Genomic DNA, 56,067 nt, shown 5'->3' on the forward strand with positions numbered 1-56,067 from the left:
CGCGGCTTCAACCGCCTCAAACACTGGCGCGGAATTGCAACCCGCTACGACAAGTACGCCACCACATTCCTCGGCGGTGTACTGCTCGCAGCGATAGCCACATTCCACCGAGTCCACAATTAACAGACACAACCTAGGCGAGGGAGAGGAAGAGCTTCTCCAGTTCAGCCCGGTCCAGGCTGGGGTCCTCCTGCTGCATGCACTGCTGCAGGCCGGTGGCAATAATGGAGAATCCGGCACGGTCCAGGGCGCTGGAAACGGCGGCCAGCTGCGTGACCACGCTCTTGCAGTCACGGCCCTCCTCGATCATCCGGGTCACAGCCGCAAGCTGCCCCTGCGCACGGCGCAGCCGGTTGATGACAGGCTTCATGTCGGCGGGATCCAGTTCCATTACTTCCTCCGTGCTTCGGGACTCCCCCAATCATATACCCCCCTTGGTATTTTCTTGGCCCGGCTTCGTGGCAGCAGGCGTCACCATCAGGCTTCGCTGGGCAGGGTGAATTGCGCCCTTCGGCCCTGTTTTCCGCGGAAACAGGGGGTCACGATGGGAGGGTGAGCACGTTCAGCATTCCCGGACCTGCACGGACACCCTCCGCGGCACGCACTCCCGCGCCCCATCCGTGGAACCGTTTTGTGGCACTGGGGGACTCCTTCACCGAGGGCTACGGCGATCCGGAGCCGCGGAGCCCCGGCGGCGTAAGGGGCTGGGCCGACCGCGTCGCCGAAGAGCTGAGCCTGGGCCACCGGGACTTTGCCTACGCCAACCTGGCGGTCCGGGGCCTCCTGCTCCAGCAGATCGTTGATGACCAGCTGGGTCCGGCACTTGAACTCAAGCCGGACCTGGTCACGCTCTCCGCGGGCGGCAACGACCTCGTCTTCCGCGGCAGCGATCCGGACAAGCTGGCCGAGAAACTGGACCCGGTCGTCGGCCTGCTCAGCGCCACCGGTGCAACCGTGGTGCTCTTCACCGGACCGGACTGGGGCGACACGCCGGTGTTCAGCCGCATCCGAGGCAGGGTGGCCATCTTCAACGAAAACCTCCGCACCATAGCGGCCAGGCACGACGGCGTGGTGGCCGACCTCTGGAGCCTGCGTCAGCTGACCGGTCCGCAAATGTGGGATCCGGACCGCCTGCACTTCTCGCCCTTGGGCCACCACACCATCGCGGCCATGGTGCTGGAGACACTGAACGTGCCCCACACCCTGCAGCCCCTGCAGCCCAAGGTCCTGCCAACCAGCAGCTGGAGGCAGGCCAGAAGCAGTGATCTGGTCTGGGCAAGGGATTACCTGTTCCCGTGGGTGCTGCGCCGGGTACGGCAGCGCCCCACGGGCCCGGGCCTGAAGGCAAAGCGCCCGGAGCCGGGCCCGGTGTTCGGGCCCGGGGTGCCGCACGGCCCGCTTCCCGCCGGCCCCGACCGCTGAGCACCGACTGCCGGGTTCCTCGCCGCGATCGTGTCCTGCGGCCGCAGCTGGAGCAATCGCGGCCATCGTCGTCGCGGCGAAACCCTAGTCGTTCCGACCTTCGTCGGCTAATCTGCAGGGACGGCCCGCAGTTCCGGGTGTCAATGGAGATTATGAGGAGCGAAGTTGTCGAATCACACCTACAGCATTTCTGAAATTGTCGGAACTTCAAATGAAGGCGTGGACGCCGCCGTCCGCAACGGGATCGCCGAGGCCGCGAAGACCCTCCGCAACCTGGACTGGTTCGAGGTCAAGGAAATCCGCGGCCACCTGGCAGACGGCAAGGTGGCCGACTGGCAGGTAACCATCAAACTGGGCTTCCGCCTGGAGCGCTAGCGGCGCAGCCCTAGCGCGAGGTTGCGCCCGCCGTGTTGCGGCGCCAGACCGTGGGCGATCCGTTGTAGGACGGGAAAATGTGTCCTTCAAAAAAAGTCTGTCCGTCATGCGGTGCGTCGTCAGGAGCCCACAGCCCGGATACCGGGCAGTGGGTGCCTGTGGCGCCGGAGGTGGCCACTCGCTCTCGGAGCAGTGCGATGCGCTTCATCGTTGAATCCCATCCTTGGTAGTGAAAAGGTCTACCCCAAGGCTAGGAAACCAGCCGCACTCCCCCAATGGGCGTTCGTCCAGAATCACCCTGGTTGATGGGGCGGCTGCACAGTCACCGTTGCCGCAAGGCCATCCATCGGAGCACGGAGGCTGACGGCGGTCAGGCTAGCGGCGGTCAAACACCAGGCCGCCGGGGACCTGGAACGTAGGCATGATTTCCATCATTCCAAGGTTCACGTGGGCCGGCGCTTCGATGGCGTAGTCGAGGGCGTTGACGATGTCATCGGTGGTCAGCGATTCGAAGCCCTCGTAGTACGTCTGCCAGGCTTCCTCCATGGCCTCGGGCGTGCCGCCCATGTTGCGGCCGAAGATCTCCGTTTCCACCCGGCCGGGGCAGATCTCGGTGACACGGATCCGCTTGCCCACCGTGTCGTTCCGGAGCTGGCGGGAAATCTGGTGCACCGCTGCCTTGGTGGCGTGGTAAACGGTGTGCCCGTAGAAGTTGTAGACGCCGGCAATGGAGCTGATGTTGACCACGTGGCCGAGGTCGCGCTCCACCATGCCGGGCAGGATCAGCCGGGTCAGGTGCAGGAGACCGCGGAGGTTGACGTCCACCAGTTCGTCGACGTCGTCCTCGGAGGAATCCAGGATGTTGCCGGGGCGGGAGACGCCGGCGCAGTTCACCAACACGTCCACATTGAGGCCGTCAATCGCCGCGGCGAGGGCCTTGGTGTCGGTGAGGTCGACGACGTGCGGAACGGCGCCGGTGCGGTCCGCCAGTTCCTCGAGCCGCTCCTGGTTGCGGGCGACGGCGTGGACGGTCAGGCCGCGCTTGGCAAGCCGTTCACTGATGGCGGCTCCCATGCCGGTGGATGCGCCGGTGACGAGGGCTGTGGTGTAGTCGGAAAAAGGCATCAGGTCTCCAGTGAAGGGTTGGGCGGCCGGGCCCCGGAACGGGACCCGGCGAACGTGCTGTGGATTTGCTGGCGGAGCGGATCAGGTACGGCTGCGGGTCAGGCGTCCCGAAGCGGCTCATGGGCCCGGTCTTTGACCGTGCTGACCGCCGCGAGGGTACCCAGCGCCGTGATGACGGCGTAGAACGCCGGCATGTAGATGTTGCCGGTGCTCGAAATGAGCCAGGTCATCAGCAGCGGGGCCGTGCCTCCGAACAGGGCGGAGGAAACGTTGTAGCCCAGGCCGTAGGCGGAGTAGCGGACGCGGGTGGGGAAGAGTTCCACGATCAGGATGTGGATGACGGCGGTGTGTCCGGCGAATACCACTGCCATGATGCAGGCGCCGAGGATGGCGAGGCCCATGTTGCCGGTGGCGATCAGCGCGTAGGCCGGGATGCCGACGATTGCCATGGCGATGGCCGAGCCGGCGATCACTTTCTTGCGTCCCACACGGTCCGACAGGGCGCCCATGAACGGAATGGCGATGCAGATGGCGACGAGGCTGCAGGCGGTGACGATGAGCGCCTCACCGATGGTGAAGTTCAGCTGCTTGCCCTTCAGGAACGTGGGCATGTAAGAGAACAGAACGTAATAGCCGGAGCCGTTCATCAGCGGGATGAACAGGGCCAGGACCATGGCACGGCGGTGTTCGGCGGACTTGAATGCTTCCTTGAGGGGGTTCTTGGACAGGCCGCCCTCTTCCTTCAGCTTCACGAAGTTGGGGGTGTCGCTGATGGCCTTGCGGATGTACCAGCCGATGATGCCCATGGGGATGGCGACAAGGAACGGGATACGCCACGCAAAGGCGCCGAACCCGCCGCCGTCGATGGCCGCCTGGCTGAGCCACGGCGACATGGAGAACGCCACGAGGGTACCGGTGAGGAGAGCCGCGAAGGATGCGATCTGTGCGTAGGAAGTGATGATGCCGCGCTTGCCTTCGGGGGCGTGCTCAGCCAGGAACGTCATGGCACCGGCAGCCTCGCCGCCGACGGAGAAGCCCTGCAGCATCCGCAGCAGCACAAGCAGTACGGGTGCGGCGATGCCGATCGCGGAGTACGCGGGCAGGAGCCCGATGCCTGCGGTGGCCACGCTGATGAGCAGGATGACGAAGACCAGCAGTTTCTGGCGTCCGATCCGGTCCCCGAGGAAGCCGCAGACCACCGCGCCGAGGGGCCGGACGAAGAACGAGACCGCGTAGCCGGCGAAAACGAACAGCAACGCGTTGTCCGGGTTGCCGGGCGCCAGGAAGACGAGCGCCAGCGTCCCCGCCATGAAGGCGAAGATGCCGTTGTCGTACAGTTCCACGAAAATGCCGACGCAGCCGGCTGTGACGACTTTGCGGGTCTGCTTGCTGCTGAGCCGCTCTTGGTGCGGCTGGGCCGCACGCGTTGAAGTTGACATGGCTTTCCTAACTAAGGGGAGGGTAGCAAGGCTTTGGAGCTGATGCGAGGGTTTTTAGCTTCCTACTGCCGGGGCCAGATCGTGCCAATGGGGCTGGGCGCCGATCCCGAGGAGGCCGAACACCGTGGTGACGGCGGCCCGGAGGTTTTCGAGTTGGCGTGTTGCCGTCCGGAGGGCTCCGGCGGCTTCGGCCACGGTGGTCCTTCGGAAGGTGACCTTGTGACCCGGCCTGGCCTGAGCCAGGATGTCCAGGGACATGCTGGTCACCACGGCCAGGACCGGATAGCCGGCGGTGACACCTCGGCCGCGGTGCAGGACCAGGAGTTCGTCCCGGGACGGGACTTCCACAGCCCCGACCGGAACGCCGCGGGAGAGCAGCTCGGCGGACGACTGCCGTTCCGGCAATTCACCGCCAAGGCGGAGGCCGATGTGGTTGCTGCGTCCGCTGACTATATAGCTCGAGGACAACAGCAGGCCGGCCGAGTCGCCGAATTCGTCGATGTCCGGGCCGTCGGTGACGTCCACTACGAGCTCGGTTCCGAACTCGGGGCGGTTAAGACCCAGCCGGAACAGCGGCAGGTCGAAATAGGGCTGGCGGATCGGGGCCACACTGCGGCGGACCTCCAGTTGCGATCCTTCCGCCAGTTTGAGGCCGAAGCCGACGACGGTGTCCGGTGCGCAGCTTCCCAGCAGGACCGGTGCCGCGACTGAACCGTGTACGGCCAGGTAGGCGCGGAGCCCGCCGGCCATCCCCCGGACCGCCAGGGTTTCTCCGGCCCGGACCGAGACGGGTTCCCACTGCGGGCAGGTTCGGCCGCCGACGGACAGGGTGACCGGCGCTCCCGTGACGGCAACGAGGATGTCGGTGTCCGTCCGCAGCCGGAAGTCCAGCGCCGTGATTTCGATGAGGGGATCGTTGTCCTCGTTGCCGGCAAGGATGTTGGCGGCGCGGGCGGAGAACTGGTCGAGGGCGCCGTTCACGGGCAACCCGTAACGCGGCCCGCGGAACCGGCCAAGGTCGGTGACCACGGAGTTTCCGGGCTGGCTGATGGTCAGGACGCCTCTCATCGTGCCGGCTCCAGGTACCGCCCGGCGTACCCGCCGAAGTCAGCCGCCGGGATGGGGATGAAGCTCAGCCTGTCTCCGGGCATGTAAGGGACCAGCGGCTCGTTGGCCAGGTTCAGCAGGGTGAGCGGGGTCTGCCCGATGACGCACCATCCGCCGGGGGCGGTGGCCGGGGCGATGACGGCCTGGCGGCCTGCGACGGCAACGGCACCTGCCGGCACGCTCAGCCGGGGATCCTTGAGGCGGGGCACAGGCAGCGGGAAATCGGGGCCGTCCATCATGGGCGATCCAGCGGGGGCGCCAAGGCACCGGATGACGTAGGAGTCGGCGCAGTGCAGCCTGACGACTTCTTCAGTACTGAGCCCCTGCTGGCTAGCAACACGTTCCAGGTCGGGGCCGTATTCGCTGCCGTAAACCACCGGCACATCAAACTCCCGGGGTGCCCGGACCTGGGTGTCGGCGTGGCCGAGCTGGCGCAGCCCGAGCTGCACGAATGCTCTGACCTGGCGGGCCGAAGTGGAGCGGGCATCAAATTCGACCAGCACGGAGTCGTAGGTGGGAACGGCGCCGTAGACTCCGTCGGCTCCCGAGGATTCCAGCCACTCTGCGAGGCGATGAACCGTTGTCCAGTTGGCTTCACGGTCTGCATCTACTGCCACCACGCGCAGGGCAGAGTCGCCTGACTCGTGCACCTCGATGGCCGCTGCGTTGACGGACATGTCAGGCCACCTTTGCCTGCCTGGCGGCCAGCACCTGTGCCAGTGGGGCGATGGTGACCCCGGCCGCCGTGAGCTCGGCCCGGATGAGCCGCGCAAGCTGCACGGCTCCGGCGTTGTCGCCGTGGAGCAGGATGGTGTCTGCCTGGATGGGGATGTCGAAGCCGGCAACGGTTTCGATCAGGCCCTGGCAGACCATCCGGACTGTCCGTTCCACGATCACTGAAGGATCATGGATGACTGCGCCGTCCCGGCCCCGGGGGACCAGGGTGCCGTCGGCTTCGTAGGCGCGGTCCGCGATGCCAACAATGGCAACATCAAGGCCGCGATCGGCGGCGGCTAGGGCAAGTTCGCCGTCCTGGGCCAGGATGATAAGCCGGGGATCGGCTCCAAGAGCGGCGTCTGCCACGGCGGCCGCATAGTCCGCCCGCGTGGCCACGAGGTTACCCAGGCGTCCGTGCGGTGCCAGATGGGCAACCCGGGTTCCGTGGTACGCGGCAAAACCGGACAGCGCGCCAAGCTGGTAGAGGACGTCGGTGCGTACTTCGGCGGGAGTCAGGTCCATGGCCCGGCGACCGAAACCCCGGAGGTCCGGGAAGCTGGGGTGGGCGCCAATTCCGACTCCGCGGCGCACGCATTCGGCTACCGTGGCGTCCATGATGTCCGGGTCACCGGCGTGGAAACCGCAGGCGATGTTCGCACTGGACACAACCTCGAGCAGGGCCGGGTCATCCCCCATGGTGTAGGCGCCGAAGCCCTCGCCCAGATCGGCGACGAGATCAACTGTTGGATTCATCTTTGCCTCACTAACGTGGATGGTGGTCAATGCCTTTTCAGGAACATTAGGAGAAGAATATTTCATGTAAGTAAATTTGAAAGTCCATAAATAATCGGAATGACCCCACGGGAATTTGTTATGAATTCCCATATTCCGGGCCGTCTTTGCTTGAATAGATTCTGGCATCGAGACGGAGCTCACACAAAGACCGATTCAATGTCACGTGATAGGTAGTCGCTATGACCCGTGAGCCCTGGTCACCAACTTCACGCGGGTTCGGGAGACATAGAATCGGGCTATGACCACTGCCTTCCGGGAGCGGCGGAGAAAGGTGGAGAGGCATGGACACCAGGAAGTTGGCCTACTTCGTGCAGATCGTTGATTCCGGCAGTATCACCAAGGCGGCCGCGGCCCTGCATGTTGCGCAGCCCGCGCTGAGCCAGCAGGTTTCATCGCTCGAAAACGACCTGAAGCAGCGGCTGCTGATCCGCAGCAAGAAGGGCGTCGAGCCGACGGCGGCCGGCCACACCCTGTACCGGCACGCCCAGATGATCCTTCGCCAGGTGGAGCAGGCTCGCCAGGACGTGGAAACATCCGGAGCAACACCTTCGGGCCGAGTTTCCGTTGCAATCGCCCCGTACAGCATGGCCTCCAGCCTCGCGCCGCAGATCATCAGCGAGGTCAACCGCCGGTACCCGGACGTCGTCGTGCACCTGACGGAGATCTATGGCGGCGTCCTGAGCGAGGCCATCAAGAACGGCCGGCTGGACATGGCCCTCATCTACGAGCCGGGGCCGATCCGCGGCGTCCAGTTCACCACCATGATCGTCGAAGACCTCTACCTGGTGATCAGCCCGGAAGCCGGGATCAAGGCAGCGGACGGGGAGATCAGCCTCCGTGATGTGGCCGGGCTGGGACTCTTCCTGCCCGAAAAGATCCACACCCTGCGCCAGATCGTGGAACGTGGTTTCGACGAGAGCAACCTCCGGCTGCGCCTGATGGGCGAGGTGGAATCCGTCCCCTCGCTCGCAAGGCTGCTGCGCGCCAACCTGGGCGCCGCAATCCTGCCACGGTCCGCGGCGGACGCCCTGTTCCATGAAGAGGACTTCCAGGTGCTGCGCATTACCGGCCCGGCGCTGCAGTCAAAAATTGCACTGTGCACCCCCGACCACGAACCACTTTCCGAGGCAGCATCCGCCGTTCTGATTATATTGAAGGAAATGCTTCAGAACATGATGAGCCAAAAATATGGCCAATAGATCGCACTCCCAGGTGGCGGTAATCAGCCATAGTTCCCCCTTATCGGATCACCCGAATTAGGTATTATTCACGGCGCTGGAATTTCCCTAGGATCAAGGAAACAAATTGATTCAATTCCCCGTTCCGCGGGAATTGACCAGGGAATCCGTGAGGAATACCGCCATGAAGAAAACAGGCACAACCGCTGCACTCACCCCCCGTCCCGGTAGCCGGCTGGCGGCGAGGACAGGAAGCCACTGCCCCGTCAACGGTTTCTGGCGCGCCGAAGCCGACACTGCCGATCCGCTGTTCGTCTTTGAAGGCAGCATCATGCCCACCCGCGCAGGTCGCGGCACCACCTGGTACCTCGTCGATACCAGGAGCCGGCTGGCGGATTGAGCCAGGTAAGCGCGAACAGGCAGCTGATGCCCTCAGATCGGGGATTTGAGGGCATCAGCTGCCTGTTCGTTCTGGACTCACGTGTCTGGCCGGGCCTTCCTGCGTAGCCGGGGGGCGGCTTCCTAGACTTCCACGAGCAATCCCTTGGCCTTCAGCACGTCGGTCAGCTTGCAGAGCTCAATGGTGGTTCCGCCGTCGTGGTACTGCCTGATCAATTCGCGTTCGGCGTCGTCGCGTGCCTGTGACAGGGCGATGACTTCCTCGGCTTCCTCGCGCCGGACCACAACGACGCCGTCAGCGTCGCCGCGAAGGATGTCACCGGGGTAGATGATTTCGTCGCCGAACACGACGGGGTGGTTGATCGGACCCAGGGTTTCCTTCACCGTGCCCTTGATGCAGATGTTGCCCGAGAAGACCGGCAACCCCAGCTCGATCAGGTCCTGGGTGTCGCGTACGCCCGAGTCCGTGACCATCGCGGCGATCCCCTTGGCCTTCATGGCGTTGCCCAGCACGTCGCCGAACGTCCCGGCCTCCTCGTACTCCCCTGCCGCCACCAGGACAACGTCGCCGGCCCGGGCGTAGTGGATGGCCACCTGGAGCATCAGGTTGTCCTGGGGTGCGCAGCGCACAGTGACGGCCGGCCCGCAGAAGGACATGGACCGGTCGATCGGCTTGATCCGCGAGCTCAGGGCGCCCTTGCGGCCCTGGGCTTCGTGGATGGTGGCGGAGGAAAATGCGGCGAGCCGGCTGACGACGTCGGCGTCCGGGCGTTCGATGTTGGCCTTGACGTGGATCATGGGAGATTTCCTAACAGGAGTGGGGATTGCTGGTTGGGTGAGGCGGAGGTGCAGCCGGATGGCGCCGGAGCTCAGCTGACGGCCCGGACGGCCTTGTCGATGGCCGCCGTGGCTTCCTGGATGATGTCCAGGCTGGTGGCAAAGGAGATGCGGAAGTACGGTCCGAGCCCGTAGGCGGATCCATGGATCGTGGCGACGTGCGCCGCGTCGAGGAGGTACAGCGTGAAGTCCTCATCGGAGCTGATTTCGGCGCCGTCAGGTGTCCGCTTTCCAATGACGCCGGCGCAGTTTACGTAGGCGTAGAAGGCGCCTTCGGCGGGGGCACAGTGCAGGCCGTCGACGGCGTTGAGGCCGGCCACGGCGGCGTCACGGCGGTCCCGGTAGACTTCAACACCCTCGCTGACGAAGTCCTGGGGGCCCGACAGGGCTGCCGCGGCCGCTGCCTGGCTGACCGAGGACGGGCAGGACGACATTTGGGACTGCAGTTTGTTTACGGCTGCGATGAGCGGCGCGGGACCGGCTGCATAGCCAAGCCTCCACCCGGTCATCGCATAAGCCTTGGACACCCCGTTCACCAGGAAGATCCGTTCCCTCAGCTCCGGAGCCACCTCGACGAGGCTGGCAATCCGGCCCTGGCCGAAGTAGATTTCGTCGTAAATTTCATCGGTCAGGACGTAGACCTGCGGGAAATCCCGAAGTGCCTCGGCCAGGGCACCAAGTTCCTGGCGGCTGTAGACGGCGCCGGTGGGGTTCGACGGCGAGTTGAGGATCAGCCACTTGGTGCGGGGCGTAATGGCACCGCGCAGCGTTTCCGGCGTGAGTTTGAAGCCGGTCTCCTCCGTGCACGGGACAATGACGGGCGTCCCGTCGTTCGCCAGGACCATGTCCGGGTAGGACACCCAATATGGAGCCGGGATAATGACCTCGTCCCCGGCGTCCAGGGTGGCCATGAGCGCCAGGAAGATCACTTGCTTCGCACCGCCGCCGATGGTGATCTGGTCCGGTTCGAACCTGACCCCGGTGTGGTATTCCAGCCTGCCCAGGATGGCTTTCTGGAGCACGGGGGTGCCGCTGACGGAGGTGTATTTCGTTTCACCGGCGTCGATGGCGGCGACGGCCGCGGCCTTGATGTGCGGCGGTGTGTCGAAGTCCGGTTCACCGACCGTCAGGTCAAGGATCCGGCGGCCCTCGGCTTTGAGTTCACGTACCCTCGCGGCAGCTGCCACGCTAGGAGACGATTTGATGCGGCTGACGCGGGCTGCTGGGGAAAAATCAGGCATGGTCTCTTCCAGGTTCTTGAGTGGGACGCAACCAAAGAACGGTTCCTTCATTCGAGCGTAGGGACTCGGTGGAGGAATGGATAAGACCTATTCTGCGTGGACGGATAAGCAGAACTTATGTCAGGGCACGGCAAGATCCCGGCAGTTACCGGGCCGTTACGGGCTTAGGACGCGCTGCCGGCGTCGCTGACATCCGCTATTTGTGTGGCCAGCGGTCCGCCGGTGCTCCCCGACACACCGCCGGAGTCCCCGGCATCTCCGGCACCGAAGCTGCCCAGCAGCGTCAGGGAATCGGCCGACGGCGAACCCGGCTTCGCGGAAAACACCCGGAGGACCTGGTCCGGGTCGTCCGGCAACACCAGGTTTTCAAAGTTCAGTTCCAGGTCCCCGACCACGGGATGGTGGAGCCGAAGGCTGCCGGCGGACGGCGCGGCCACCCTGTGCCCGGCCCACCACTGGCGGAAGTGTTCGCTGTGCACCGCGAGTTCGCCCACCAGCTGATTGGCCTGGGCATCGTTCGGGTGCCGGCCGACGTCCACGCGCAGGGCACCGACGGCTTCGGCCGCCACGGTCTTCCAGTCCCGGAACAGTTCGCGGGTGCGCGGCTCCAGCATGAGCCAACGGGTCAGGTTACGCTCCCCTGCGGGCATGGCAAGGAAGTCGGCAAATAACAGGAAGGCCAGGCGGTTACCGGCAAGGACATCGCTCCGACGGCCCAGGACCAGCGCCGGAACATCGCCCACTGCGCCCAGCAGCTGGCGCAGCGCCGGCCGGACGCTTTGGGCCGGGATCGGCGGACGCTGCGATTCAGCACAGTGTTCCAGGAGGTCCATCATGTGCGCCTGCTCGCTGGAGTCCAGGCGCAGCGCCCGCGCCACGGAATCTAGCACGGCCCTGGACGGGTGGATGTTGCGGCCCTGCTCCAGGCGGGTGTAATAGTCCGTGCTGACATCCGCCAGCCGGGCTATCTCCTCACGGCGCAGCCCGGGGACCCTCCGGGCACCCGTTGTGCCGGACAGCCCGGCGTCCTCCGGCTTCAGCCGTGACCGCATGGCTTTGAGGAATTTTCCAAACTCGGCGCTCTGACCCATGCCTTCCATTGTGCACGGCGGGGAAGCTCCCTTTCTACAACGAAGGTAGGACTGCCAGTCCTAGGAAAAACAGGAACAGCCATGCCTACTGACAGGGCACCGGAAAGTGCATAGGCTCGATGCATAGCCCACATGAAAGCGGTTTCCCGCGAGCCCTACGACCGGAAGAACTGACGATGTCCCAGACGCACCAAACCACCATCCCGCAGCTGACCCTCAACAACGGCGTACAGATCCCGCAGCTCGGCTTCGGCGTCTTCCAGGTGCCGCCGGAAGAAACACAGCGCATCGTCGAGGACGCGCTCGAGGCCGGCTACCGCCACATTGACACCGCCGCGGCCTACCGCAACGAAGCAGGCGTCGGGGCCGCCATTGCCGCCTCCGGCATTCCGCGCGAGGAAATCTTCATCACCACCAAGCTCCGCAACGGCGAACAGGGCACCGCACACGAGGCTTTCCAGAACAGCCGCAAGGCACTCGGCGTCGACTTCGTGGACCTCTACCTTATCCACTGGCCGGTGCCGTCCCAGGGCCTCTTCACCGACGCGTGGAAAGCGATGGAAAAGCTCTACGCCAACAGCCAGATCCGCGCCATCGGCGTCTCCAACTTCCTTCCGGAGCACCTGGACACCCTCCTCCCGGCGGCGGATGTGGTCCCGGCCGTGAACCAGTTCGAAATTCACCCCACCTTCCAACAGCAGGAACTGGCGGCCAAATGCCGGGACCTCGGCATCGCTGTGGAGGCCTACAGTCCGCTGGGCCAGGGGTCTGACCTGAATGCCGCCACAGTAAAAGCGCTGGCCGGCAAATACGGCGCAACGCCGGCCCAGGTGGTCCTGGCCTGGCACCTCGCCCAGGGCACCATCGTCATCCCCAAGTCCGCCGATTCGAAGCGAATGCGGGAGAACCTCGGTGCCGTCGCCGTCGAACTCTCGCCCGCAGAACTTACCGAAATCACCGCGCTGGAATCCGGTGCACGGGCGGGCGCCGACCCCGCCGTCGCCGCCTTCAGCCAGATGTAGCCGGCGCCGCGCCGGCGCCAGACACCAGGAACCCACAACCCAAAGGACCCTCAGCATGCAGTACACCCACCTTGGCCGTTCGGGCCTGAAAGTATCCCGCCTGTGCCTGGGCACCATGAACTTCGGACCCCAGACCGAAGAAGCGGCCGCGCACTCCATCATGGACTCCGCCCTCGAGTCCGGCATCAACTTCTTTGACACAGCCAACGTCTACGGCGGCTCCGGCCGGCACGGCTGGACCGAGGAAATCATTGGCCGCTGGTTCGCCCGGGGCGGCGAGCGGCGCGAGCGCACCGTGCTGGCCACCAAGCTCTACGGCACCATGACGGACCGGCCCAACGAGTCCAAGCTGTCCGCGCTGAACATCCGGCGGGCCCTCGACGCCAGCCTCAAGCGGCTCCAGACGGACTACATCGACATTTACCAGTTCCACCACATCGACCGGAACGCGCCGTGGGACGAGATCTGGCAGGCGATGGACGTGGCCGTCCAGCAGGGCAAGATCCTGTACGCGGGCAGCAGCAACTTTGCCGGCTGGCACATCGCCCAGGCCCAGGAATCCGCCGCCCGGCGCAACTTCACCGGCCTGGTCAGCGAGCAGTCCATCTACAACCTCCTCACCCGCAACGTGGAGCTGGAAGTCATCCCGGCCGCGCAGCAGTACGGACTGGGGCTGATCCCCTGGTCGCCCCTGCACGGCGGCCTGCTGGGCGGGGTACTAAAGAAAGAGCGCGATGGCGTCCGGCGCACCGAAGGACGGGCCGCGGAAACGCTGAAGAAGCACCAGGAACAGATCCGCCAGTACGAGGACCTGGCCGACGACCTCGGCCACGAGCCCGGGGACATTGCCCTCGCGTGGCTGCTGCACCAGCCTGCGGTCACCGCACCGATCGTGGGTCCGCGCACGCAGGAACAGCTCGACGCCGCCATCAGGGCCCTGGACGTGACGCTCGGCGCCGATACGCTCAAGCGCCTTGACGACATCTTCCCCGGCCACCGGACGGCCCCGGAAGACTACGCCTGGTGACTCGTCCCGGAACGGTGGCGGCGCCGTCGGACATCCTGTTCATCGGCGGAACCGGCGTAATCAGCGCGGCGGCGGCGGAACACGCCGTCGCGCTGGGCCACCGGCTCACCATCCTGAACCGCGGAAAGTCCGCGACCCGGCCGGCGCCCGAAGGCGCCGAGGTGGTCACCGCCGATATCCGGGACGCCGCGGCCGTGCGCGAGGCGCTGCGGGGCCGCGAGTTCGACGCCGTGGCCGACTTTATTTCCTTCACCCCGGACCACGCGGCGGCGGCCATCGGGCAGTTCTCGGGCCGGACCGGCCAGTACGTGTTCGTCAGCTCAGCCTCCGCGTACCAGAAACCACCCGCCCGCCTGCCGATCCTGGAATCGACGCCGCTGCGCAACCCCTTCTGGCAGTATTCCCGGGACAAAATCGCCTGCGAGGACCTGCTCATGCGGGCCTACCGGGACGACGGCTTCCCGGTCACGGTGGTCCGCCCCTCCCACACGTACGACCGCACGAAAATTGCCCTGCTGGGAGGCTGGACGGACATCCACCGCATGCGGCAGGGCCTGCCGGTGCTGGTCCATGGGGACGGCACGTCGCTGTGGACGCTGACGCACAGCCGGGATTTCGCCAAGGCGTTCGTTGGCCTGCTGGGCCGGCCGCAGGCCGTGGGCGAGAGCTACACCATCACCTCTGACGAGTTCCTCCCCTGGGACCAGGTGTACCGGCTGTTTGCCCGGGCTGCCGGCGTCGCGGCACCGGAGCTGGTGCATGTGGCCTCGGAAACCATCGCGGCGCACGATTCCGGACGTGGCCCGTGGCTGCTCGGCGACAGGGCGCACTCCGTGGTGTTCGACAACTCGAAGATCAAATCGCTCGTGCCGTCCTTCCACTGCTCCATCCCGTTCGGGGACGGCGCCCGGGAAATCGTCCGCTGGCACGACGCGCACCCCGAACTGCAGCAGGTTGACGCCGGATTCATGGAGCTCAGCGACCGGTTGGTCGCCTGGGCCCGCCGGCCGTAAACGAATCGTTGGAAGACTGTGCCGTTGGAGATCTGTGCAAACCGACTCCGATAGGAAAGACTCATTGAATGGCACTTTCACCAGTGATTGAGCTCAATGACGGACACCGGATTCCCCAGATCGGACTGGGGACCTGGCCGCTGGACGACGAACAGGTGGCTGCCGCCGTCGTGCAGGCCGTGGAAGCCGGTTACCGCCACATCGATACTGCGGTGAAATACGGCAACGAAGCGGGCGTGGGTAACGGCATCCGCTCGAGCGGCCTGGACCGGTCCGAGCTGTTCATCACCACCAAACTGGACGGCGAATTCCAAGGCCAGGACAGGGCCGTGGCCGGACTGGACGGATCACTCAAACGCCTCCGCCTGGACTACGTGGACCTGCTGTTGATCCACTGGCCCCTCCCCCGGCGGGACGAATTCATCTCCACCTGGAAAACTTTTGAACGGCTGCAGGCCGACGGCAAAGTACGTTCAATCGGCGTCTCCAACTTCAAGCCTGCGCATCTGGAAAGACTTATGGACGCCTGCGATGTGGTGCCGGCCGTCAACCAGATCCAGGTCAGCCCGTCCATCACCCGGATAGTGGATATCGCCTACAACCGGCGGCATGGAATCGCAACCGAGTCGTACAGTCCGCTCGGCGCGGGCAGCGACCTCCTGAACGCCCCAGTACTGGGAAAGATCGCCCAAAAGCACGGCAAGACCCCTGGCCAGATCGTTCTCCGCTGGCACATCGAGCAGGGCCTCGTTGCCATCCCCAAGTCGGCCAATCCACAACGCATGAAAGAGAACCTGGGCATCTTCGACTTTGCCTTGGACACGGACGACGTAACTGCCATCGCCACGCTGGACGGAGGTGACGAGTCCGGAGTTAATTCTGACGTCCAAGGTCACTGAAAGCCGGTGCTCCCCAGAAACTCACAGGGCCGCCGACTGGCAGATTAATACTAAGCATGATTAGTATTAGGTAGAAGGATGAAGCGTGCCCGGGATCCGGGCACCTCCTCAATGAAAGAAGAAGGAACGATAAAATGGGTTTTTTCGCATTTCTGATTCTGGGCCTCATCGCCGGAGCCATCGCTAAGGCAATCCTCCCCGGCCGGCAGGGTGGCGGCATCTTCATCACGCTGCTGCTCGGTGTGGTCGGTGCCCTCTTGGGCGGACTGATTGGCGGCGCGCTCTTCGGCGTTGGCATCAACGAGTTCTTCTCGCTGTCCACATGGCTCCTGGCCATTGGCGGTGCGATCATCGTCCTGCTCGTTTACGGCATGGTCACCAAGCGCACAGCCCGCTAAAGCGGAGTCTGGCCTGAAAAACGCCCCCGGGATTCGTTCCCGGGGGCCGTTTTTCATTCACGGCCCTCTATTTTGTGGCCTTTTGTTTGTGGGCAACCCCTTGAACGGTCCGCCCGAGTACGGAACCTTCTCACGGAGCAGGAGTACAACATGAAAGCAAAACTTCTTTTTGGTACAGGTGTGGCAGCCGGATTTATCCTGGGATCCAGGTCCGGCCGCGCCGCCTACGAGAAAATCAAGGCACGGGCTGCCGCCCTCTGGGACAGCAAGCCGGTCCAGGACAAAGTGGCTGCCGCGACCGAGGCGGTCAAGGAAAAGGCCCCCGAAGTCTCCGACCAGCTGACCGAGGCCGCCCGCCGCGCAGGCACGGTCATCAGTTCCGCCGTCCACCGTGACAACGCGGCCGGCACCGGCAAGAGCGGCGCCAAGGTCAGCCCGGCGAAAAGCGGCGATTCGAGCACGGAGAGCCTGCTGCCGGCCGGCGACTACGTCCCGTCCCACAGCACGCACCCGGAGACCGTCAACCTCGGCACCTCAGACGGCAGCACACCTGAAAGCAGCACAGCCGACGTCACTAGCGATCCGGCGCTGAATGACTCAACCGGCCAGGACTGGTCCGACGAAGGCGGCGCTACGCCTGCCGGGGCCGCCACGAACGTTAACCCTGAGCGGACTTCCAGCTAGTTCACGGAGTCAGCCTCAACAGGGCGGGGCCCTCCCGTGCCGGACGCATTGTCCGGCCAGGGAGGGCCCCGTTTCCTGTTCCCGGCGGCGCCCCTTCGTTCCGGCCGCACCGGCACGGTTTGCGTCCCTGCCGGGCCTCAAAATCCTTGCCCGAAGTCAGCCGGAATTTTAGAATGTGGGTGGCTAAGCAGTCAGCCATTGAATCCTCGGTCCGGAGTGAATTCATGAGCTTTCGACGCCTGGCCCCGATCCACGCAACCTCCCCGGCGCATCCGGCCCGTCGGCGGCGGCCATGAACGGCTGGAACCTGGACACCGCTGGCTCAATCGGCCACAACGCAGTGACCATCGTTGAAGGATCCTCCTTCTTTATTTCGGCCGGGAACGGCGATCTGGACCTCGCCCTGGCGCACGGCGCCTTCTATCAGGACACCCGGATCATCTCGCGCTGGAACCTGATGATCAACAACCACCTGGTGGAAGAACTCACATCGGTGAACCCGGAACCCTACCGGGCAGTGTTCACCGGCCGCGCGCCCCAGCCGGACGGAGCGGCCGACCGCCCTATGGTGATCGACCGTGACCGGCAGGTGGGCGACGGCGTCCGCGAGACGCTGACCGTGCACAACTACTCCAGCGCCCCCGCACCCTGCAGCATCAAACTGGCAGTGGAGGCGGACTTCGCGGACCTGTTCGAGGTTAAGGCCGGCCGGAAGACCCGGCAGCTGCGCCCCTCCTACCGGCCGGAGGGCGACCGGCTGATCATCAGCGGCCGCCACAACGGCAGGCTGCTGGCTGTGACGGTCAGGGCGCCGGGAGGGGACGTGAACCGTCACGGCGTGATGTACAAGGTGACAATTCCGGCGAAGGGATCCTGGACCGCCACCATTGTGGTCACGCCAAGCTCGGACGGCAGCGAACCTGCGGGCAAGTTCTCCGCCGGCATCCCGCAGCACGAGTCCGTTCCCGCGCTTCGGCACCGACGCTGGGGCGCCGCTGCACCCCAGGTCAGCATGGACAATCCAGCGCTCGAAAGGGTACTGCGCCAGAGCCAGCAGGACCTGGGCTCGCTGCGGATCGCGGACCCGGCGCATCCGGACCGTACGGTTCTTGCCGCGGGAGCCCCGTGGTTCATGGCCCTATTCGGACGCGACTCGCTGCTGACCTCCCTCATGGCGCTTCCGGTGGATCCCACGATCGCGCTTGGCACGCTCCAGACCCTCGCCGAACACCAGGGCCAAAAGATCAACAAGCTCACCGAGGAGCAGCCCGGACGGATCCTCCACGAGGTGCGGCTCGGTTCCGGCGCCGCCCTGTCGCTGGGCGGGGACACGACCTATTACGGGACGGCGGATGCCACTCCGCTGTTCGTCAAGCTCTTGGGGGAAGTGAGCCGCTGGGGGCTGGAGACCCGGGCAGTGCAGGAACTCCTGCCCAGTGCGGACCGTGCGCTGGACTGGATTACCAGCTACGGCGACCGTGACGGGGACGGCTTTGTGGAGTATGAGCGCGCCACCCGGCACGGGCTCCTCAACCAGGGCTGGAAAGACTCCTACGACGGCGTCAACTTTGCGGACGGCACCCTCGCCGAGCCGCCCATCGCCCTGTGCGAGGTCCAAGGCTATGTCTACAGCGCCTATGTGGCCCGGGCATTGCTGGCCCTGGACGCTGGAGACGCCACCCTGGCCCGCACCTGGGGCGACCGTGCTGCCGAACTGAAGGAGGAGTTCAACCGCAGGTTCTGGCTGCCGAAACGCGGCTACTTCGCTGTGGCCCTGGACAAGGACAAACGGCCCGTGGATGCCTGCGCCTCCAACATGGGGCACTGCCTGTGGTCGGGCATCGTGGACGATGACAAAGCGGCCTTCGTGGCGCGGCGCCTGATGGAGCCGGACATGTTTTCCGGCTGGGGCGTCCGTACGCTGGCTTCCACCATGGGTGCTTTCAACCCCGTGAGCTACCACAACGGCTCCGTGTGGCCGCACGACAATGCCCTGATTGCCGACGGGCTGATGCGCTACGGTTTCGTCGAGGAGTCCCAGCGCGTGGCGATGGCCATCTTCGACGCCGCGGAGGCTTTTGGCGGCAGGCTCCCGGAGCTTTTCTGCGGCTTCCCGCGCGAAGCGGGCCGGGCCCCGGTGGCCTACCCGTCGTCGTGCTCACCGCAGGCCTGGGCCGCTGCCACCCCCATCCACCTCATCCGGGTCCTGCTGCGTTTTGATCCTTCCGCCTCCACCGGCCGGCTCTGGCTGAGCCCGGCCTTCCCGGACGGATTCGGCTACCTTCGGAAAGAGCAGGTGCCGCTGGCAGGTTCCCGGCTGACGATCGAGGTTTCGGGAAACAACGCGCACGTGACGGGGCTGCCGCCGTCGATCGAGCTGCATCTGGGGACGCAGGAAACCCTGGCGGACCTCATTAGGGTCCACCATGACCCCGGCCGGAAGGCTGGCTGAGGTAGGAGGCGACAGGCTCTACACGGTTCCGATCGCGACGGTTCCGATTGCTACGGTTCCGATCGCGACAGTGGCGTCCAGCTCCGGGTCGCTCGCAAGCCGGGCTGTCAGTCCTGCCTGCCGCATAAGACCGATGGTCTGCCGTGCCTGGCCCCGGCTCGTCTCGATCAGCACGTGGCCGCCCGGTGCAAGCCAGTCCGTTGCCCCGGCAATAACCCGCCGCTGGATGTCCAGCCCGTCCGGCCCGCCGTCCAGGGACATCCGCGGTTCGTGCGTGCGGGCCTCCGGCGGCATGGTCCCGATCGCTGCCGTGGGGACATAGGGCGCGTTGGCCACCAGGACCCGGATGCGGCCGCGGAGCCCGGGCGGCAGCGGGTCGAAGAGGTCGCCCTCATGGACGCGGCCGCCGGCCGGTTCCAGGTTCCGCTTGGCGCACCGCACTGCGTTGGGGTCCAGGTCCGAGGCATGCAGTTCGATTCCGGCCAGGCGCGCCGCGAGGGCAGCCCCCACGGCACCGGAACCGCAGCAGAGGTCGACGACGGCGGCGCGGCGGCCGCCGTCGGAAGTCCCGCCGTCGTCGTGGGAACCGCCGCCGTCGGAAGCGCGGAACAGCAGCTCCGCCTGCCGGACAAGGAACTCGGTCCGGCGGCGCGGCACAAAGACGCCTGTAGCCACACCGATGCGAAGCCCGCAGAATTCAGCCCAGCCGAGGATGTGTTCGAGCGGGAGTCCGGCGATGCGCCGTTCGATCATCGCCTCGAGCTCCGCGGCTGAGGTTGCTGCCTCGGCGAGCAGGCGGGCTTCGTCTTCGGCAAAGACGCAGCCCGCGGCGCGGAGACGGCGGACCGGGTCTTCCGGACTGTCCGCAGTCCCGGTGCGGCCGGTCCGCGATGTGCTTTCTGATGGCAAGTACAGGCTCCCTCAGCGGCAGGCGGTGGGATTCATGCTACCGAACCGGGGACGGTACCAAGCAACCTTGGAATTTGCTGGAAAATGTCAGTGCAAGCGCTTACAGTGTGACTTGGCTCTCAGGAGCAGTCTCCCGCATCGTCCTTCACAGCAGCAATGTCGCTTACCGGAAGGTTTCCTCATCGTGTTTTCCCGCAGTGCAATCCACAAGAATCCACCGTGCAAAAATTCACCCCTCAAGCCTCCGGCCAGGCGTGCCGCCGCAACGATCGCGGCGCTGGTTATCGCGGCCGCGCTGGCGGCACCGGCTAACGCGCTACCGGCCCACGCGGCGCCGGAGCCGAAAGGCCCTGGCTCCCCGTCGGCCGCCCATTCGCTCCGCGCACCGGTGACGGATGAGAACTTCTACTTCGTGATGGCGGACCGCTTCAGTAACGGAAGCAGCGCGAACGACGACGGCGGGCTCGGCTCCGATCCGATGGTCTCCGGCTTCGACCCCACGAAAAAAGGCTTCTACAACGGCGGTGACCTTAAAGGACTGCTGGACAAGATCGAGTACATCCAGGGCCTGGGCGCCACGTCCATCTGGCTGACACCCAGCTTCAAGAACAAGGCGGTCCAGCCCGAGGACAAATCGGCCGGTTACCACGGCTATTGGGTCACCGACTTCACCCAGATCGACCCGCACCTGGGGACCAACGACGAACTGAAGGCGCTGATCGACGAGGCACACTCACGCGGGATGAAGGTCTACTTCGACATCATCACCAACCACACCGCGGACGTGATCGGCTACGAGGAAGGCAACCGGGCCGCCTACATCTCAAAGGATGCAGCGCCCTACAAGACGGCCGCCGGCGAGGAGTTCGACGACCGTGACTTCGCCGGATCGGAGGACTTCCCCGCACTGGACCCGAAAACATCCTTCCCGTACAAGCCCAAGCTGGAACCCGGCGAGGAAGAGCTGAAGGTTCCCGCGTGGCTCAATGATCCCGCGCTTTATCACAACCGCGGCGACACCACCTTCCAGGGCGAGGACTCCTTCTACGGCGATTTCTTCGGCCTGGACGATCTCTTCACGGAGCACCCGAAAGTGGTCGACGGAATGGTGGACGTCTACGAAAAGTGGATCGGCGATTTCGGCGTGGACGGCTTCCGGATCGACACGATGAAGCACGTGAACGACGAGTTCTGGCAGGAGTTCGGGCCCAAGGTCCTGGACTACGCCAAGGAACAGGGCAAGGACGAGTTCTTTATGTTCGGCGAGGTCTTTGACACGTCCAAGAGCTTCACCTCGCAGTTCACCACCCGCAACAAAATGCAGGCCGTGCTGGACTTCCCGTTCCAGGACGCAGCCAGGAACTTTGCTTCCCGGAGCCAGGGGGCGGCCCAGCTGGAGGCGTTCTTCGCCGCGGACGACTGGTACACCGACGCCGACTCCAACGTCTACCAACTCCCCACGTTCCTGGGAAACCACGACATGGGCCGGATCGGCAGCTTCATTGCCGCGGACAACCCGGGCGCGGACGACGCCGAACGGGTTGCCCGGGACCGGCTGGCCCACGAACTGATGTACTTCTCGCGCGGCAACCCCGTGGTGTACTACGGCGACGAGCAGGGCTTCACCGGTCCCGGCGGGGACCAGGATGCCCGCCAGACACTCTTCGCCAGCCAGGTGCCCGAATACCTGGACGATGACCTGCTGGGCACCGACGCCACGCATGCCACGGACAACTTCGACACCGGCCATCCGCTCTACAGCAAGATTAGCGAACTCGCCGCGCTGACTGCCGGGCATCCGGCCCTGCGCGACGGCGCCCACCAGAACAGGTACGCCTCGGACGGCCCGGGAATCTACGCATTCTCCCGCACGGACGCGACGGACCAGCGCGAATACGTGGTGGCGGTGAACAACAGCCAGACCGCACAGACGGCGGCGGTGCCCACGTACATCGCCAAGCGCACGTACAGCCGGATCTATGGCGGCGCCGGCTCCGCAACGGAATCCAAGTCGGCCGCGGACGGCAAGCTCACCGTCACCGTTCCGCCGCTTTCCGCAGTGGTCTACGAATCGTCAGGCCGGATCCCGCACTCCAAGGTGGCTCCCGCCGTCGTGCTTCAGGAGCCTGCAACAGCGGAAGGCGACAACGGCAGGATCCGGGTGGCGGCCGACGTCGATGGTTCCTCGTTCTACGAGGTCACCTTCCAGGCGCGGACAGCGGGCGGAGAATGGGAGCCGATCGGCACGGACGACACCGCCCCATACCAGGTGTTCCACGAGGTCACCGGGCTGAACCCCGGCACGGCCGTGGAATACCGCGCGGTGGTCCTCGATAACGGCGGGCACACCTCCGCGAGCGCGGCCCGGACCGGCACTGTCCCCTCTCCAGTCCTCGTGATGCAGAAACCGGCCGAGGGCAGCAGCGTTGACGGCAAGGTGGAAGTCAGTGCCAGCGCCAGCCCGGAGAAGGCCGACTACACGGTCAGCTTCGAGCGGAGCGTCGACGGCGGCGACTGGGCTGCCATCGGTTCGGACAGTTCATCGCCGGCATACACCGTCTTTGACGATGTCGCGGCGCTGGGCCTCGCCGACGGCACCGGCGTCCGGTACCGGGCAACGATGGCCGTTCCGGGCGCGGCGAACGTGGTGAGCGATATCCGGACCGTGGTGGCGCGAGATCCCGCAGCCCGATACCGTCACGGTGGCCGGCAGCCTGAATTCCGAGCTGGGCTGCCCGGGCGATTGGCAGCCGGCCTGCGGGCAGGCCTTCATGGCGCTCGACCCGGCGGACCAGGTATGGCGCCTCACGGTGCCTGACCTCCCGGCGGGGACGTACGAGTTCAAGGCAGCCATCAACGGCGGCTGGGACGAAAACTACGGGGCAGGCGGCGCCTTCAACGGCGGGAACATCGTGCTGGAGCACCCGGGAGGTGCAGTAACCTTCCGGTACGACCACACGACCCACCTGCTCAGCCCGGTCTACGCGTCGCAGCAGCCCGGTGCAGTGGCCGCGACCGGCAGCATGAACTCGGAGCTGGGGTGCCCGGAGGACTGGATGCCGGCGTGCGACCAGGCCCAGTTGGTGCTGGACCCCGCCGACCTGGTCTGGAAGCTGTCCGTACCCGGCCTTCCCGCCGGCACGTACGAGTTCAAGGCCGCTTTGGACCGGTCCTGGGCTGTGAGCTATGGAGCAGGGGGCTCCCCGAACGGCGCCAACGTCAGTTTGGCGCACGACGGCGGCCCCCTCACCATCCGGTACGACCACTTCACCCACGTGATCACTGCCAGATAGGGATCGCCCCTGGCCTGCCCGGGATTCCGACCCGGGGCGGACTCGGGGCAGGTGGAGCTCTTCCGGAGCACGGGCGTGACGGTTCAGCTGGTAGACGTTAACCGCGAAAGCAGCGCCGCCCTCTCCTGAGGACGGCACTGCTTCGGGTCATGACCTGGCGTGGCGCCGCCCCTGGGCGGCGCTGCTTTTTGGTGCCCGGTTTTGTTGCCTTCTTAGACCAGGGTGGAGGTGTCGATGACGAAGCGGTAGCGGACGTCGGATGCCAGGACGCGTTCGTAGGCGTCGTTGATCTTCTCAGCCGGGATGACTTCGATCTCGGCGCCCAGGTTGTGCTCGGCGCAGAAGTCGAGCATTTCCTGGGTTTCGCGGATGCCGCCGATCGCCGATCCGGCGAAGGACCGGCGTCCCGTAATCAGCGAGAAGACGTTCACCGGCAGCGGCTCGGCCGGGGCGCCCACGTTCACCAGGGCGCCGTCAAGGGTCAGCAGCTGCAGGTAGGAGCTGATGTCGATCTTGGCGCTGACGGTGTTGATGATCAGGTCGAAGCTACCGGCCAGGTCCGAGAAGGTGTTCTCGTCGCTGGTGGCAAAGTAGTGGTCCGCGCCCAGGCGCAGGCCGTCCTCCTGCTTCTTCAGCGACTGCGACAGCACGGTGACCTCGGCGCCCATGGCGTGGGCGATCTTGACGGCCATGTGTCCCAGCCCGCCGAGTCCGACGATGGCCACCTTCTTGCCGGGTCCCGCGCCCCAGTGGCGCAGCGGCGAGTAGGTGGTGATGCCGGCGCAGAGCAGCGGCGCGGCGACGTCGAGCTCGATGCCCTCCGGGATCCGCACGACGAAGTCCTCGGTCACCACCACGTGGGTGGAGTAGCCGCCCTGGGTGATGGTGCCGTCGCGGTCAACGGCCCCATAGGTGCCTGTCATTCCCTTGAGGCAGTACTGCTCCTCGCCCTTTTGGCAGTTGACGCATTCGCGGCAGGAGTTGACCATGCAGCCGACGCCGACGCGGTCACCGACGGTGTGCTTGGTGACTTCGGCGCCGACCTCGGTGACTATTCCGGCGATTTCGTGGCCCGGGGCCAGCGGGTACTGCTGGGGTCCCCAGTCGCCGCGGACGGTGTGGATGTCGGAGTGGCAGATGCCGGCGTACTTGATCTCGATCAGCACGTCGTGGGGGCCGACGTCGCGGCGTTCGATGGTGGTGGGAACGAGGGCTCCGTCTGCGGACGGGGCAGCGTAAGCGTTAGCGGTAAACAAATTTTTCTCCAATGTTCGGTGAGGGATTCGTTTGGTTGGGTGGAAAGTCTTAGGTACGGATGAGCACTTTGAGTGCTGTGCGGTCCGCCATTGCCCGGTAGCCGGCGGGGACCTCGTCGAGGGCAACAGTATGGTCAAACATCTTGCCGGGCTGGATTGTTCCCGAGAGGATGTCCGGCATAAGTTCTTCGATGTGGGCCCGGGCCGGGGCCACGCCGCCGGTCAGGGTGATATTGCGCATCACGGTGCCGAAATTCATGGGCACATCCGTGTACTGGGCGGCTCCCACCCTACCAACGGCGCCGCCGTCGCGCACGGCGGCGATCGCAGTGTTGATGGCATCCTGCGTCCCGACGCACTCCAGCACCGTGTGGGTCCCATCGCCGCCCGTGAGTTCGCGGATTCGTTCGATTCCTTCGTCCCCGCGTTCGGTAATGATGTCCGTGGCACCGAATTCGAGTCCCAGGTCCGTGCGGTCCTTGTGCCGACCCATGAGCAGGATCCGCTCGGCGCCGAGGCGCTTGGCTGCGATCACAGCGGACAGGCCGACCGCGCCGTCGCCGATCACCGTCACGGTGGTGCGCGGGTTCACTCCGGCCGTGACGGCGGCGTGGTGTCCCGTGCAGAGCACGTCGGAGAGGGTGAGCAGGGCGGGCAGCAGCGGGGAGTCCTCGCCCACGGGCAGCTTGACCAGCGTGCCCTGCGCCTGGGGGACGCGCACGGCTTCGCCCTGGCCGCCGTCGAGGTCGTGGCCCCACTGGCCGCCGTGGCGGCAGGACGTCTGCAGCCCCTCCCGGCAGAAGTCGCAGGTGTTGTCGGACCACACGAATGGCGCCACAACGACGTCGCCGCGCTTGAAACCCTGGACCGCGGAGCCGAGGTCCTCGATGACGCCGAGGAATTCGTGGCCCATGCGCCGGCCGTGGTCCGATGCCGGGAGGGAGGCGTAGGGCCAGAGGTCGCTGCCGCACACGCAGGACAGGACAACCCGCACCACGGCATCTGTCGGTTCCTTGATCGCAGCGTCGGGCACGTTTTCCACGCGCACGTCGCCAGCGCCGTACATGATTGTTGCTCGCATGAGAATCCTTTTAGCGATGGATGTGTGGATGTAACGGGGTTGATGTAGTGGTGGCCGGGGCCGCTCAGCCGGCGTGCGCCGTCGTCGGCTGTTCAGTCGTCGGTTGCTCTGCAAGGACCTCCTTGAGCGCCGTTATCGCGCTCATGGCGTTCGGCCAGCCGGCGTAAAACGCAAGGTGGGTGATCAATTCGACCAGTTCATCCCGGGTGACGCCATTGGCGAGTGCCAGGCGCAGGTGGGAGGGCAGCTGGCCGGTCCGGTACAGCGCGGTCAGCGCTGCGACGGTGACGAGGCTGCGGTCGCGGGGCGAGAGGCCGGGCCGTTCCCAGACGTCGCCGAACAGCACATCGTCGGTGAGCTGGACGAGTTTGGGTGCGACGTCGCCGATGAGCCGCTGCGCCGGCGAAGGGGTCTCAGTTGCCATGGTGGTGCTCCTTAGGATGTTTTCGGTGCTTATCCAGAAAACCGCGTTCCCTACGCGCGGGGAAGGTTCTGTTGATACAGGTACCAACAGGGCCTCCCTCCGGCTACGGAAGGCTTCTAGGGTTGAATGCGTGGAATGCGCCGCCCACCGGGCGCCACCGCGCCGCCCACGGGGCGCGCAATCCAGCCAAACGCGTTACTGCAATGCGCAATCCAGCAACAGAGGAGACCAGTTGGAAATCCAGCCGAAGACGCCAAGCAACAAAGGGCCGGCGGAGATGTTCACCGGCGACGTCTGGTTCGACGTGATCGCCAAGGGCGAGGACCCCTCGCAGCTGCGCGTGAACATGGTCCGTTTCTCACCGGGCGCCCACACCGCTTGGCATTCGCACGCGAACGGCCAGACCCTGCATGTGACCGAAGGCCGCGGCCTGGTCCAGTCCCGCGGCGGCGAGGTCATCGAGATCCGTCCCGGCGACACCATCTACACGCCGCCGGGCGAAGAGCACTGGCACGGCGCCGCCCCGGGCCACTTCATGTGCCACCTTGCCATGTGGGAAGCCTTGGGCGAAGGCCAGGAGGGACCGGAAACCGCGTGGGCCGAGCACGTGGACCGCGCGGAGTAGGGTTCGCTGACGGACTTGGCCTGGCTCGAAACGGTCTCGGGTTCGCCCTTCGTTAGCGGGGCCGGCGGCGGCTGGCGGTTTCCCCTGCCAGGTCCGCAGGCCTTTAATGTCTGCCCCCTTTGGCAGAGTTATCCTATGGAAGCCATGGGGGATCTTGCAGCAGGAGGGGCGTTGCGGTGGGCGGGCCTGCCCACTGATGCTGCTGCTGTTCAGCCCCCTCCGGCTGTGCGCGGCCGGGGCCTGCGCAGTGTCCCCGCGGTGCACCAGTATCCGGATACTTTAGCGTCCGACGGCGGCGGGTCCGGTGATCTGGCGCGGTGCCTTGAGCTGCTCGGGACCTTGAGTTCGACGGCGGTCGACGACTCGGCGCTGTTGACCTTCCGTGAGGCTGCTGACTTTGCCGACAATGTCGAGGAAGTCTCCCGGGCCGTCGATTATCTGCAGATCGTTGCGGCCGGGGCCGTGGAGCGTACCCGCCGGGAAACCGCAGTGGCTGCGCGCTCGGCGGCAGTCGGCTCAGGCTCGGGCTCGGGCTCGGCCATCGGATGGGGCGCAGATACTGCTGTAGCCTTCCAAGCTCCACGTCCAGCCGAATCTGAGCTGGCTGATGACGGGTACAAGAACGCCACCGAGTTCCTCCGCACGCGGCTCCGGATCAGCGCCGCCGAAGCCCGGCGCCGGATCAGTCTCGCCGCCGCGGTCCTGCCGCGTACCGGGTTTGCGGGCAATACGGACCCTGCGGAGCGGCCCGAACTCGGCGCCGCCGTCGCTGCCGGGACCGTCGCCTCCCGGCCTGCGAGCATCATCACTATGGCCCTGGACCGGGTCAGGCACCACGCCACCGGGGACACCACGGCCCGGATGGAACACGCCCTGACCCGCACCGCGGCCGAGTACGACACCGACTTCCTCACCCGGATCGCCCGCCGCTGGACCGACGCGATCGACCAGGACGGTTCGGAGCCTTCCGAGGAAGAACTCCGCCGCCGCCAGGGCGTGTTCCTCCGGCAGGTCACCCGGGGCCTGCAGCACATCGAAATCTTCGCGACCCCGGACCAGTACGAGCCCCTCCTGACCGTCATGAACACCGCCACCAACCCCCGCACCAGAGCCGGTACCACCGAGGGTAGTGACGCCGGCAGCGACGCCGGCAACGACGCAGACAGTGCAGTGGATAGCGGCGACGGGACCGGCGGCGGACCTGATGCCGACCTGGACCGGCGGACCCGGCCGCAGCGGCTCCTCGACGGCCTGGTCGGTGCCTGCAAAGCAGCCCTGACCACCGGAACCCTCCCCACTGCCGGCGGGCTCCGGCCGCAGGTGATGGTCACCATCGACTACCGCGACCTGCTGGACCGCCTCGAACACACCACCGCCCAGGGACCCCGCTACCGGACCGCGGCCACGGGCACCGGCACTGCTACGCCGGCCGGACCCTGGGACACGGACCACAGCAGCGAGACCACCCTCAGCCCCGGAAGCACCGGCAGCATCCCCGGCGCCGGGTCATTCGCGTTCACCGGCCCGGTCAACGCTTCCACGGTCCGGAAAATCGCCTGCGACGCCGATATCATCCCCGTCCTGCTCGGCAGCCAGGGCCGCGTCCTGGATATCGGCCGCACCACCAGGATCTTCCCGCCCCACATCCGCAAAGCCATCACCGCCCGCGACCAAGGCTGCGCCTTCCCCGGCTGCACCATCCCCGCCCCCTGGTGCGAAGCCCACCACATCACCTACTGGTCACACGGCGGACCCACCAGCACGGACAACGGCACCCTCCTCTGCTCCCATCACCACCACCTCATCCACAAGGAACAATGGACCATCCAGGTCAAAACCGGGATCCCCTGGTTCATCCCGCCACCACACATCGACCCACGGCAAAAACCACAACGGAACAACTACTTCAAGACCTGAACTACCGGCAGACGTCGGGCGCCGCCATGCACCGAACAAACAGGGGAACCCAGGTCCGGTCGGGCCGGTCGGATCGACCCGAAATCGGCAGTCCCCCCGATTGCCGAGGCTTTCTAACAGGTCGCGCATATCCCCCACGCGGCTGCACCAGGCTGTGGGGTCCGCACTATGGGTCCGCGACCTGCCTTCCGGGGTTCTTACCGTGGGGGCGTCAGCAGCGGATTGCTCAGACTGCGTCGCCAAGACGGGCCATGTCGGGGGCCAGGGTGAGGGGAAGGCGATGCAGCCGCGTGAGTGCGGCGGCGGCTTCGCTCCCTGCTTCTGCGGTGTAGGTGAGGATGCGGTGGCCGGAGTCGTCCGGCATGGTCAGGACCTCGAACCCGAGCTCCATGCACCCAAGCTGGGGATGGTTCAGTGTCTTGTGCCCTGACATGCAGTTCTCGACCGGATGTTCTGCCCACATGGTCGCGAACTCAGGGCTTTTGAGGGTCAGTTCCCCGACCAGCGCGGCGAGTTCAGTGTCGTCGGCGAACCGTCCGGAGAGCAGCCGCAGGGACGCGACGGCACGGGAAGCCTCGGAGCGCCAGTGCGGGTAGAGGCTGCGTGTGGCTTCATCCAGGAAGAGCATTCGGGTCATGTTCGGCCGCTGGGACGCCGTGTCCGGGGCGTCGAAGTCCAGGTGCGAAGCGACCAGCCAGTGCCCGGCCCGGTTCCAGGCCAGGACTTCGGTGCGCTTGCCCAGCACTACCGACGGAACACTGCCCATGGAATCGACCAGGCGTTTCGTTCCGGGCCGCACTTGGTCCGGCCGGTTCCTAGTGGTCTTGGGTAGGCGGCGTTTGATGCCGGAGAGGTCGGAGAGGTGTTTTCTTTCGACCTCGGTGAGGGCCAGGGCCTGGGCGAGGGAGTTGATGATCGCGTCGGAGGCGTTGACGTGCTGGCCCTGTTCCAGCCGGGCGTAGTAGGTCACGCTCATCCCGGCCAGCATGGCCACTTCCTCACGCCGCAGCCCGGGAACACGGCGGGTGCCGTAATCCATCAGCCCGACGTCAGCCGGGCTCAGGGCGGCCCGTCGTTTGCGGAGGAAGTCGCCCATCGCTGCTGGTTGGTTCATACCTGTGAGTATTCACGAACATCCCCAGACGCGGGTAGCACTGCCAGTGCTACCCACAACACGGCGTGGCTGTTCCCGCCTGGCGTCGGCAGGCTGGAGGGGAAAACCCGCCCACCCACTCAGTGATTGGACACTTCCGCGATGACAACGCACGACACCACCCCTTTCCCCCAGGTTGAAGCACTACAAGCACCGCCCACACCGCCGGCTGAACAAAGTTCTGTCCGGATGACCGCGCGGCAGCGGATGATCATGGCGCTGCTGCTGACGGCCAGTTTCACCCTCGCGGTCGACTTCTCCATCCTGAACGTCGCTTTGCCCCGGATCGGGGCTGACGTTGGTTTCTCTTTGAACCACTTGCAATGGATCGCCACGTCCTTCGCGCTCTGCGCGGCCGGGTTCACCCTGTTCTTCGGCCGGGTCGCTGACCTGTTCGGCCGCAAACGGCTCTTCATCGCCGGCATGGCGCTGCTCGGGATTGGCTCGCTCGTCGGCGGCCTCGCCACCGACCCCGGTGTGCTGCTGGCCGCCCGTGTGGCCCAGGGCCTGGCCACCGCCGCCGTCACGCCGGCCGCGCTGTCGCTGCTCACCACTTCCTTCCCGGAAGGGCCGCTGCGGGATAAGGCCCTAGGTTTGAATGGTTCTTTGATGGCCGCTGGATTCACTGCCGGTGCGATCCTCGGTGGGCTGCTCACCGACCTGCTGTCCTGGCGGTGGGCATTCTTCATCAACGTCCCCATCGCCTTATTCGTCCTCATCCTTGCCCCGAAACTACTGACGGAGTCCGCCCGCGGGAACCGGACGAAACTGGATGTGCCCGGAGCGTTCACTGTGACCGTTGCCCTTCTGCTGCTCGTCTTCGGGCTGACCACCGCCGGCGAAAAGGGCTGGGCCGAACCGCTGGCGTGGGGACCGCTGGCAGCGGGCCTGATCCTGTTCGTGCTCTTTTTCTTCATCGAGAAGAACACGGCGCATGCGCTGGTGCCCGTTACCATCCTGCGGCGGAACAATATCGCCTGGGGCAACATCGCCGGGATACTGGCGTTCGCCACCGAAACGTCCCTGGTGTTCGTCCTGACCCTCTACCTTCAGCAGGTCCTCGGCTACACGCCGCTCGGGGCCGGGCTGGCCTTCGCCGTTCTCGGCATCGGCACCGTCGCCGGCGGGATCATCGCCCCGAAGCTCATCGGCAAACTAGGCAGCAGGAACACCATCATCGCCGGCCTCATCATCCAGGCAGCCGCCACCGGATCCCTCCTCTTCATCAACACAGGCCAGGCCTCACTGATCCTCGTGCTGCTCGCCACGTTCGTCGGCGGCGTCGCGAACCTCGCCGCCATTGTCGGCTTTATGGTCACCGCCACCACCGGTCTCCCCGACACCGAACAGGGCCTTGCCACCGGGCTAACGACCATGAGCCAGCAAATCGGCATCACCATGGGGATCCCCCTCATGAGCACCATCATCGCCGCGTCCCTGGTCCACGGTGGCAACGGTAGTGCACCGGATCAGATACTGCACTCGGTGCTGCCGGCCATCGGGCTCAACGCCGCTCTCTGCCTGACGGCGGCAGTCCTGGTCGCGCTGTTCCTTCGCCGTCACGCCCGCGTCACGGACTAAACCCTTCCCAACGGTGACGTCCGGACGGCCAAGGCAAACGGCGCATCGTGATTCTGCTCGATCGACTGGACCTGGCTGGGCATGACGTTCGCGGCGTTCCGCTTTAGCTCAGGAAGGCGTCGGATTCCGCCAGTGCCTCGTCCAGGATAGCCAGGCCCGCTGCGGCGTCGGAGTCGTTCACGTTGAGGGGAGGTGCGACATGGACGCGGTTGCCCAGGGTCAGCGGCAACAAGCCACGGCTCAGGCACGCCTTAGTGAAGGACACGATTGGCGCATTCGCCGCACCAGCGGCCCCTATCGGCACGAGCGGCTCTTTGGTCAGCCGGTTGCGGACCAGTTCGACGGTCCAGAGGCCGCCGATGCCACGAACGTCGCCGACGGACTCGTGCTTCCCGGCAAGTTCCCTGAGCACTGGCCCCAGGATGTCCGTGCCGAGGCGGGCAGCTGCCGCGACTGTGCCCTCCTCGCGCATCGCGCTGATGGCGGCGACCGCTGCTGCGCAGGCGAGCGGGTGGCCGCTGTACGTCAATCCCGCCGGGTAGGGGCGTTTGGTGAACATCTCGTAGATTGCGTCGCCGACCAGCACGCCGCCCAGCGGCACGTACCCGGAATTCACGCCTTTCGCGAACGCCAGCAGGTCCGGTGCCACGCCATCGTGGTCGACGCCGAACCAGGCTCCCGTCCGGCCGAAGCCGACCATGACCTCGTCGGCGATGTAGACGATGCCGTGACGGTCACACAGCTCGCGGACCCCGCGCAGGTAGCCGGCCGGTGGCACGATGACCCCCGAGCTGCCGGTCACCGATTCCAGGACCAGGCCGGCGATCGTCGACGGGCCTTCCAGGAGGATCACCTGCTCGAGATGAGCGAGCGCCCGCTCGGATTCTTCCTCCGGAGTCCTCGATCCGAACACCGATCTGTACAGGAAAGGCCCGAAGAAGTGGACGGCGCCCGCCGCGCCGGTGTCCGAGGCCCAGCGGCGCGGGTCGCCGGTGAGGTGGATCGAGGTCGATGTCGAGCCATGGTAGGAGCGGTACGCGGCCAGCACTTTCGGTCGTCCTGTGTAAAGGCGCGCCATCCGGACCGCATGCTCGATGGCCTCCGTTCCACCGTTGGTGAAAAGCACGTGCCCAAGGCCCTCCGGCGAGACCTCCACAATCAGCCGCGCCGCTTCGCCCCGGACATCGGACGCGTGGGCTGGGGCGAGCGTGCAGAGACGGTCGGCCTGCTCCTTGATCGCGGCCACGATGCGCGGATGCTGGTGACCAAGGTTGGTGAACACCAGCTGCGAGCTGAAGTCCAGGTAGCGCCGTCCGTTGGCGTCGATGACGTAGCTCCCGGCGCCGCCGACAAAGGTTGGCACGTCCCGCGGCCCCTGAACAACCCAGGGATGGAAGACCAGTTCGTCGAGATTCATGACCAACCCCCGCGCTTCAGTGCCGAGCTTTTCACCTATACTGCTTCACCTTGGCACCGTCACCGGGCAGCGTCCATAGCATCTGGGCTCCTGACGACGGCCGAGACCCAAGCGTCCCGTACACGCACCATGTCGTGAGCCACATGGTGGACCACAAAGCCCTCTACGTCCCTCGACGGTCTCCTGCACGTCGGGAACTGAAAACGAAGGGAGCCAGTGAACCCGTTCGGACCCGTCTAGCTCAGGCAGAGGCAGAACGGGTGGCCGGCCGGGTCGAGGAACACACGGAAGGTTGTGCCGGGCTGCGTCTCCGCTTTGGTGGCTCCCAGCTTGATGGCCTCTTTCTCCCCGTCGTTCAGGTCCTGCACCACCAGGTCCAGGTGCATCTGCTGTGGGTGGGACTGGCCGGGCCATTCGGGCGCCTGGTAGCCGTCCACCTGCTGGAACGAAATGCAGTTGCTGCCGTCGTCGGGCCGGATCTCGGTCCAGTCGCCGTCATCCTTCACGTTCCAGCCGAGAAGGGCGCCGTAAAACGCCGCAAGGGCTCCGGCGTCGGGGCAGTCGATGACGAGGGTGGGGAAGCGCGCGATAGTCATACGGGCATGCTACCGGCGGAAGGTGAGCCTGTCCCTAAGATTCGAGGGAATAGTCCACAGCGGTTTTCTTCGACTTGGGCTAACGCCGTTCAGCCGCTTGACCGCGGGCCGCAGCCCGCGGTCAAGCCGCCGGGGCCCGGCGCGCACCTACCGGGCTGACCCCACCGCGAGGTGCTGCACCCGTCCGTCCACAAACGTCGCCAACGCCTGCGCGGCGGCCAGGTCATCCGGGGCAACCGACAGCGGATCGACGTCGAACACCGTGAAATCCGCGCGCTTGCCGACGGTGATGGACCCGGAGACCGCCCACTCCCCCGCAGCCCTCGCAGCGTGCGAGGTGTAGCCTTCGAGCGCCTGCAAAGCAGTGAGGGCCTGGCCCGGAACGACCGGGTGTTCGTCCCGGTGGCCGGACCGCCGTCGCAATTGCGCGTCCGCCAGGATGGGCAGCGGTTCGAACGGGGCGATCGGCCAGTCGGAGCCGAGCCCCAGGGTGGTTCCCGCCGCGCGGAGGTCCGCGCACCGCCAGGCATTGTTGGCCCGTTCCGTTCCGAGCCGGGTGGACCAGTTGTCCGTCTGGTCGGCGCGGGAGTAGTGGGTGCAGTGCGTCGGTTGCATGCTCGCCACCAGGCCCGCCCGGGAGAACCGCTCAATGAGGGCGTCCGGGACGGTTTCGAGGTGTTCGATCCGGTGCACGGCCTCCGGTGCAACCGGCCGCACCGCGCGATGCAGGGACTCGAAGGCGTCCAGGACTGCGGCCACTCCGGCGTCGCCGATCGCGTGTGTGGCCGTGGGAATCCCGCGGCCGGCGAAGTACCGCACCGCGGCGGCGTACTCCTCGGGGCGGGGCCAGAACGGGGCCACGGACTCTCCGTAGGCGTCGGGCTCGAACAGCCACGCCGTGCCGTTGTCCACCGTTCCGTCAACGAACAGCTTGATGCCGGCCACCTCCCAGCGCCGTCCGCCGAGTCCTATCTGCCCCGCGAGCCGGCGCCAGTCTTCCTCGCCGCTGCCGGGCATGCACCACGGTGAGATCCGCAGGCGCAGCGGGAGGCCGCCGTCCATTTCATCCTCGAGGGCGCGGTAGAGCTCCAGTGAGCCCTCCCCGCAATCCATCACGTGCGCTCCCGTCAGCCCGGACCGCGCGAACTGCGTGAAGAGTTCCGCCAGCCTCGCCTTCCGCTCGTCGAAGGACTCCGCCGGCATCCGCTGCGCCACGAGCTCGACGGCGGCGGCCTCCAGCAGGAGCCCGGTGGGCCTGCCGCTGGGGTCGCAAACGACTTCCGACGCCTGGTCGAACGCCCGCGGTCCGGCGACCCCCGCCAGTTCGAGGGCTCGGGAACTGGCCAGGGCGGAATGCCCGTCGAAGAGGCGGATGAGGCACGGCCGTCCGGAGACGACGTCGTCAATCAGCTCGCGGTGGGCGGCGCCGGATCCGAACGCATTGGGGTCAAGGCCCCAGCCACGCACCCAGTCCCCCGGGGGGATAGCCTCCGCTTCGGCGCGCAACAGCGCGCGCACCTCGGCAAGGTCCTTGGCGCCGGACAGGTCGCAGCCGCGGATCAGCTCCAGGCCGAAGACAGGGTGGATGTGGCAGTCCACCAGGCCGGGGGTCAGCACGGCGGCACCGAAGTCGATGACCTCCGCGGCCGGCCAGCCCTCGGCATCCGCACGGGTTCCGACGGCGGCAATCACACCGTCCTGGACGGCCACCGCCTGCGGCGCGGGGCTTCCGGGCGTCCGGTCCTCCATCGTGTGGACGGTGTCGGCCAGGATGATCACATCAGGATTCATGGGTTTCGAAGCTTCCAATCTGCGCGAAGGTCGCGGGACGGTGGCGGCGCACCCAGCGGGCGGCCAGGAGCCCGGCGATGAAGACGAGGGGCGTCACCAGGATGAGGATGGTGTTGGTCAGCGCGTCAGCGAAGGTGAGCAGCTCGATGTTCAGGCCGATCAGGAGCACCACACCGAAAAGCAGGATGGCCGAGGCCAGGCTGAGCGGCACCATCAGCTTGTGCGTTGCCGCCGCGGGATTCCGGCGCAGGTAGAGGAATGCAGCGACCGACACCAGGCCCTGGAGCCCCACGATGCCGAAGATTCCCGGCGTGTTCACCCAGATCAGCAACTGCTGGTAGGGGTCGGCGTTGAGCAGTGCGCAGATGGTGATCACCACCGCGGCCAGGACTGTCTGCAGCTGGCCGGCCCGGTGAGGGGACTGGAACCGGCGGTGGGTCCGGCCAAGGAAGGCCGGCAGCACGCCGTCGCGGGCCAGCATGTAGACGTAGCGGTTGATCGCGTTGTGGAAGGCCAGCTGCGAAGCGTAGACGCTGGTGACGATCAGGACGTACATCACGACTTCGGCCCACGGCCCCACATAGTGGTTGATGGTCTGGAAGAACATCCCGCCGGCCATTTCACCCGCGGCTTCGACGGCGCGGTCTTCGCCGTAGGCCTGGACCACAGTCCAGACGATGAAGGCGTAGAACACGGACATAAAGCCGACGGCGATGTACATGGCCCGCGGCACGGATTTGTCCGGGTTGCGGGCCTCGGAGCGGTACAGAACGGTGGACTCGAAGCCCATGAACGCGGCGAAGCAGATGCCCAGGATCGCCAGGACGCCCGGTCCGAACGCGTGCTCCGGGCTGAAGGAACCCACGCTGATCCCGTGGGCTCCGCCGCTGCTGAGGATGCCCACTCCCATCACGGCGAGGATGCCCGTCTCGGCGACCAGGAGCACGCCGAGCACCTTCGCGCCGACATCGATCCCCCGGTAGCCGAGGAACCAAACGGCTACGACGGCGGCGAGCGCGATGGCCGGCCACGGCACCTCGAGTCCGAACAGCACCTGGAACATGTCGTGGGTCTGGACCGCGAAGAGACCGTAGACGCCGATCTGGAGGCAGTTGTAGGAGACGATCGCCAGGATGGCGGAGGCCAGCCCCACGGTCTTGCCCATGGCCAGTGAAATGTACGTGTAGAAGCCGCCGGATGCCTTGACGTGGCGGGTCATGGCCATGAAGCCGATGGCGAAGAGGGTGAGCACGATGCCCGCGAGGAGGTAGCCGGCCGGGGCGCCGATGCCGCCCACTCCGATGGCTACGGGTGCCACGCCTGCCATGACGGTGAGCGGGGCTGCTGCTGAGATGACGAGGAAGGCGATGCCGCCCGTTCCCAGGGCATTGCGCTTGAGGGAGCCGTCCGCGGACGACGTCGGTGGTCTGGTTTGGGTATCCGGCACTAGTCCGTCCTTTCTTGGGAGCCCTGCTAAACGAAAGGCTTTCGTTTATTATGAAGGCGTGTGGCGCAGAGCACAATAGTTTTCCGAAAACGGCGTCGCCGGGTCCCGCCGACTAGGCTGGGCTTGACCTTCAAGAGCTGCAGTCAGGAGAACCCATGGGGCGCCCGCTCCTCCCGCTGATATCCGTGGAGGCCCTCACCACGGCCGCCTTGGAGCTGGTTGATGAGAGCGGCGACTTCAGCTTCCCGAAACTGGCGAAGAAGATCGGCGTCAGCCAGTCCTCCATCTACAACCACGTCAGCGGCCGGGACGAGATCCTGGAGCTGCTGCGGCACCGGATCATCACTGAAGAGCCGTATCCGCCCGTGGACCACAGCGACTGGGAATCGGCCCTGCGGGTCCTGATCCGCGCCTACCGGGACGCGTTCGTGCGCCACCCGCGGCTGGCGCCGCTCCTGGTCCTCCAAACAATCACTGATCCGGATGTCATCGGCCTCTACGAGGACCTCGCGCTTGCCCTGGAGGGTGCGGGATTCCGGGGACGGGACGTGGTGGCGGCCATCTCCACAATCGACAGCTTTGCCCTCGGCGCGGCCCTGGACCTGGCGGCTCCGGAAGTTATCTGGGACCCGCCGGCGGAGGGCTACCCCACGCTCAAGCGCGCGCTCGGCAATGCCGGACCGTCGGAGGAACGGGGCGGGCACGCCTTCGATTTCGGCCTGGATGTGATTATCGGCGGACTCCGGGCGAAGCTGGCGGGGTAGCGCCGCACAGGGCTGGGCTCAGCTGAGGTCCGCCGGCGCCGGGCTGGACTCGAGGTTCCGGGTGGCGGGGCCCTGGATAACGGTGCCGTCGGTACTGAACCGGGAGCCGTGGCACGGGCAGTCCCAGGTCACGTCGGCCGGGTTGAACTCCACAGTGCAGCCCAGATGGGTGCAGACTGCCGACACGGCGCTGACGTCCCCAGCAGGACCGAGATAGACGGCGGTCTTTGCCCCGTCCACGTCCACTACCCTTCCTTCTCCCGGAGCCTGCTTTCCCGGGACGAGGTCCGCCCGGACCGGAGCGGCGCCAGCCGGACTTGGGGCGGGCGCGGCGGCGTCCTCCGTCACGGCCGGTGCCGCGTGCGGGGCGCGGACTGCCCGGGTGCTGTCGAAGACCGCTGCCCACGGGTTGCGCCGACCGCACAGCATGTCCCGGAGGATCAGGGCCGCGGCGGTGCCGTTGGTCAGGCCCCATTTGCGCAGTCCGGTGATCACGTGAACGTGCCTGGACTCCGGTGACATTGGCCCCACGAAGGGCAGCCCGTCGGCAGGCATGGCGTCCTGGGTGGACCAGCGGTAGACGATCTCCCCGGCGCCAAGGCGGTCACGGGCAAACGAGCTGAGCCTCCGGTACCGCTCGGTGGATTCGTGGCGCTCCGACGCGGGGTGGCCTTCACCGCCGGCAAGGACATAGCTTTTGCCATCGAGGCCGATGGTCAGGATGGAGCGCATCGGCTCGTCAACGCTGAGGAATGTGGAATCCAAAGGAGGAAGCGCCGTGCGGGCGGCCACGATATACGAGCGGTGCAGGTAGCACCGCCCGGCGAAGATTCCCCGGTCCTCGATTGGCATATTCGTCGCGACGATGATCTCCCGGGCACGGACGGAACCCCGCTCCGCGTAGACCACCGCCGGCGAACCGTCCCGGAACCCGGTGGCAGGCGAGTCCTCGAAGACAAAGCTGCCGTCTCCGTCCACTGCGCGGGCCAGGCCCTGCACGTATCGGAGCGCGTGGATCTGCGCCTGGTCGTCGAAGCGGACCGCGCCCTTTACAGCAAAAGGCAGCGGCACTTCGGTGGTGAAGGACGCGGGAAGTCCGAGCCGGCCGGCCAGGGCGGCTTCCTCCCGGACGCGGGCGAGCGCGTTGTCCGATTCGGCATAGGTGTAGTTGGATACCCGACGGAAGCCGCAGTCGAAGCCTTCTTCCGCCACCGTGCCGGCCACATGCTGAATGGCGGCTTCGTTCGCCTCTCCGTAGACGCGGGCTGCCTCGGCACCGTGCCGGCCGGCAAGTTCCGTGTAGGCCAGCCGGTGCAGGGAGGTGACCTTGCCGGTGGTGTTCCCGGTGACTCCGGTGCCCACCCGTGCCGCCTCCAGCACGGCCACCGTCTGGCCTTCCCGTTTCAGGGCCAATGCAGCGGTCAGGCCTGCGATGCCGCCACCGATCACGGCCACGTCGACGTCGAGGTCCGCGTTGAGGGCAGCGTAGCCCGTGGATGCGCTGGTGGCCGCCCAGAGGGAAGCGAACGTACCTGCTGGCTGCTCACTCAAGGCATCCGCCTTCCACGAAGTTGGGCTTCCCTGGGCCGGGCTGTCAGTCCCCGGTGGTCTTCGCTGCCTTGGCAGCGGCCTTGGCGGCCTGCTTGCTGGCGCGCACCTTGCTCAGAGATTCCGGATCCACGATGTCGGCGACGGACAGGAAGGCGTCCTCCTGGCCGTAGTGTCCGGCGGCCTCGCGCCAGCCTTCGGCCTGGAGGCCGCACTGCTTCCCGAGAAGCGCCAGGAAGATCTTAGCCTTTTGCTCGCCGAATCCCGGCAAGGCCTTGAGCCTGCGCAGCACCTCCGGGCCGTCAGGGTTACCCTGCGTCCAGATGGCCGTGGCGTCCCCGTTCCAATCACTGTGCACGGTTTCGGCGAGGGCCTGGACACGTCCGGCCATGGATCCCGGGAAGCGGTGCACGGCCGGACGTTCCTTGAACATCTCGACGAAGCCCTGCGGGTCGTACCCGGCGATCTCCGCAGGATCCATGGATCCGATGCGCGTCCGGATCTTTTCGGGACCGGCAAACGCCGACTCCATAGTCACCTGCTGGTCCAGCAGCATGCCGGTGAGCAACGCAAACGCGTCATCGCTGAGTAGTTTGTCGGCGGCAGGGTCCCCTGTGATGTGCAGTTCCATGCGTCCTATCCTGCCACCCGCTCCGGCGCGCGTCATAGGTGCGCGGCTGCGTTGACTCTAGGCAGTCTGCGAACGGCCCTTCAACCGCCCGCGCAGCGCGGCAATGCCCCACACAGCCAGCAGGACGGCCACGAGCAGCAGCCCGGCGTCTCCCAGGTCCACTGCGCCCAGCCAGGTGGTCAGCGGATCCTCCAGACCAAAGGCCGTATTGAAGAATCCGCGCAGGGTGATGGCCGAAATGAAGAGGGCCGACACGGCCGAGATGCCGGTGATCAGCGTGTTGAAGCCGAGCTTCCGCTGCGGATTGTGGATGGCCGATCTGTACATGCGCATCATGGCGACGCCGTTGGTGGTGTCGCAGAGCGTCATGGCCGCAGTGAATGCCAGCGGTAGCGCCAGGAGGGCCAGCGGGGACACTCCGGCGAGGGACGCCGCCGTCGTCATCACCAGGAGCCCGATGGTGGTGGCCGTATCGAAACCCAGCCCGAACAGGAAGCCGATCACGTAGATGTTCCGCGGCCGCTGGACCCGGGACAGCGGCTTGGCCAGCAGGCGCGCCACGAAACCCTTCGCTTCAAGGTCACCGTCCCGCACTTCGCCGCCGCCCTGCACGTTCCGGTACGCCTGCGCCGCCCGCAGGAACGCCGAGCCGTTGAACAGGCCCATGGCCAGCAGGAACAGCCCGGAGACGCCGCTGCCGATCAGGCCCAGCACCAGGTTTCCGGTGGTGCCGTCCTCCATGAACTGGCCCACCATGGCTGCACCGCCCACCACCAGGACCCCGGCCAGGATCACCACCGAACTGTGCCCCAGGCTGAACGCGAACCCGACGCTCACGGGATCCTTCCGCTGCGCCACGAACTTCCGCGTCGAGTTGTCAATGGCGGCGATGTGGTCCCAGTCGTAGCTGTGTTTGATGCCGGCCAGGTAGGCGGTGAACACCAGGCCCAGAGCCAGCGGCTGTCCCGCCGCCGCCGTTCCGGTGCCAGGGCTTCCGGCCCCAAGGCTTCCGGACAGGAGGAGTACGACGGCGGCAACGTGCAGCGCGGCCACCGCACCGAACGCAAACAGCATCCGGGTCCGGAGCGGCAACTGCTCCCGTTCCCGGTACATCGCGGCGAACTGGGTCAGCGTGGTCATCAGTACTTCCTCAGGTTCAGGGGCGCCTGCCCATGCCAGCGTTCACGCAGCAGGGCGGTACACGCGCCCAGCAGCCGGTTGAGTTCCTCCGTGGAGTCGGACAGCGACCGCAGCACCAGACCGGTTGTTCCGCCTATTGATGCGGTCAGGGATACTCCGGTGTAGGCGTCGCCGCCCGCTGTGAGCGCACGGAGTTCGTCGGCCAGGGCCTGGTCCACACGAGGATCCACCACCACCAGCGAACCCAGGTGGCTGCGGCCTTCCATGAACCCCATCCCGGTGACGTCGTTGAGGGACGGCCGGATCAGCAGGTTGTCCAGGGCCAGCAGTTCGGTGCCGCCGGGTGCCTCCACGTGGATCTCGGTGCGGAGCCGCAGTTCCTCGTACCGGAACGACGCCCCGTCGGGGGACCACCCCGGCGTGACCACTTCAGCCAGCACTAGGCTCGACGATGGCCGCACGGTGACGTGCGTATTCTGCCGGTAGCTGGCCTCCCGGTAGGCGATCAGCTGGTCCGGAGCCAGCTCAAGCTGCGCCCGCTCCCGCAGCCGCAGGGTCATCCGCTGCTCGGCAAACGACCCCGGAGTCCGGTAAATCTTCGTGGCCGACTGCGTGGTCAGCACCAACGACGCCCCGTCACCAACCTCCACGTCCATGACATAAAGATCAGCCCCCAGATACGCCCCGCCAGGATTCACAACGACATAACAAACCTGCCCGCTCTCATCCAAGTAGTGCGGCCGTAAAACCCTCAAGGCGCCCTGATGGTACTGATACGCGGCCACGGACTTGCCTCCGCGATGCTCGATGCGCAGCTCAAGCTCCCCCATCGGCGACTTCACGGCAGGGGCGGCCGCAGTCTCCAGAGCCGCCTCAGCCGCTGTCGAGCTCATTGAGCCAGGTCGAGCATCAGGACATCGCGCCGCACCCATTCGATGACTGCGTCCAGGCCTTCGTCGGTTTTGAGGTTGGTGAAGCAGAACGGCTTCTCGCCCCTGAACTCCTTGGAGTCCCGTTCCATCACCGAGAGGTCCGCCCCGACGTGCGGGGCGAGGTCGGTTTTGTTGATGATGAAGAGGTCGGACTTGATCATGCCCTGGCCGGCCTTGCGCGGGATCTTTTCACCCTGTGCCACGTCGATGATGTAGATCGAGAAATCGACGAGCTCGGGGCTGAACGTGGCGGAGAGGTTGTCGCCGCCGGATTCCACGAAGATGACCTGCAGGTCGGAATGGCGCTTCTTGAGCTCCTCGATCGCCGCGGTGTTCATGGAAGTGTCTTCGCGAATGGCCGTATGCGGGCAGCCGCCGGTTTCGACGCCGATGATCCGGTCCTCGGGCAGGATCCCGTTGGCGGCCAGGATCTTGGCGTCCTCGATCGTGTAGATGTCGTTCGTGATGGCCGCCATGGAGATCTCGAGGCTCATGTGCCGGGTGAGCCGCTCCACGAGCTGGGTCTTGCCGGCGCCAACCGGGCCGCCGATGCCGATCTTGATGGGTTCAGACATTCTGTCCTCCTGCTAGCTCATGAACATTCGGGCACGTTGACGCTCGTGCCGCATCTGCGAAATTTCCAGTCCGGGGCTCACGGCTCCGAAGTCGTCCGGCGCCAGGCGGGCGATCCGCCCGACGGCGGCAGCGACGTCGTCGGACGCGTTCCGCAGCAGCCGCTGGCCGGCGTTCTGCCCCAGCGGGATGGCGCGGACGGCGTTCTGGGTCAGTGAGGTGACGGCGGCAAAAAGGTACGCGGCGAGCGCTTCGGTCAGCGGGACGCCCAGGGAACGGGCGACGACGGCGAACGCCAGCGGCTGGTGGCCGGCGGCGCGGCCGGGGGTCACCAGCTCCCGGTATGCCTTCAGCTCCGGGGAAGGGAAAACTTCGGAGCCGATCTCCAGCAGCCGCGTCCCCATCTTGATGCTCGCCTCCCGCAGCTGCCGCGGCAGGAGCTGTGCCGTCAGCAGCGAATCCAGCTGGGCAACAGGGACACCCTCGTAGAGGAACCGGATAGCCAGCCCGTCGGAATAGGAAAGCTGCTGCCCCACAAAAGCAGCAAGCCACACCCCGAAGCTCGCCTCATCGTGGACCAGCCCGCGCTCAATGTACGTCTCAAACCCCAGCGAGTGCGCAAACGCCCCGGTAGGCAGCGCGGAGTCCGTCAGCTGCTGCAGGGCGAGCTGGTAGCTGTTCGCTGAAGCCGACGGCGCGTCAGTGCGAGTGTTCAGCATGGCGGAAAGGGACGGGCATCACGCGTTCCTGGCGGTCGTAGGGCACTCCGACGTGTTTGAGGTAGTCCTCCACGGTGTGATCGTACTGGCACACCATGACTTCGGCACCGTACTCGGAGGCGGCGTCGAAGAACTGGGCCTGCAGGTGCCGGTTGCCGAGCGAGTGCGCCACCACACCCATTTCGTGGATGGTCCTGGGAGCCACCACAAGGACGTCGGTGGGCAGCACGGACACCACGATCATGTTGGTTTCGGCGATGTGCAGGATGTCGCCGTCGCGGAGGTCCCCGGAACCTGACGGCAGCCGGATGCCGAGCTCCTTGCCGTGGTCCGTGGTGACGCGCTGGATGCGCTTGACCAGCTGGGCGCTGGGCAGCACCACTTTTTCCCGGTGCAGTCCGGCGACGGCCCCGGCCTCCGAGGCGGGGAGGTCGTGCAGGTTGCCGAGGATTTTCTCGATGATCACGTGGGGCTCCGGGGGTCGGGAACTTAGAAGAGGAAGTAGCGCTGGGCCATGGGCAGCACGTCCGCCGGTTCGCAGGTGACGTCCTCGCCGTCCACGGTCACCTTGTAGGTTTCCGGGTCCACCTGGATGTCCGGGGTGGCGTCGTTGTACTTGAGGTCGGCCTTGGTGAGCGAACGGATCCCGGACACGGGCCGGATGACCTTCTGCAGGCCCAGCTCTTCGGGCACCCCGGCGTCGATGGCGGCCTGGGACAGGAAGGTGATGGAGGACTGCTGCACGGCCTTGCCGAACGCGGCGAACATCGGGCGCATGGTGCGCGGCTGCGGGGTGGGGATGGAGGCGTTGGCGTCGCCCATCAGCGCGTAGGCGATCTGCCCGCCCTTGAGGACCAGCTCGGGCTTGACCCCGAAGAACGCGGGATCCCAGAGCACCAGGTCCGCGAACTTGCCTTCCTCGACGGAGCCGATGGAGTCGGCCATGCCCTGGGCGATGGCGGCGTTGATGGTGTACTTCGCCACGTACCGTTTGAGCCGGAAGTTGTCGCTCTCCGATCCCAAACCGGCAGCCGAACCGTGCACCCCACCGGCAGGGTCCTTGAGCACGCCCCGCTGCTTCTTCATCTTGTCCGCCACCTGCCAGGTGCGGGTGATCACCTCGCCCACCCGGCCCATGGCCTGCGAGTCGGAGGAGGTGATGGCGAAGATGCCCAGGTCCTGCAGGACGTCCTCGGCGGCGATGGTCTCGGCGCGGATGCGGGAGTCGGCGAACGCCACGTCTTCCGGGATGTCCGGGTTGAGGTGGTGGCACACCATCAGCATGTCCAGGTGCTCTTCGATGGTGTTGCGCGTGTACGGGAGCGTGGGGTTGGTGGAAGCAGGCAGGACGTTGGGGAGCCCGGCGATCTTGATGATGTCCGGGGCGTGGCCGCCGCCGGCGCCTTCCGTGTGGAAGGTGTGGATGACCCGGCCTCCGATGGCCCGGATGGTGTCCTCCACGAAGCCGCACTCGTTGAGGGTGTCCGTGTGGATGGCCACCTGGACGTCGTATTCGTCCGCCACCTTCAGCGAGTTGTCGATCGAGGAGGTGGTGGATCCCCAGTCCTCGTGGACCTTGAGTCCGATGGCGCCGGCGCGGATCTGCTCGGCCAGCGGTTCGACGGCGGAGGCGTGTCCCTTGCCAAAGAGGCCGATGTTGATCGGCATCCCTTCGGTGGCCTGGAGCATCCGCTGGATGTGCCATTTCCCGGGGGTGACGGTGGTGGCCTTGGTGCCTTCGGCCGGCCCGGTTCCGCCGCCCACCATGGTGGTCACGCCGCTGGCGAGGGCGGTGGGCACCTGGTCCGGGGAGATGAAGTGGATGTGCGTGTCCACGCCGCCGGCCGTGAGGATCTTCCGCTCTCCGGCGATGATTTCGGTGCTGGCGCCGATGACGATGTCCACGCCGTCGGTGATCTGCGGGTTGCCGGCCTTGCCGATCTTGAAGATGTGGCCGTCCCTGAGCGCGACGTCTGCCTTGTAGATGCCGGTGTAGTCCAGGATGACGGCGTTGGTGATCACGGTGTCCGGAACGTCCTCATCCCGCAGGACCTGGCCGTTCTGGCCCATGCCGTCGCGGATTACCTTGCCGCCGCCGAACACCACTTCCTCGCCGTACACGGTGAGGTCCTTTTCGATCTCGAGGAACAGTTCGGTGTCCGCGAGGCGGATGGCGTCACCCGTCGTCGGGCCGTACAGGTCCGCATACTGCCTGCGTGTCAGCTCGAAACTCATTTGGCCTCGCCCTTCGCTTGTTGCCGGGGATTGCCGGCGTCGAGCGGCCCGTTGACCGCATTGCCGAGGCCGTGAACCTCGCGACTGCCTGCCAGTTCGATCAGCCGGATGGTCTTGCTGTCCCCCGGTTCGAACCGGGCCGCGGTGCCGGCCGGAATGTCCAGCCGGCGGCCGTAGGCAGCCTTGCGGTCAAATTCAAGGGCGGCGTTCGCTTCGGCGAAGTGGTAGTGCGAGCCCACCTGCACGGGCCGGTCACCGGTGTTAACAACCACGACGTCGATTGCCTCGCGTCCGGCATTAATCACCACAGGCGCTGAGCCCAGAACGTACTCACCCGGAATCATGGCCCTGCCCCTATCGGATCGGATCGTGGACGGTGACGAGCTTGGTTCCGTCCGGGAACGTGGCCTCGATCTGGACGTCGTGGATCATTTCGGGCACGCCTTCCATCACGTCGTCGCGGCTTAGCACGGTGGTGCCGTAGCTCATGAGTTCAGCGACAGTGCGGCCGTCCCGGGCGCCCTCGATCAGTTCGTAGCTGATGATCGCCACGGATTCAGGGAAGTTCAGCTTCAGCCCGCGGGCCTGGCGGCGCCGGGCAAGGTCCGCGGCGACCACGATCATGAGCTTTTCCTGCTCACGGGGCATCAGATGCATCAGAAAATCCCTTCAACGGCTCGGCTCGGTCCTATGTTTATAGACCAGAAGGATCGGGCATAGCCAGACCTGCCGGCGCACTCCTGTCAGAGCACCTACGACTATGGTTCGTGACCACAGTAGGCCGGTCAGGTTTCCGTGAGATTTCCTGGGTCCGTGTCCCGGCTTCAGGGATGGGGGGAGACTGTGTGGCGGTGCTTAGCCTTCGCAATCAACGCAATAGGCGTGGCCGTTCTTTTCGCGGGCGATCTGGGACCGGTGCCGGACCAGGAAACAGGAGTAGCAGGTGAATTCGTCCTGCGCCTGGGGGATGACCTGGACCACCAGTTCCTCGGCGACGAATTCGCCGCCGGGGACCATGCCATCGTCGAGTGCGTCGGCCTCATCCAGCTCTCGGACAACGCTTCGTGCATCAGGGGCGTTCGCGGACTGGAGCGCTTCCAGGGAGTTGTCCTGGGATTCCTTGACGTCGGATCGGACTTCGTCGTAATCGGTTGCCACTTAGGGGGTTCTCTTTTCTAATGTTCTTGTCTGACGGCAATGCAACATACACCATCGCGCCCTTATTCCCTGCCAGTAAGACAGACTGCGTCGGAGATACGCGGGGGACCCGTCAAGTTTAGAGTGCTTTCCCGCAGGTTAAGTACAGGCGCCTTTAGTACAGACGCTGGATGCACAGACGCGGAAGTTCAGGTAGCAGCAGGTCAGGCGGCGGGCGCCGCCGTCGAATCCCTGACCACCAGTTCGGTGGCCAATTCAACGTGTGTTGATTCCAGGGTTTCCCCGTTGGCCAGCCGCAGGATGGAGCGGAGGGCCGTCCGCCCCATTTCCTGAAGGGGCTGTGCCACGGACGTCAGGCGGGGAACCGACTGTTCGGTGATGTCCGTCCCGTCGAAGCCCACCAGGCTCAGCTCTTCAGGCACACGGATGCCCTGCAGGCGGGCCTCGTCCAGGACGCCGAGCGCTATTGCATCGTTGCCGGCGAAAATTGCGGTGGGCCTGTCTGCGAGGGCGAACAGCTGGCGGGCACCGGCGACGCCAAAGTAGCGCTGGAACTGGCCGGTCACGATGTAGTCCGGATTCGCCAGGATGCTGGCGGCACGCAGGGCCGCCAGGTATCCATGGAGCCGGGCCACGCTGCATTCGGCAGCCTCAGGGCCACCCAGAAACGCAATTTTCCGGTGCCCCAGGGAGATCAGGTGCTCGGCGGCTGCCTTGCCGCCGGCCCAGTTGGTGGCGCCGACGCTGACAAACCCGGAACGGGGCGGGTTGAGCGGGTCGATGACCACCACGGGGATGTTCCGGCGCCGGAAGGATTCCAGCTGGCCGGGCGTGACTTCGGATGTCACCAGGATGAGTCCCTTACGGCCTGCATCGAAAAGCCGCTGGGACCATTGCTCGTGGTCCGTGTTCTGCAGCTTGTCCGGGGTCACGCTGCTCAGGACCACCTCCACGCCCTCTTCGGCGGCGCAGCCGACAATCCCTGACATCACTTCCAGGGAGTACGAACTGTCCAGGCCGTCAAAGACCAGGTCCACGAGTGCTGGCCCGGTGGACCTGACCCTGCGCTGCATCGGCGATTCGTAGCCCAGCTTCGCCAGGGCCTTCTGGACGCGGGCGCGGGTCGCCTCCGCAACGTCGTCGCGGCCGTTGATGACCTTGGAAACGGTGGGAGTGGACACCCCGGCAAGCGCCGCGACGTCGGCCAGGTTCAGCTTGGCCTTCGGTGTCTTTGCAGGCATTTCAGCAACTTTCTCGAAAAATTTCGGTAGCTGAAGTCTGCACCAGCGGAGGCGCGGTCGTCAAGATTCGCGTAAAAACCCTTGACGCCGGGCCGCCAACGGCGCTAACTTCTATCTCAGTCAACGAATTAGTTGCGAAACATTTCGAACACGTTCCGAGTCCCTGCGGCCTCACCGGCCGCACCCAACCAGCGCCGCAACGCCGCGGCTCTTTTCAATGGAGATCAGAATGGAACCACGCCTTTCCTCACGCAGGTCATTCCTTGCCCTTGCGGCCCTCACTCCCCTGGCAGCCTGGACGGTGACCGCCTGCGGCACCTCCGGCCCCGGCACGGCGCCCGCCGGCGGAGCCACCTTCTGGTCCCTGACCGGAGAACCCAATGAGTCCATCCGGAAAAAGAGCCTGGATGCCTTCAACACGGCCAATCCGGACTCCAAGATTGTGGCCACCGTCTTCCAGAACGATGCCTACAAAACCAAAATCAAAACCGCCATCGGTGCAGGCCAGGCTCCCACCATCATCTACGGCTGGGGCGGCGGAACGCTGAAGACCTACGCGCAGGCCGGACAGGTGGAGGACCTCACCGGCTGGTTCGACGCGAATCCGGACGTCAAGGCCAAGCTGTTCCCGTCCTCCTTTGCGGCCGCCACCGTCGACGGCAAGATCTATGCCGTCCCCACGCAGACCGTGGCCCCGATCGTCTTTTACTACAACAAGGAGCTCTTCGCGAAGGCCAATGCCCAGCCGCCCAAGACCTGGGACGATCTCATTGCCCTGACCAGGACCTTCAATGACATGGGGGTTGCCCCCTTGTCACTCGGCGGCCAGTCGCGCTGGACGTCCATGATGTGGCTGGAGTACCTGTTGGACCGCATCGGCGGACCGGAAGTCTTTCAGGCGATCTTCGACGGCAAGGCCAAGGCCTGGTCCGATCCGGCAGTACTCGAAACCTGCGCCAAGATCCAGGAGCTGGTCACGGCGAACGGCTTCATCAAGGGATTCTCCTCCATCACGGCGGACAGCAATGCGGACCAGGCGCTGCTGTTCACGGGCAAGGCGGCCATGATGCTGCACGGGGCCTGGACCTACGGCGGGATGAAGCACGACGGCGGCACGTTCGTCCAGGACGGAAAGCTCGGCTGGTTCGATTTCCCCGCCGTCAGCGGCGGCAAGGGCGATCCCCTGAACACCGTGGGCAACCCCGCCCAGTACCTGTCGATCTCCGCCAAGGCGAGCGACGCGGAAAAAGATGCGGCGAAGAAGTTCTTCAAGGACGGCCTGCTCACCACGGACGAGATCACTTCTTACATTTCCTCCGGCGCCGTGCCCATCGTGCAGGGCATCGAGGACAAGCTCGCCGCCAGCGAGGACAAAGACTTCCTGAACTACGTGTACACGCTCAGCAAGAACGCCCCCAGCCTGCAGCAGTCCTGGGACCAGGCCCTGAGCCCGACCGCCGCGGAAGCGCTGCTGAGCAACATCGACCAGCTGTTCCTCAAGTCCATCACCCCGGCGCAGTTCGCCGAGAACATGAATGCGACGCTTGGGAAATGAGCGCCGCCCCACTCACAACGCGGAAGCCTGCAGCATCGGACGGTGTAGCCCGGGAACTTACAGGCCGGGACCGTACTTCCGGTGAGGGCAGGGCCCGCCGCGGGTCCCTGGGCTGGATGGTCCTCCCCGCCCTCCTGTTCTTCGCGGTCTTCGCCGTCCTTCCGCTCCTTGGCGTCGTTGCCCTGAGCTTCACCAACTGGGACGGCATCGGCGCGATCAGCATGGCCGGCGCGGACAATTGGCTCGCCGTCCTGTCCGACCCCGTCATGTACAACGCGGTCTGGCTGACCTTCGTGATCATGGTGGTCTCCTGGCTGGTGCAGACGCCGATCAGCCTGCTGCTGGGCACTTTCACTGCCGGCAGCCAGAAGTACCGGGCAGTACTGGCCGTGCTCTACTTCCTGCCGCTGCTGCTCTCCTCGGCGGCCATCGCCATCGCCTACAAGGCACTCCTGGATCCCAACTTCGGGCTGGCGGAAGGCCTCGGACTGCCGTTCCTGGCACAGGACTGGCTCGGCCAGCCCCAGCTGGTGCTGTTCCTGGTGATCTTCGTGATCGCATGGCAGTTTGTTCCGTTCCATACCCTGATCTATCAGGGCGGTGTCCGGCAGATCCCCAAATCCCTCTACGAGGCTGCCGAGATCGACGGCGCGGGCCGGGTGAAGCAGTTTTTCTACATCACGGTGCCGCAGCTGAAATACACCATCATCACGTCCTCCACCCTCATGGTGGTGGGCTCGCTGACCTACTTCGACCTGATCTTCGTGCTCACCGCCGGCGGGCCGGGCAACTCCACCAGGATCCTCGCCCTGGACATGTACCTGACCGGGTTCCGGGCCAACCTGATGGGCCCCGCCAGCGTCATCGCCGTCATCCTGGTGGCGGTGGGACTCGGACTGGCCCTGCTGCTGCAACGGCTGGGCGGCAAGAACTCCGGCGGCAGCCAGCTGGAAGGACTCTAACCATGAGCGTCACCCTCACCAAAGCAACGCCCGCAGCCCTTGCCCCCACGGAGCCGAAACCCAACCGGGGCATCGGCCGCCGGATCCGGAAACTAAATCTCCCGGGCGGACTGGGCGGCTGGATCTGGCTTGCCGTCATCATCATCCCTATCTATTACATCGTCATCACCAGTTTCAAGAGCCAGGCGGGATACTTCAGCGAGAACCCGCTGGCACCGCCGTCGAACCCCACACTGGACAACTACCGGATGGTGCTGGAGGCCGATTTCGCGCGGTACTTCCTCAACAGCTCGCTGGTCACGGCGGGAGCCGTCCTGCCCACGGTTCTGTTTTCCTTCATGGCGGCCTTCGCGATTGTCCGCGGGCGCGGCCGGTTCCTGAAGCTGGTCAACGGCCTGTTCCTCATGGGCCTGGCCATTCCGCTGCAGGCCACCATCATTCCGGTCTACCTGCTGATCATCCGGCTCAACCTCTACGACAGCCTGCTGGCCCTGATCCTGCCGTCCATCGCGTTCGGCATCCCGCTCACGGTGCTGATCCTGGCCAACTTCATCCGGGACGTGCCGGACGAGCTCTTCGAGTCCATGCGCCTGGACGGCTGCAACGAATGGCAGACCATGTGGCGGCTCGCGCTGCCGCTGGTGAAGCCCGCCATCGTCACCGTGGCCATCTACAACGGACTGGGCGTGTGGAACGGCTTCCTGCTCCCGCTGATCCTCACCCAGAGCCCGGAACTGCGGGTGCTTCCGCTGGCGCTCTGGACCTTCCAGGGCCAATACAGCGTGAACATCCCCGCGGTGCTGGCCTCCGTGGTCCTCACTACCCTGCCCATCCTCGTCCTGTACGTCGTGGGCCGCCGCCAGCTGCTGAGCGGACTCACCGCCGGTTTCAGTAAGTAGCCCGTCAATGGAGAACACACCTATGAGTACGCCCGAACACACAGACGCCCCGCCGATCCGGGTAGGCATGGTGGGCCACGCCTTTATGGGCGCCGCCCACTCGCACGCCTGGCGGACTGCGCCGAGATTTTTCGACCTGCCTCTGGTCCCCGAGCTCAGTGTGCTCGCCGGCCGGGACAGCGTCCGGGTGGCCGCCGCCGCCCGCCGCCTGGGCTGGGCCAGCACCGAAACGGACTGGCGCGCGCTGGTGGAACGCGACGACGTCGACCTCGTGGATATCTGCACCCCCGGCGACACCCACGCCGAGATCGCCATCGCCGCCCTGCGGGCCGGCAAGCACGTGCTCTGCGAGAAGCCGCTGGCCAACAGCGTTGCGGAGGCCGAGGAGATGGCAGAGGTTGCCGCAGCGGCTGCGGCCCGCGGTGTCTTCGCGATGTGCGGGTACTCGTACCGGCGCACCCCCGCCCTCGCCCTGGCCCGGTCCATGGTGCGCGACGGCAAGCTGGGGACCATCCGCCAGGTGCGCGCACAGTACCTGCAGGACTGGCTTTCGGACGAGAACGCCCCGCTGACGTGGCGGATGGACAAGGCAAAATCGGGATCCGGGGCCCTCGGCGACATCGGCGCGCACAGCATCGACGCCGCCCAGTTCGTCACCGGCCAGAGCATCACCGGCGTCTCGGCCATCATGGAGACCTTCACCAAGGAACGTCCCGTGGGCGGCGACTTCGTGGGCCTGGGCGGGAACGGCGCGGCGGGTGCCGACGTCGAGCGCGGAGCGGTGACCGTGGACGATGCGGTGATCTTCAGTGCACGGTTCGACGGCGGCCCCATCGGCGTCTTCGAGGCAAGCCGGGCGGCGCTCGGCAGGAAGAACGCCATGCGCCTGGAAGTGAACGGCTCACGCGGGTCCATCGCCTTTGACTTCGAGGACATGAACTACCTGAACTACTACGACGGCGGCAGCCGCGCCGACCCGGAGTCCCTCGGGTTCCGCCGGATCAACGTCACGGAGGCGCACCACCCGTACACCGGCAACTGGTGGCCGGTGGGCCACGGGCTCGGCTACGAGCACGGCTTCACGCACCAGGTGGTGGACCTGGTGACGGCCATTGGAGCCGGAACCCAGCCCACGCCGTCGTTCTCCGATGCCCTCCAGGTGCAGCGGGTGCTGGCGGCAGTGGAACACAGTGCAGGCAAGGATTCCCGCTGGACTTCAGTGGACTGACGAGAAGGAACATAACAATGACTGCTACAAAAAACGCTTTGGTGGTGCGGGGCGGCTGGGACGGCCACCAGCCCGTCGAAGCCACCGATCTCTTTATTCCGTTCCTCCGCGAAGAGGGCTTCACCGTGCGGGTGGAGGAGTCAACGGCGATGTACGCGGACGCCGCGTACATGGCCGGCGTCGACCTGATCGTGCAGTGCAACACCATGACCACCATCGAGAAGGCGGAATTCGAAGGGCTCCGCTCCGCGATCGAGGCCGGCACCGGACTGGCGGGCTGGCACGGCGGCATCGCCGATTCGTACCGGAACAACTCCGACTACCTGCTTCTGGTGGGCGGGCAATTCGCCTGCCATCCGGTCAAGGACCACGGCGAGCTGCACGGGGACGCCACGGACAATTTCCGGACGTACACCGTGAACATGCTTCCCGCCGCTGCCGAACATCCGATCACAGCGGGAATCGGCGATTTTGACCTCTTCACGGAACAGTACTGGGTGCTGTCCGACGACTACATTGACGTGTTGGCCACCACCACGCTGCCCGCCCGGGAAAAGGACTCGTGGCACCGGGACGTGGTCGCACCCGCGGTGTGGACGCGGTCGTGGGGCGAAGGCCGGATCTTCGTGGCCACCCCCGGCCACAGCGTGGAGATCCTCAAGGACAACAACGTCCGCACCATCATCGAAAGGGGCATGCTGTGGGCGAGCCGCTAGGAAACACCGCAAGGGAACCCGCGTCCGCGTCACCGCTGAGGATCGGCGTGGTGGGCTGCGGCAACATCATCGCCGCGTACCTGGCCACGTTCCCGCGGCTGACCACCGTCCGGCTCGTTGCCGTCGCAGACCTCGATTCCGCCCGCGCGGAGGCCGTGGCGGCCGGGCAACCGGGTGTGCGGGCGCTGGGCGTGGACCAGCTGCTCGCGGACCCGGAGGTGGATCTGGTCCTGAACCTGACCATCCCGGCAGCCCACGCGGACATCGCGATGCGTGCCATCGCCGCCGGCAAGGCGGTCTACGGCGAAAAGCCGCTGGCCGCCACCACTGAGGAGGCACGCAAGGTGCTCGAGGCCGCAGCGGCGGCCGGCGTCGTCGTCGGCTGCGCGCCGGACACGGTCCTGGGGACGGGCATCCAGACCGCGCGCAAGGCGATCGACGACGGCCGGATCGGGGCGCCGATTTCAGCGACGGCCACCATGGTGACGCCCGGGCATGAGCTCTGGCATCCGCACCCGGACTTCTACTACGTGCCCGGCGGCGGGCCGCTGCTGGACATGGGCCCGTATTACGTTTCCGCACTGGTCACACTGCTGGGGCCGGTGGCCTCTGTGATCGGCGCGGCAAGCCACACCCGCGGCACCAGGACCATCGGCACCGGGCCGCGCGCTGGCGAGACCGTTCCGGTCAGCACGGACACGCATGTGACGGGGGTGCTGGTGCATGAATCCGGCGCACTCTCCACGCTGGTGATGAGCTTCGATGCGGTGGCCACGCAGGCCGCCAACCTGGAGATCCAGGGCGAGACCGGGTCGCTGATTGTGCCCGATCCCAACCACTTCGACGGCGAGGTCAAGCTCCGCACACTGGGCGGCGACGGCTGGGATGTACTTCCTGTCTCGGCCGGATATGTGGGTTCCGCCCGCGGTTACGGGCTGCACGACCTCGCCCGAACTCCGGCCGGAGAGGAGCCGCGGGCCGGCGGAGAGCTGGCCTTCCATGTGCTCGAGGTGATGGAATCCGTGCTGGAATCAGCTGCCCTGGGACAGGCCGTGAAGGTGGCCAGCCGGTGCGGGCGGCCCGAGGCGGTGCCGCTGATTGACCTCGGCGCCTAGCTGTCCTTGCATCAACCCAGCCCTCCTGGTTGATGTTGCCTTGTCCGATCTGCATGCCAATCTGCAACGTGGCGCCGTGAACGCATGCCGTTCCCAAACTACGTCATTCGAGAGCTGTGTCATTCGAGCCTGAAGTAGCTGTTCCGTTGTGGTTTTTGGCGTGGGTCGATGTGCGGTGGCGGGATGAACCAGGGGACCCCGGTTTTGACCTGGATGGTCCATTGTTCCTTGTGGATGAGGTGGTGGTGATGGGAGCAGAGCAGTGTTCCGTTATCGGTGCTGGTGGGTCCGCCGTACGACCAGTAACTGATGTGGTGGGCTTCGCACCAGGGGGCGGGGATGGTGCAGCCGGGGAAGGCGCAGCCTTGGTCGCGGGCGGTGATGGCTTTGCGGATGTGGGGCGGGAAGATCCGGGTGGTGCGGCCGATGTCCAGGATGCGGCCTTCGCTGCCGAGCAGGACGGGGATGATGTCCGCGTCGCAGGCGATCTTCCGGACCGTGGAAGCGTTGACCGGGCCGGTGAACACGAATGACCCGGTACGCGGGATGCCGGTGCCTGTGACGGTGGCTGTGCTTCCGGCGCGTGGGGTTCCGGTGCCTGGGGTTCCGGTATCCGGGTTGAGGCGGCCGAGCCGGTCCAGCAGGTGGCGGTAGTCGATGGTGACCATGACCTGGGGCTTCAGCCCGCCCGCCGCTGGCAGACCTCCGGTGGTGAGGGACGCTTTGCAGGCGCCGACCAGGCCGTCGAGGAGCCGCTGAGGGCGGGTCCGCAAGTCCAGGGCATCATCGGGGCGCGGCGTCCGTGCAGCCCTCCCTGGTGCGGGGGTTCGTGGCGGTGTTCATCACGGTCAGGAGGGGCTCGCATTGGTCCGGTGTCGCGAAGATTTCGATGTGCTGCAGGCCGCGGCGGGCCTGCCGGAGGAACACGCCCTGGCGGCGGCGGAGTTCTTCCTCGGACGGTTCGGACCCGTCCTGATCGATCCCCTCGATCCAGCGCCGGGCCGACCCGGGACAGCAGATCGGCATCACTCTCCACAGCCTGCCGAGTCAGTTGGTGTTCCATCCGGGCCACGGTCTCCTCGGGGGCGTGGTGCCGGACCTTCTCCAGGGCCAGGGTGATGATGGTCGCGGACCGGGACGCCACAGTCCCTGCGGCGACGGAGGCCGCGAGCACGGGCCGTTCCGCCGGCTCGATGTGCCCGCTGATCCCGGTCCGCGGAAGCACTGTCTCGGCGAGGCTGAGGCGGCGGCGGGCCTCAGCGATGCCGATCCGCAAACTGTCTCGGAGGAACTCGGCTGCGTTCCGGCACCCGTCATCAGCCGGATCCCGGGTCAGCCTCGGCACAGCGGACCTCACGACTGCAGGCCTTGGTTCGCGCCCCTCCTCCGCCACAGCGTGTCCAGGGCCGGTGATCCACCCGTCACCCCGGGCCGTCCAGCCCACAGGCCTCTGTACTGCCGCCGCCTCGTCTCCCCACCCCGTGGTCCAACCAACCGCCGCGCCCGACCCTGAGCGTGCCGCTGCTGTTGCCTCGCGCCGGGTCCGGGCCACGGACCCGGCCGCGACCACCTGCAGATACTCGACGGCCCGGGAAACCTCCTCAACATCGGCGGCGAAACCAGCTGCCTCACGGAAATCACGCAGCTCGGCGTCAGCGACCGCCGTCGAACACACACTCTTCAACAGCTCAAGGCTCCGGGCCAGCTCACCGGATCCGCCGCCGTCGGACGTTAAAGCAGCCGCCAATCCAGCTGCCTGCGCCGTCCCGGACGTGACTCTGCGGAGGCCGCGGAAGCGCGCGTCGGGAAGCACAGCAGGCAACACTGCCCATGGCAATGCGCCTCGTGCTGGATCTTCCCCCATGGCCTCCATGGCATAACTCTGCCACTGGGCACCGACAAAATAGGCCTGCTACATCGGCACTTCAAACCGTTAACCG

The 56,067-nt window shown here is 66.1% G+C and carries 54 protein-coding genes and 3 pseudogenes; 23 read left to right on the plus strand and 34 right to left on the minus strand.

Translation table 11 applies throughout. The features are described from left to right. A pseudogene (locus tag J7I79_RS06545) lies at positions 1-123 on the plus strand (IS5/IS1182 family transposase); the annotation flags it as partial. Between the two features lie 10 nt (positions 124-133). Here the strand turns inward: J7I79_RS06545 and J7I79_RS06550 are convergent. Next, positions 134-391, minus strand: coding sequence for a metal-sensitive transcriptional regulator (locus J7I79_RS06550; protein WP_028270603.1), 258 nt, complete (start codon positions 389-391; stop codon positions 134-136). Positions 392-552: 161 nt separating this feature from the next. On the opposite strand from J7I79_RS06550, the gene J7I79_RS06555 reads away from it, so the two are divergent. Together J7I79_RS06555 and J7I79_RS06560 are read left to right on the plus strand one after the other, a co-directional pair. Beyond that, positions 553-1,422: an SGNH/GDSL hydrolase family protein gene (locus J7I79_RS06555; protein ID WP_396020171.1), complete on the plus strand. Its 870-nt coding sequence runs from the start codon at positions 553-555 to the stop codon at positions 1,420-1,422. A gap of 165 nt (positions 1,423-1,587) precedes the next feature. Beyond that, complete coding sequence (locus J7I79_RS06560; RefSeq protein WP_104173833.1) at positions 1,588-1,797, plus strand: dodecin; 210 nt, start codon at positions 1,588-1,590, stop codon at positions 1,795-1,797. A gap of 10 nt (positions 1,798-1,807) precedes the next feature. Here the strand turns inward: J7I79_RS06560 and J7I79_RS06565 are convergent, their stop codons facing one another. The 6 genes from J7I79_RS06565 to J7I79_RS06590 all read right to left on the minus strand — a co-directional run bounded on the left by J7I79_RS06565 (position 1,808) and on the right by J7I79_RS06590 (position 6,938). Continuing rightward, positions 1,808-2,005, minus strand: a complete 198-nt coding sequence (locus tag J7I79_RS06565) for a hypothetical protein (RefSeq protein WP_104173834.1) — start codon at positions 2,003-2,005, stop codon at positions 1,808-1,810. Positions 2,006-2,172: 167 nt separating this feature from the next. Continuing rightward, positions 2,173-2,922, minus strand: a complete 750-nt coding sequence (locus tag J7I79_RS06570; protein WP_214951568.1) for an SDR family oxidoreductase — start codon at positions 2,920-2,922, stop codon at positions 2,173-2,175. Between the two features lie 98 nt (positions 2,923-3,020). Further along, a complete protein-coding gene (locus J7I79_RS06575) occupies positions 3,021-4,361 on the minus strand; it encodes an MFS transporter (RefSeq protein ID WP_214951571.1) in 1,341 nt (446 codons plus the stop codon). A gap of 54 nt (positions 4,362-4,415) precedes the next feature. Beyond that, the gene (locus J7I79_RS06580; RefSeq protein ID WP_214951573.1) at positions 4,416-5,429 is read right to left on the minus strand and encodes a biotin-dependent carboxyltransferase family protein; all 1,014 of its coding nucleotides are present in this window, start codon (positions 5,427-5,429) and stop codon (positions 4,416-4,418) included. Then, positions 5,426-6,145: an allophanate hydrolase subunit 1 gene (locus J7I79_RS06585; RefSeq protein WP_214951575.1), complete on the minus strand. Its 720-nt coding sequence runs from the start codon at positions 6,143-6,145 to the stop codon at positions 5,426-5,428. The genes J7I79_RS06580 and J7I79_RS06585 overlap by 4 nt, the downstream gene beginning before the upstream one ends. A gap of 1 nt (position 6,146) precedes the next feature. Continuing rightward, a complete protein-coding gene (locus tag J7I79_RS06590; protein ID WP_214951577.1) occupies positions 6,147-6,938 on the minus strand; it encodes a LamB/YcsF family protein in 792 nt (263 codons plus the stop codon). A 323-nt stretch (positions 6,939-7,261) separates the two neighbouring features. Here J7I79_RS06590 and nac point away from each other — a divergent pair, with 323 nt between their 5' ends. Together nac and J7I79_RS06600 are read left to right on the plus strand one after the other, a co-directional pair. Beyond that, positions 7,262-8,179 (plus strand): nitrogen assimilation transcriptional regulator NAC, encoded by a 918-nt coding sequence (gene nac / locus J7I79_RS06595; protein ID WP_214951579.1) that lies wholly within the window; start codon positions 7,262-7,264, stop codon positions 8,177-8,179. Between the two features lie 163 nt (positions 8,180-8,342). Then, entirely contained in the window at positions 8,343-8,558 is a 216-nt protein-coding gene (locus tag J7I79_RS06600; RefSeq protein ID WP_214951582.1) for a hypothetical protein, read from the plus strand. Between the two features lie 122 nt (positions 8,559-8,680). Here the strand turns inward: J7I79_RS06600 and J7I79_RS06605 are convergent, their stop codons facing one another. The 3 genes from J7I79_RS06605 to J7I79_RS06615 form a co-directional block, all read right to left on the minus strand. Further along, entirely contained in the window at positions 8,681-9,355 is a 675-nt protein-coding gene (locus J7I79_RS06605) for a 4-carboxy-4-hydroxy-2-oxoadipate aldolase/oxaloacetate decarboxylase (RefSeq protein WP_214951584.1), read from the minus strand. Positions 9,356-9,426: 71 nt separating this feature from the next. Next, positions 9,427-10,635: an aspartate transaminase gene (locus J7I79_RS06610; protein WP_214951586.1), complete on the minus strand. Its 1,209-nt coding sequence runs from the start codon at positions 10,633-10,635 to the stop codon at positions 9,427-9,429. A 164-nt stretch (positions 10,636-10,799) separates the two neighbouring features. Continuing rightward, positions 10,800-11,726 (minus strand): helix-turn-helix transcriptional regulator, encoded by a 927-nt coding sequence (locus tag J7I79_RS06615; protein ID WP_251042478.1) that lies wholly within the window; start codon positions 11,724-11,726, stop codon positions 10,800-10,802. Positions 11,727-11,902: 176 nt separating this feature from the next. Here J7I79_RS06615 and J7I79_RS06620 point away from each other — a divergent pair, with 176 nt between their 5' ends. From J7I79_RS06620 to J7I79_RS06650, 7 genes are all read left to right on the plus strand, one after another. Further along, a complete protein-coding gene (locus J7I79_RS06620) occupies positions 11,903-12,748 on the plus strand; it encodes an aldo/keto reductase (RefSeq protein ID WP_214951588.1) in 846 nt (281 codons plus the stop codon). A gap of 55 nt (positions 12,749-12,803) precedes the next feature. Beyond that, on the plus strand, positions 12,804-13,775 hold the full coding sequence (locus J7I79_RS06625; protein ID WP_214951590.1) for an aldo/keto reductase: 972 nt from the start codon (positions 12,804-12,806) through the stop codon (positions 13,773-13,775). After that, a complete protein-coding gene (locus tag J7I79_RS06630; protein ID WP_214951592.1) occupies positions 13,772-14,788 on the plus strand; it encodes an NAD-dependent epimerase/dehydratase family protein in 1,017 nt (338 codons plus the stop codon). The genes J7I79_RS06625 and J7I79_RS06630 overlap by 4 nt, the downstream gene beginning before the upstream one ends. A gap of 68 nt (positions 14,789-14,856) precedes the next feature. Further along, on the plus strand, positions 14,857-15,687 hold the full coding sequence (locus J7I79_RS06635; RefSeq protein ID WP_214951594.1) for an aldo/keto reductase: 831 nt from the start codon (positions 14,857-14,859) through the stop codon (positions 15,685-15,687). Between the two features lie 134 nt (positions 15,688-15,821). Beyond that, positions 15,822-16,085 carry a GlsB/YeaQ/YmgE family stress response membrane protein gene (locus tag J7I79_RS06640; protein ID WP_214951595.1) on the plus strand — a complete coding sequence of 88 codons (264 nt, stop codon included), beginning with the start codon at positions 15,822-15,824 and terminating at the stop codon, positions 16,083-16,085. Between the two features lie 150 nt (positions 16,086-16,235). Beyond that, a complete protein-coding gene (locus J7I79_RS06645) occupies positions 16,236-16,769 on the plus strand; it encodes a YtxH domain-containing protein (protein ID WP_214951597.1) in 534 nt (177 codons plus the stop codon). Between the two features lie 292 nt (positions 16,770-17,061). Beyond that, a complete protein-coding gene (locus J7I79_RS06650; protein ID WP_214951599.1) occupies positions 17,062-19,221 on the plus strand; it encodes a glycogen debranching N-terminal domain-containing protein in 2,160 nt (719 codons plus the stop codon). 18 nt (positions 19,222-19,239) lie between these two features. On the opposite strand, the gene J7I79_RS06655 is transcribed toward J7I79_RS06650, so the two are convergent. Then, positions 19,240-20,130 carry a putative protein N(5)-glutamine methyltransferase gene (locus tag J7I79_RS06655; RefSeq protein WP_214951601.1) on the minus strand — a complete coding sequence of 297 codons (891 nt, stop codon included), beginning with the start codon at positions 20,128-20,130 and terminating at the stop codon, positions 19,240-19,242. 268 nt (positions 20,131-20,398) lie between these two features. Between J7I79_RS06655 and J7I79_RS06660 the strand changes: the two are divergent. Next, positions 20,399-23,423, plus strand: a pseudogene (locus J7I79_RS06660) (alpha-amylase family glycosyl hydrolase). Between the two features lie 212 nt (positions 23,424-23,635). On the opposite strand, the gene J7I79_RS06665 reads toward J7I79_RS06660, so the two are convergent. The 3 genes from J7I79_RS06665 to J7I79_RS06675 all read right to left on the minus strand — a co-directional run bounded on the left by J7I79_RS06665 (position 23,636) and on the right by J7I79_RS06675 (position 26,184). Further along, entirely contained in the window at positions 23,636-24,679 is a 1,044-nt protein-coding gene (locus tag J7I79_RS06665) for an NAD(P)-dependent alcohol dehydrogenase (protein ID WP_214951603.1), read from the minus strand. A gap of 49 nt (positions 24,680-24,728) precedes the next feature. Beyond that, complete coding sequence (locus tag J7I79_RS06670) at positions 24,729-25,760, minus strand: zinc-dependent alcohol dehydrogenase family protein (RefSeq protein WP_214951605.1); 1,032 nt, start codon at positions 25,758-25,760, stop codon at positions 24,729-24,731. Positions 25,761-25,824: 64 nt separating this feature from the next. After that, positions 25,825-26,184 carry a carboxymuconolactone decarboxylase family protein gene (locus J7I79_RS06675; protein WP_214951607.1) on the minus strand — a complete coding sequence of 120 codons (360 nt, stop codon included), beginning with the start codon at positions 26,182-26,184 and terminating at the stop codon, positions 25,825-25,827. Positions 26,185-26,416: 232 nt separating this feature from the next. Here J7I79_RS06675 and J7I79_RS06680 point away from each other — a divergent pair, with 232 nt between their 5' ends. Further along, positions 26,417-26,809, plus strand: a complete 393-nt coding sequence (locus J7I79_RS06680) for a cupin domain-containing protein (RefSeq protein ID WP_251042480.1) — start codon at positions 26,417-26,419, stop codon at positions 26,807-26,809. Between the two features lie 135 nt (positions 26,810-26,944). Beyond that, positions 26,945-28,726 carry an HNH endonuclease signature motif containing protein gene (locus J7I79_RS06685; protein WP_214951609.1) on the plus strand — a complete coding sequence of 594 codons (1,782 nt, stop codon included), beginning with the start codon at positions 26,945-26,947 and terminating at the stop codon, positions 28,724-28,726. 226 nt (positions 28,727-28,952) lie between these two features. Here J7I79_RS06685 and J7I79_RS06690 read toward each other — a convergent pair whose 3' ends face one another. Then, positions 28,953-29,840, minus strand: coding sequence for a helix-turn-helix transcriptional regulator (locus J7I79_RS06690; protein ID WP_214951611.1), 888 nt, complete (start codon positions 29,838-29,840; stop codon positions 28,953-28,955). A 228-nt stretch (positions 29,841-30,068) separates the two neighbouring features. Between J7I79_RS06690 and J7I79_RS06695 the strand changes: the two genes are divergently transcribed. After that, positions 30,069-31,460: an MFS transporter gene (locus J7I79_RS06695; RefSeq protein ID WP_214951613.1), complete on the plus strand. Its 1,392-nt coding sequence runs from the start codon at positions 30,069-30,071 to the stop codon at positions 31,458-31,460. A 103-nt stretch (positions 31,461-31,563) separates the two neighbouring features. Here J7I79_RS06695 and J7I79_RS06700 read toward each other — a convergent pair whose 3' ends face one another. From J7I79_RS06700 to J7I79_RS06715, 4 genes are all read right to left on the minus strand, one after another. Next, the gene (locus J7I79_RS06700; RefSeq protein WP_214951615.1) at positions 31,564-32,877 is read right to left on the minus strand and encodes an aspartate aminotransferase family protein; all 1,314 of its coding nucleotides are present in this window, start codon (positions 32,875-32,877) and stop codon (positions 31,564-31,566) included. Positions 32,878-33,113: 236 nt separating this feature from the next. After that, positions 33,114-33,473 carry a VOC family protein gene (locus tag J7I79_RS06705; protein WP_214951617.1) on the minus strand — a complete coding sequence of 120 codons (360 nt, stop codon included), beginning with the start codon at positions 33,471-33,473 and terminating at the stop codon, positions 33,114-33,116. A gap of 147 nt (positions 33,474-33,620) precedes the next feature. Then, the gene (locus J7I79_RS06710) at positions 33,621-35,264 is read right to left on the minus strand and encodes an amidohydrolase (RefSeq protein ID WP_214951619.1); all 1,644 of its coding nucleotides are present in this window, start codon (positions 35,262-35,264) and stop codon (positions 33,621-33,623) included. After that, positions 35,254-36,711, minus strand: a complete 1,458-nt coding sequence (locus tag J7I79_RS06715) for an APC family permease (protein ID WP_214951621.1) — start codon at positions 36,709-36,711, stop codon at positions 35,254-35,256. The genes J7I79_RS06710 and J7I79_RS06715 overlap by 11 nt, the downstream gene beginning before the upstream one ends. Positions 36,712-36,866: 155 nt before the next feature. On the opposite strand from J7I79_RS06715, the gene J7I79_RS06720 reads away from it, so the two are divergent. Next, positions 36,867-37,475, plus strand: coding sequence for a TetR/AcrR family transcriptional regulator (locus J7I79_RS06720; protein WP_214951623.1), 609 nt, complete (start codon positions 36,867-36,869; stop codon positions 37,473-37,475). Between the two features lie 18 nt (positions 37,476-37,493). Here J7I79_RS06720 and J7I79_RS06725 read toward each other — a convergent pair whose 3' ends face one another. The 12 genes from J7I79_RS06725 to J7I79_RS06780 all read right to left on the minus strand — a co-directional run bounded on the left by J7I79_RS06725 (position 37,494) and on the right by J7I79_RS06780 (position 47,652). After that, positions 37,494-39,026 (minus strand): FAD-dependent oxidoreductase, encoded by a 1,533-nt coding sequence (locus tag J7I79_RS06725; RefSeq protein ID WP_214951625.1) that lies wholly within the window; start codon positions 39,024-39,026, stop codon positions 37,494-37,496. Between the two features lie 43 nt (positions 39,027-39,069). Continuing rightward, complete coding sequence (locus tag J7I79_RS06730) at positions 39,070-39,654, minus strand: HhH-GPD-type base excision DNA repair protein (RefSeq protein WP_181038847.1); 585 nt, start codon at positions 39,652-39,654, stop codon at positions 39,070-39,072. Between the two features lie 57 nt (positions 39,655-39,711). After that, complete coding sequence (locus J7I79_RS06735; protein ID WP_214951627.1) at positions 39,712-40,794, minus strand: HoxN/HupN/NixA family nickel/cobalt transporter; 1,083 nt, start codon at positions 40,792-40,794, stop codon at positions 39,712-39,714. Then, positions 40,794-41,687, minus strand: coding sequence for an urease accessory protein UreD (locus J7I79_RS06740; RefSeq protein WP_396020172.1), 894 nt, complete (start codon positions 41,685-41,687; stop codon positions 40,794-40,796). The genes J7I79_RS06735 and J7I79_RS06740 overlap by 1 nt, the downstream gene beginning before the upstream one ends. Continuing rightward, a complete protein-coding gene (gene ureG, locus J7I79_RS06745) occupies positions 41,684-42,301 on the minus strand; it encodes an urease accessory protein UreG (RefSeq protein ID WP_214951628.1) in 618 nt (205 codons plus the stop codon). The genes J7I79_RS06740 and ureG overlap by 4 nt, the downstream gene beginning before the upstream one ends. 12 nt (positions 42,302-42,313) lie before the next feature. Beyond that, entirely contained in the window at positions 42,314-43,018 is a 705-nt protein-coding gene (locus J7I79_RS06750; protein WP_214951629.1) for an urease accessory protein UreF, read from the minus strand. Beyond that, positions 42,999-43,484, minus strand: a complete 486-nt coding sequence (gene ureE / locus J7I79_RS06755) for an urease accessory protein UreE (protein WP_214951630.1) — start codon at positions 43,482-43,484, stop codon at positions 42,999-43,001. Before ureE ends, J7I79_RS06750 begins: the two co-directional genes overlap by 20 nt. Positions 43,485-43,507: 23 nt before the next feature. Next, complete coding sequence (gene ureC / locus J7I79_RS06760; RefSeq protein WP_214951632.1) at positions 43,508-45,253, minus strand: urease subunit alpha; 1,746 nt, start codon at positions 45,251-45,253, stop codon at positions 43,508-43,510. Continuing rightward, the gene (locus J7I79_RS06765; protein ID WP_214951635.1) at positions 45,250-45,597 is read right to left on the minus strand and encodes an urease subunit beta; all 348 of its coding nucleotides are present in this window, start codon (positions 45,595-45,597) and stop codon (positions 45,250-45,252) included. Before J7I79_RS06765 ends, ureC begins: the two co-directional genes overlap by 4 nt. Positions 45,598-45,607: 10 nt before the next feature. After that, positions 45,608-45,910 (minus strand): urease subunit gamma, encoded by a 303-nt coding sequence (locus J7I79_RS06770; protein WP_104173882.1) that lies wholly within the window; start codon positions 45,908-45,910, stop codon positions 45,608-45,610. Between the two features lie 198 nt (positions 45,911-46,108). Beyond that, positions 46,109-46,411, minus strand: a complete 303-nt coding sequence (locus J7I79_RS06775; RefSeq protein ID WP_104173883.1) for a DUF4193 domain-containing protein — start codon at positions 46,409-46,411, stop codon at positions 46,109-46,111. A 203-nt stretch (positions 46,412-46,614) separates the two neighbouring features. Beyond that, positions 46,615-47,652: a LacI family DNA-binding transcriptional regulator gene (locus tag J7I79_RS06780; RefSeq protein WP_214951637.1), complete on the minus strand. Its 1,038-nt coding sequence runs from the start codon at positions 47,650-47,652 to the stop codon at positions 46,615-46,617. A gap of 229 nt (positions 47,653-47,881) precedes the next feature. On the opposite strand from J7I79_RS06780, the gene J7I79_RS06785 reads away from it, so the two are divergent. The 6 genes from J7I79_RS06785 (at position 47,882) to J7I79_RS06810 (ending at position 54,127) form a co-directional block, all read left to right on the plus strand. After that, positions 47,882-49,207, plus strand: a complete 1,326-nt coding sequence (locus tag J7I79_RS06785; protein WP_214951639.1) for an extracellular solute-binding protein — start codon at positions 47,882-47,884, stop codon at positions 49,205-49,207. Between the two features lie 116 nt (positions 49,208-49,323). Next, entirely contained in the window at positions 49,324-50,169 is an 846-nt protein-coding gene (locus J7I79_RS06790; RefSeq protein WP_251042507.1) for a carbohydrate ABC transporter permease, read from the plus strand. A 2-nt stretch (positions 50,170-50,171) separates the two neighbouring features. Further along, the gene (locus J7I79_RS06795; RefSeq protein ID WP_214951643.1) at positions 50,172-51,068 is read left to right on the plus strand and encodes a carbohydrate ABC transporter permease; all 897 of its coding nucleotides are present in this window, start codon (positions 50,172-50,174) and stop codon (positions 51,066-51,068) included. Between the two features lie 22 nt (positions 51,069-51,090). Further along, positions 51,091-52,296, plus strand: coding sequence for a Gfo/Idh/MocA family protein (locus tag J7I79_RS06800; RefSeq protein WP_214951645.1), 1,206 nt, complete (start codon positions 51,091-51,093; stop codon positions 52,294-52,296). Positions 52,297-52,313: 17 nt separating this feature from the next. Further along, positions 52,314-53,012 (plus strand): ThuA domain-containing protein, encoded by a 699-nt coding sequence (locus J7I79_RS06805; protein ID WP_214951647.1) that lies wholly within the window; start codon positions 52,314-52,316, stop codon positions 53,010-53,012. Beyond that, positions 52,997-54,127: a Gfo/Idh/MocA family protein gene (locus J7I79_RS06810; protein WP_214951649.1), complete on the plus strand. Its 1,131-nt coding sequence runs from the start codon at positions 52,997-52,999 to the stop codon at positions 54,125-54,127. Before J7I79_RS06805 ends, J7I79_RS06810 begins: the two co-directional genes overlap by 16 nt. A 119-nt stretch (positions 54,128-54,246) precedes the next feature. Here the strand turns inward: J7I79_RS06810 and J7I79_RS24740 are convergent, their stop codons facing one another. The 3 genes and pseudogenes from J7I79_RS24740 to J7I79_RS24750 all read right to left on the minus strand — a co-directional run. Continuing rightward, entirely contained in the window at positions 54,247-54,900 is a 654-nt protein-coding gene (locus J7I79_RS24740) for a DUF222 domain-containing protein (protein ID WP_311380533.1), read from the minus strand. A gap of 10 nt (positions 54,901-54,910) precedes the next feature. Then, positions 54,911-55,153, minus strand: a complete 243-nt coding sequence (locus J7I79_RS24745) for a hypothetical protein (RefSeq protein ID WP_311380547.1) — start codon at positions 55,151-55,153, stop codon at positions 54,911-54,913. Positions 55,154-55,157: 4 nt separating this feature from the next. After that, a pseudogene (locus J7I79_RS24750) lies at positions 55,158-56,000 on the minus strand (DUF222 domain-containing protein); the annotation flags it as partial. Between the last annotated feature and the right edge of the window lie 67 nt (positions 56,001-56,067).

Source organism: Arthrobacter sp. ISL-69, assembly GCF_018613775.1.
Classification (GTDB): Bacteria; Actinomycetota; Actinomycetes; order Actinomycetales; family Micrococcaceae; genus Arthrobacter.

Coding starts and splice junctions, on each gene's coding strand:
- J7I79_RS06550 (WP_028270603.1), bottom strand. CDS start 391: ATGGAACTGGATCCCGCCGACATGAAGCCTGTCATCAACCGGCTGCGC.
- J7I79_RS06565 (WP_104173834.1), bottom strand. CDS start 2,005: ATGAAGCGCATCGCACTGCTCCGAGAGCGAGTGGCCACCTCCGGCGCC.
- J7I79_RS06570 (WP_214951568.1), bottom strand. CDS start 2,922: ATGCCTTTTTCCGACTACACCACAGCCCTCGTCACCGGCGCATCCACC.
- J7I79_RS06575 (WP_214951571.1), bottom strand. CDS start 4,361: ATGTCAACTTCAACGCGTGCGGCCCAGCCGCACCAAGAGCGGCTCAGC.
- J7I79_RS06580 (WP_214951573.1), bottom strand. CDS start 5,429: ATGAGAGGCGTCCTGACCATCAGCCAGCCCGGAAACTCCGTGGTCACC.
- J7I79_RS06585 (WP_214951575.1), bottom strand. CDS start 6,145: ATGTCCGTCAACGCAGCGGCCATCGAGGTGCACGAGTCAGGCGACTCT.
- J7I79_RS06590 (WP_214951577.1), bottom strand. CDS start 6,938: ATGAATCCAACAGTTGATCTCGTCGCCGATCTGGGCGAGGGCTTCGGC.
- nac (WP_214951579.1), top strand. CDS start 7,262: ATGGACACCAGGAAGTTGGCCTACTTCGTGCAGATCGTTGATTCCGGC.
- J7I79_RS06600 (WP_214951582.1), top strand. CDS start 8,343: ATGAAGAAAACAGGCACAACCGCTGCACTCACCCCCCGTCCCGGTAGC.
- J7I79_RS06605 (WP_214951584.1), bottom strand. CDS start 9,355: ATGATCCACGTCAAGGCCAACATCGAACGCCCGGACGCCGACGTCGTC.
- J7I79_RS06610 (WP_214951586.1), bottom strand. CDS start 10,635: ATGCCTGATTTTTCCCCAGCAGCCCGCGTCAGCCGCATCAAATCGTCT.
- J7I79_RS06615 (WP_251042478.1), bottom strand. CDS start 11,726: ATGGGTCAGAGCGCCGAGTTTGGAAAATTCCTCAAAGCCATGCGGTCA.
- J7I79_RS06620 (WP_214951588.1), top strand. CDS start 11,903: ATGTCCCAGACGCACCAAACCACCATCCCGCAGCTGACCCTCAACAAC.
- J7I79_RS06625 (WP_214951590.1), top strand. CDS start 12,804: ATGCAGTACACCCACCTTGGCCGTTCGGGCCTGAAAGTATCCCGCCTG.
- J7I79_RS06635 (WP_214951594.1), top strand. CDS start 14,857: ATGGCACTTTCACCAGTGATTGAGCTCAATGACGGACACCGGATTCCC.
- J7I79_RS06640 (WP_214951595.1), top strand. CDS start 15,822: ATGGGTTTTTTCGCATTTCTGATTCTGGGCCTCATCGCCGGAGCCATC.
- J7I79_RS06645 (WP_214951597.1), top strand. CDS start 16,236: ATGAAAGCAAAACTTCTTTTTGGTACAGGTGTGGCAGCCGGATTTATC.
- J7I79_RS06650 (WP_214951599.1), top strand. CDS start 17,062: ATGAACGGCTGGAACCTGGACACCGCTGGCTCAATCGGCCACAACGCA.
- J7I79_RS06670 (WP_214951605.1), bottom strand. CDS start 25,760: ATGCGAGCAACAATCATGTACGGCGCTGGCGACGTGCGCGTGGAAAAC.
- J7I79_RS06675 (WP_214951607.1), bottom strand. CDS start 26,184: ATGGCAACTGAGACCCCTTCGCCGGCGCAGCGGCTCATCGGCGACGTC.
- J7I79_RS06685 (WP_214951609.1), top strand. CDS start 26,945: ATGGAAGCCATGGGGGATCTTGCAGCAGGAGGGGCGTTGCGGTGGGCG.
- J7I79_RS06690 (WP_214951611.1), bottom strand. CDS start 29,840: ATGAACCAACCAGCAGCGATGGGCGACTTCCTCCGCAAACGACGGGCC.
- J7I79_RS06695 (WP_214951613.1), top strand. CDS start 30,069: ATGACCGCGCGGCAGCGGATGATCATGGCGCTGCTGCTGACGGCCAGT.
- J7I79_RS06700 (WP_214951615.1), bottom strand. CDS start 32,877: ATGAATCTCGACGAACTGGTCTTCCATCCCTGGGTTGTTCAGGGGCCG.
- J7I79_RS06705 (WP_214951617.1), bottom strand. CDS start 33,473: ATGACTATCGCGCGCTTCCCCACCCTCGTCATCGACTGCCCCGACGCC.
- J7I79_RS06710 (WP_214951619.1), bottom strand. CDS start 35,264: ATGAATCCTGATGTGATCATCCTGGCCGACACCGTCCACACGATGGAG.
- J7I79_RS06720 (WP_214951623.1), top strand. CDS start 36,867: ATGGGGCGCCCGCTCCTCCCGCTGATATCCGTGGAGGCCCTCACCACG.
- J7I79_RS06730 (WP_181038847.1), bottom strand. CDS start 39,654: ATGGAACTGCACATCACAGGGGACCCTGCCGCCGACAAACTACTCAGC.
- J7I79_RS06735 (WP_214951627.1), bottom strand. CDS start 40,794: ATGACCACGCTGACCCAGTTCGCCGCGATGTACCGGGAACGGGAGCAG.
- J7I79_RS06740 (WP_396020172.1), bottom strand. CDS start 41,687: ATGAGCTCGACAGCGGCTGAGGCGGCTCTGGAGACTGCGGCCGCCCCT.
- ureG (WP_214951628.1), bottom strand. CDS start 42,301: ATGTCTGAACCCATCAAGATCGGCATCGGCGGCCCGGTTGGCGCCGGC.
- J7I79_RS06750 (WP_214951629.1), bottom strand. CDS start 43,018: ATGCTGAACACTCGCACTGACGCGCCGTCGGCTTCAGCGAACAGCTAC.
- ureC (WP_214951632.1), bottom strand. CDS start 45,253: ATGAGTTTCGAGCTGACACGCAGGCAGTATGCGGACCTGTACGGCCCG.
- J7I79_RS06765 (WP_214951635.1), bottom strand. CDS start 45,597: ATGATTCCGGGTGAGTACGTTCTGGGCTCAGCGCCTGTGGTGATTAAT.
- J7I79_RS06770 (WP_104173882.1), bottom strand. CDS start 45,910: ATGCATCTGATGCCCCGTGAGCAGGAAAAGCTCATGATCGTGGTCGCC.
- J7I79_RS06780 (WP_214951637.1), bottom strand. CDS start 47,652: ATGCCTGCAAAGACACCGAAGGCCAAGCTGAACCTGGCCGACGTCGCG.
- J7I79_RS06785 (WP_214951639.1), top strand. CDS start 47,882: ATGGAACCACGCCTTTCCTCACGCAGGTCATTCCTTGCCCTTGCGGCC.
- J7I79_RS06790 (WP_251042507.1), top strand. CDS start 49,324: ATGGTCCTCCCCGCCCTCCTGTTCTTCGCGGTCTTCGCCGTCCTTCCG.
- J7I79_RS06795 (WP_214951643.1), top strand. CDS start 50,172: ATGAGCGTCACCCTCACCAAAGCAACGCCCGCAGCCCTTGCCCCCACG.
- J7I79_RS06800 (WP_214951645.1), top strand. CDS start 51,091: ATGAGTACGCCCGAACACACAGACGCCCCGCCGATCCGGGTAGGCATG.
- J7I79_RS06805 (WP_214951647.1), top strand. CDS start 52,314: ATGACTGCTACAAAAAACGCTTTGGTGGTGCGGGGCGGCTGGGACGGC.
- J7I79_RS24745 (WP_311380547.1), bottom strand. CDS start 55,153: ATGCCGATCTGCTGTCCCGGGTCGGCCCGGCGCTGGATCGAGGGGATC.